This window comes from Paenibacillus xinjiangensis (assembly GCF_059686975.1).
Map to the genome: position 1 here is coordinate 115,343 of NZ_JCAALS010000014.1, position 57,671 is coordinate 173,013.

Annotated in this window: 52 protein-coding genes (2 of these 52 running past the window's edge); 41 read left to right on the top strand and 11 right to left on the bottom strand. The window is 49.6% G+C overall.

The genetic code is table 11. From position 1 onward, the window contains the following. Positions 1 to 764 carry the end of an ABC-F family ATP-binding cassette domain-containing protein gene (locus AC6ESP_RS15550; protein WP_497097635.1) on the top strand. Its footprint begins 1,195 nt before the window's first position, so only the last 764 of its 1,959 coding nucleotides appear in the window; its start codon lies off the left edge, out of view; it ends in the stop codon at positions 762 to 764. Between the two features lie 27 nt (positions 765 to 791). After that, positions 792 to 1,421 carry a fumarylacetoacetate hydrolase family protein gene (locus tag AC6ESP_RS15555; protein ID WP_497097636.1) on the top strand — a complete coding sequence of 210 codons (630 nt, stop codon included), beginning with the start codon at positions 792 to 794 and terminating at the stop codon, positions 1,419 to 1,421. 93 nt (positions 1,422 to 1,514) lie between these two features. Here the strand turns inward: AC6ESP_RS15555 and AC6ESP_RS15560 are convergent, their stop codons facing one another. The 3 genes from AC6ESP_RS15560 to AC6ESP_RS15570 all read right to left on the bottom strand — a co-directional run bounded on the left by AC6ESP_RS15560 (position 1,515) and on the right by AC6ESP_RS15570 (position 5,234). After that, complete coding sequence (locus AC6ESP_RS15560) at positions 1,515 to 1,949, bottom strand: Dps family protein (protein ID WP_497097637.1); 435 nt, start codon at positions 1,947 to 1,949, stop codon at positions 1,515 to 1,517. 259 nt (positions 1,950 to 2,208) lie between these two features. After that, a complete protein-coding gene (locus AC6ESP_RS15565; protein ID WP_497097638.1) occupies positions 2,209 to 4,197 on the bottom strand; it encodes a glycoside hydrolase family 15 protein in 1,989 nt (662 codons plus the stop codon). A gap of 5 nt (positions 4,198 to 4,202) precedes the next feature. Further along, complete coding sequence (locus tag AC6ESP_RS15570) at positions 4,203 to 5,234, bottom strand: LacI family DNA-binding transcriptional regulator (RefSeq protein WP_497097639.1); 1,032 nt, start codon at positions 5,232 to 5,234, stop codon at positions 4,203 to 4,205. A 443-nt stretch (positions 5,235 to 5,677) separates the two neighbouring features. On the opposite strand from AC6ESP_RS15570, the gene AC6ESP_RS15575 reads away from it, so the two are divergent. From AC6ESP_RS15575 to AC6ESP_RS15590, 4 genes are all read left to right on the top strand, one after another. Beyond that, entirely contained in the window at positions 5,678 to 6,970 is a 1,293-nt protein-coding gene (locus AC6ESP_RS15575; RefSeq protein WP_497097640.1) for a sugar ABC transporter substrate-binding protein, read from the top strand. 84 nt (positions 6,971 to 7,054) lie between these two features. Continuing rightward, entirely contained in the window at positions 7,055 to 8,368 is a 1,314-nt protein-coding gene (locus AC6ESP_RS15580; RefSeq protein ID WP_497097641.1) for a carbohydrate ABC transporter permease, read from the top strand. After that, positions 8,365 to 9,201, top strand: coding sequence for a sugar ABC transporter permease (locus AC6ESP_RS15585; protein ID WP_497097642.1), 837 nt, complete (start codon positions 8,365 to 8,367; stop codon positions 9,199 to 9,201). Before AC6ESP_RS15580 ends, AC6ESP_RS15585 begins: the two co-directional genes overlap by 4 nt. 4 nt (positions 9,202 to 9,205) lie before the next feature. Then, positions 9,206 to 10,885 (top strand): alpha-amylase family glycosyl hydrolase, encoded by a 1,680-nt coding sequence (locus AC6ESP_RS15590; RefSeq protein ID WP_497097643.1) that lies wholly within the window; start codon positions 9,206 to 9,208, stop codon positions 10,883 to 10,885. 181 nt (positions 10,886 to 11,066) lie between these two features. Here the strand turns inward: AC6ESP_RS15590 and trxB are convergent, their stop codons facing one another. Then, positions 11,067 to 12,008: a thioredoxin-disulfide reductase gene (gene trxB, locus AC6ESP_RS15595; RefSeq protein WP_497097644.1), complete on the bottom strand. Its 942-nt coding sequence runs from the start codon at positions 12,006 to 12,008 to the stop codon at positions 11,067 to 11,069. 148 nt (positions 12,009 to 12,156) lie between these two features. Between trxB and AC6ESP_RS15600 the strand changes: the two genes are divergently transcribed. The 9 genes from AC6ESP_RS15600 to AC6ESP_RS15640 all read left to right on the top strand — a co-directional run bounded on the left by AC6ESP_RS15600 (position 12,157) and on the right by AC6ESP_RS15640 (position 21,900). After that, positions 12,157 to 12,831: a response regulator transcription factor gene (locus AC6ESP_RS15600; protein ID WP_497097645.1), complete on the top strand. Its 675-nt coding sequence runs from the start codon at positions 12,157 to 12,159 to the stop codon at positions 12,829 to 12,831. Beyond that, entirely contained in the window at positions 12,828 to 14,225 is a 1,398-nt protein-coding gene (locus AC6ESP_RS15605) for a sensor histidine kinase (protein WP_497097646.1), read from the top strand. The genes AC6ESP_RS15600 and AC6ESP_RS15605 overlap by 4 nt, the downstream gene beginning before the upstream one ends. A gap of 141 nt (positions 14,226 to 14,366) precedes the next feature. Next, positions 14,367 to 15,248 (top strand): UTP--glucose-1-phosphate uridylyltransferase GalU, encoded by an 882-nt coding sequence (gene galU, locus AC6ESP_RS15610; protein WP_497097647.1) that lies wholly within the window; start codon positions 14,367 to 14,369, stop codon positions 15,246 to 15,248. Positions 15,249 to 15,337: 89 nt separating this feature from the next. Then, positions 15,338 to 15,751: a BlaI/MecI/CopY family transcriptional regulator gene (locus tag AC6ESP_RS15615; protein WP_497097648.1), complete on the top strand. Its 414-nt coding sequence runs from the start codon at positions 15,338 to 15,340 to the stop codon at positions 15,749 to 15,751. A 2-nt stretch (positions 15,752 to 15,753) separates the two neighbouring features. Continuing rightward, positions 15,754 to 16,617, top strand: a complete 864-nt coding sequence (locus AC6ESP_RS15620; protein WP_497097649.1) for a M56 family metallopeptidase — start codon at positions 15,754 to 15,756, stop codon at positions 16,615 to 16,617. A gap of 56 nt (positions 16,618 to 16,673) precedes the next feature. Continuing rightward, the gene (locus AC6ESP_RS15625) at positions 16,674 to 17,366 is read left to right on the top strand and encodes a YceI family protein (RefSeq protein WP_497097650.1); all 693 of its coding nucleotides are present in this window, start codon (positions 16,674 to 16,676) and stop codon (positions 17,364 to 17,366) included. Positions 17,367 to 17,638: 272 nt separating this feature from the next. Then, a complete protein-coding gene (locus AC6ESP_RS15630; protein ID WP_497097651.1) occupies positions 17,639 to 19,309 on the top strand; it encodes a ribulokinase in 1,671 nt (556 codons plus the stop codon). Between the two features lie 176 nt (positions 19,310 to 19,485). Next, on the top strand, positions 19,486 to 20,742 hold the full coding sequence (locus tag AC6ESP_RS15635; RefSeq protein ID WP_497097652.1) for an FxLYD domain-containing protein: 1,257 nt from the start codon (positions 19,486 to 19,488) through the stop codon (positions 20,740 to 20,742). Between the two features lie 12 nt (positions 20,743 to 20,754). Beyond that, a complete protein-coding gene (locus tag AC6ESP_RS15640) occupies positions 20,755 to 21,900 on the top strand; it encodes a S1C family serine protease (RefSeq protein WP_497097653.1) in 1,146 nt (381 codons plus the stop codon). Between the two features lie 70 nt (positions 21,901 to 21,970). Here AC6ESP_RS15640 and AC6ESP_RS15645 read toward each other — a convergent pair whose 3' ends face one another. The 3 genes from AC6ESP_RS15645 to AC6ESP_RS15655 form a co-directional block, all read right to left on the bottom strand. Next, positions 21,971 to 22,330, bottom strand: coding sequence for a hypothetical protein (locus tag AC6ESP_RS15645; protein ID WP_497097654.1), 360 nt, complete (start codon positions 22,328 to 22,330; stop codon positions 21,971 to 21,973). 197 nt (positions 22,331 to 22,527) lie between these two features. Continuing rightward, positions 22,528 to 23,418, bottom strand: a complete 891-nt coding sequence (locus AC6ESP_RS15650) for a hypothetical protein (protein ID WP_497097655.1) — start codon at positions 23,416 to 23,418, stop codon at positions 22,528 to 22,530. A gap of 163 nt (positions 23,419 to 23,581) precedes the next feature. Beyond that, positions 23,582 to 24,196, bottom strand: coding sequence for a superoxide dismutase (locus AC6ESP_RS15655; protein WP_497097656.1), 615 nt, complete (start codon positions 24,194 to 24,196; stop codon positions 23,582 to 23,584). A 354-nt stretch (positions 24,197 to 24,550) separates the two neighbouring features. Here AC6ESP_RS15655 and AC6ESP_RS15660 point away from each other — a divergent pair, with 354 nt between their 5' ends. The 7 genes from AC6ESP_RS15660 to folE all read left to right on the top strand — a co-directional run bounded on the left by AC6ESP_RS15660 (position 24,551) and on the right by folE (position 28,873). After that, positions 24,551 to 24,973 (top strand): GNAT family N-acetyltransferase, encoded by a 423-nt coding sequence (locus tag AC6ESP_RS15660; RefSeq protein ID WP_497097657.1) that lies wholly within the window; start codon positions 24,551 to 24,553, stop codon positions 24,971 to 24,973. A 153-nt stretch (positions 24,974 to 25,126) separates the two neighbouring features. Continuing rightward, positions 25,127 to 25,684, top strand: coding sequence for a DUF402 domain-containing protein (locus AC6ESP_RS15665; RefSeq protein ID WP_497097658.1), 558 nt, complete (start codon positions 25,127 to 25,129; stop codon positions 25,682 to 25,684). Further along, positions 25,620 to 26,276, top strand: a complete 657-nt coding sequence (gene lepB / locus AC6ESP_RS15670; protein ID WP_497097659.1) for a signal peptidase I — start codon at positions 25,620 to 25,622, stop codon at positions 26,274 to 26,276. The genes AC6ESP_RS15665 and lepB overlap by 65 nt, the downstream gene beginning before the upstream one ends. 19 nt (positions 26,277 to 26,295) lie before the next feature. Then, entirely contained in the window at positions 26,296 to 26,730 is a 435-nt protein-coding gene (gene rnhA / locus AC6ESP_RS15675; RefSeq protein ID WP_497097660.1) for a ribonuclease HI, read from the top strand. 7 nt (positions 26,731 to 26,737) lie between these two features. Then, positions 26,738 to 27,904 carry a tRNA epoxyqueuosine(34) reductase QueG gene (gene queG, locus AC6ESP_RS15680; protein WP_497097661.1) on the top strand — a complete coding sequence of 389 codons (1,167 nt, stop codon included), beginning with the start codon at positions 26,738 to 26,740 and terminating at the stop codon, positions 27,902 to 27,904. A gap of 121 nt (positions 27,905 to 28,025) precedes the next feature. Then, positions 28,026 to 28,238 (top strand): YneF family protein, encoded by a 213-nt coding sequence (locus AC6ESP_RS15685; RefSeq protein WP_497097690.1) that lies wholly within the window; start codon positions 28,026 to 28,028, stop codon positions 28,236 to 28,238. A 41-nt stretch (positions 28,239 to 28,279) separates the two neighbouring features. Continuing rightward, the gene (folE, locus tag AC6ESP_RS15690; RefSeq protein ID WP_497097662.1) at positions 28,280 to 28,873 is read left to right on the top strand and encodes a GTP cyclohydrolase I FolE; all 594 of its coding nucleotides are present in this window, start codon (positions 28,280 to 28,282) and stop codon (positions 28,871 to 28,873) included. A gap of 98 nt (positions 28,874 to 28,971) precedes the next feature. On the opposite strand, the gene AC6ESP_RS15695 is transcribed toward folE, so the two are convergent. Further along, positions 28,972 to 30,039, bottom strand: a complete 1,068-nt coding sequence (locus tag AC6ESP_RS15695; RefSeq protein ID WP_497097663.1) for an alpha/beta hydrolase — start codon at positions 30,037 to 30,039, stop codon at positions 28,972 to 28,974. A gap of 225 nt (positions 30,040 to 30,264) precedes the next feature. On the opposite strand from AC6ESP_RS15695, the gene AC6ESP_RS15700 reads away from it, so the two are divergent. Continuing rightward, positions 30,265 to 31,008, top strand: coding sequence for an IclR family transcriptional regulator (locus AC6ESP_RS15700; RefSeq protein ID WP_497097664.1), 744 nt, complete (start codon positions 30,265 to 30,267; stop codon positions 31,006 to 31,008). A 96-nt stretch (positions 31,009 to 31,104) separates the two neighbouring features. Here the strand turns inward: AC6ESP_RS15700 and acnA are convergent, their stop codons facing one another. After that, entirely contained in the window at positions 31,105 to 33,822 is a 2,718-nt protein-coding gene (gene acnA, locus AC6ESP_RS15705) for an aconitate hydratase AcnA (protein ID WP_497097665.1), read from the bottom strand. A 136-nt stretch (positions 33,823 to 33,958) separates the two neighbouring features. Here acnA and AC6ESP_RS15710 point away from each other — a divergent pair, with 136 nt between their 5' ends. The 6 genes from AC6ESP_RS15710 (at position 33,959) to AC6ESP_RS15735 (ending at position 39,627) form a co-directional block, all read left to right on the top strand. Beyond that, on the top strand, positions 33,959 to 35,200 hold the full coding sequence (locus tag AC6ESP_RS15710; RefSeq protein ID WP_497097666.1) for an amidase domain-containing protein: 1,242 nt from the start codon (positions 33,959 to 33,961) through the stop codon (positions 35,198 to 35,200). Positions 35,201 to 35,226: 26 nt separating this feature from the next. Further along, positions 35,227 to 36,348: a D-alanine--D-alanine ligase gene (locus tag AC6ESP_RS15715; RefSeq protein WP_497097667.1), complete on the top strand. Its 1,122-nt coding sequence runs from the start codon at positions 35,227 to 35,229 to the stop codon at positions 36,346 to 36,348. A gap of 45 nt (positions 36,349 to 36,393) precedes the next feature. Continuing rightward, on the top strand, positions 36,394 to 36,711 hold the full coding sequence (locus tag AC6ESP_RS15720) for a hypothetical protein (protein WP_497097668.1): 318 nt from the start codon (positions 36,394 to 36,396) through the stop codon (positions 36,709 to 36,711). Between the two features lie 3 nt (positions 36,712 to 36,714). Further along, positions 36,715 to 37,725, top strand: a complete 1,011-nt coding sequence (uvsE, locus tag AC6ESP_RS15725) for a UV DNA damage repair endonuclease UvsE (RefSeq protein WP_497097669.1) — start codon at positions 36,715 to 36,717, stop codon at positions 37,723 to 37,725. Between the two features lie 111 nt (positions 37,726 to 37,836). After that, complete coding sequence (locus tag AC6ESP_RS15730; RefSeq protein WP_497097670.1) at positions 37,837 to 38,661, top strand: sulfite exporter TauE/SafE family protein; 825 nt, start codon at positions 37,837 to 37,839, stop codon at positions 38,659 to 38,661. Positions 38,662 to 38,772: 111 nt separating this feature from the next. Then, positions 38,773 to 39,627: an inositol monophosphatase family protein gene (locus AC6ESP_RS15735; RefSeq protein WP_497097671.1), complete on the top strand. Its 855-nt coding sequence runs from the start codon at positions 38,773 to 38,775 to the stop codon at positions 39,625 to 39,627. Positions 39,628 to 39,757: 130 nt separating this feature from the next. Here AC6ESP_RS15735 and AC6ESP_RS15740 read toward each other — a convergent pair whose 3' ends face one another. After that, a complete protein-coding gene (locus AC6ESP_RS15740; RefSeq protein ID WP_497097672.1) occupies positions 39,758 to 41,074 on the bottom strand; it encodes a glutamate-1-semialdehyde 2,1-aminomutase in 1,317 nt (438 codons plus the stop codon). A 147-nt stretch (positions 41,075 to 41,221) separates the two neighbouring features. Beyond that, on the bottom strand, positions 41,222 to 42,265 hold the full coding sequence (locus AC6ESP_RS15745; RefSeq protein ID WP_497097673.1) for an LCP family protein: 1,044 nt from the start codon (positions 42,263 to 42,265) through the stop codon (positions 41,222 to 41,224). Between the two features lie 229 nt (positions 42,266 to 42,494). On the opposite strand from AC6ESP_RS15745, the gene AC6ESP_RS15750 reads away from it, so the two are divergent. The 12 genes from AC6ESP_RS15750 to AC6ESP_RS15805 form a co-directional block, all read left to right on the top strand. After that, a complete protein-coding gene (locus tag AC6ESP_RS15750) occupies positions 42,495 to 43,592 on the top strand; it encodes an ABC transporter ATP-binding protein (protein WP_497097674.1) in 1,098 nt (365 codons plus the stop codon). Then, a complete protein-coding gene (locus tag AC6ESP_RS15755; RefSeq protein ID WP_497097675.1) occupies positions 43,589 to 44,383 on the top strand; it encodes an ABC transporter permease in 795 nt (264 codons plus the stop codon). The genes AC6ESP_RS15750 and AC6ESP_RS15755 overlap by 4 nt, the downstream gene beginning before the upstream one ends. Before the next feature lie 4 nt (positions 44,384 to 44,387). After that, positions 44,388 to 45,179 carry an ABC transporter permease gene (locus tag AC6ESP_RS15760; RefSeq protein ID WP_497097676.1) on the top strand — a complete coding sequence of 264 codons (792 nt, stop codon included), beginning with the start codon at positions 44,388 to 44,390 and terminating at the stop codon, positions 45,177 to 45,179. A gap of 40 nt (positions 45,180 to 45,219) precedes the next feature. Continuing rightward, positions 45,220 to 45,690 (top strand): thioredoxin-dependent thiol peroxidase, encoded by a 471-nt coding sequence (gene bcp, locus AC6ESP_RS15765; RefSeq protein WP_497097677.1) that lies wholly within the window; start codon positions 45,220 to 45,222, stop codon positions 45,688 to 45,690. Between the two features lie 155 nt (positions 45,691 to 45,845). After that, on the top strand, positions 45,846 to 47,297 hold the full coding sequence (locus AC6ESP_RS15770; RefSeq protein WP_497097678.1) for a serine hydrolase domain-containing protein: 1,452 nt from the start codon (positions 45,846 to 45,848) through the stop codon (positions 47,295 to 47,297). Positions 47,298 to 47,426: 129 nt separating this feature from the next. After that, complete coding sequence (locus AC6ESP_RS15775; protein WP_497097679.1) at positions 47,427 to 48,815, top strand: polysaccharide deacetylase family protein; 1,389 nt, start codon at positions 47,427 to 47,429, stop codon at positions 48,813 to 48,815. Between the two features lie 133 nt (positions 48,816 to 48,948). Beyond that, positions 48,949 to 49,980 (top strand): AAA family ATPase, encoded by a 1,032-nt coding sequence (locus tag AC6ESP_RS15780; RefSeq protein ID WP_497097680.1) that lies wholly within the window; start codon positions 48,949 to 48,951, stop codon positions 49,978 to 49,980. Between the two features lie 2 nt (positions 49,981 to 49,982). Further along, on the top strand, positions 49,983 to 51,497 hold the full coding sequence (locus AC6ESP_RS15785; protein ID WP_497097681.1) for a DUF58 domain-containing protein: 1,515 nt from the start codon (positions 49,983 to 49,985) through the stop codon (positions 51,495 to 51,497). Next, entirely contained in the window at positions 51,490 to 54,000 is a 2,511-nt protein-coding gene (locus tag AC6ESP_RS15790) for a transglutaminase TgpA family protein (protein WP_497097682.1), read from the top strand. The genes AC6ESP_RS15785 and AC6ESP_RS15790 overlap by 8 nt, the downstream gene beginning before the upstream one ends. 270 nt (positions 54,001 to 54,270) lie before the next feature. Continuing rightward, positions 54,271 to 55,809, top strand: a complete 1,539-nt coding sequence (gene guaA, locus AC6ESP_RS15795) for a glutamine-hydrolyzing GMP synthase (protein WP_497097683.1) — start codon at positions 54,271 to 54,273, stop codon at positions 55,807 to 55,809. Positions 55,810 to 56,489: 680 nt separating this feature from the next. Next, complete coding sequence (locus AC6ESP_RS15800) at positions 56,490 to 57,494, top strand: hypothetical protein (protein ID WP_497097684.1); 1,005 nt, start codon at positions 56,490 to 56,492, stop codon at positions 57,492 to 57,494. A 66-nt stretch (positions 57,495 to 57,560) separates the two neighbouring features. Beyond that, positions 57,561 to 57,671: the beginning of a hypothetical protein gene (locus tag AC6ESP_RS15805; protein WP_497097685.1), read on the top strand. Its footprint extends 318 nt past the window's final position; the window shows 111 of its 429 coding nt (coding positions 1–111); its start codon is at positions 57,561 to 57,563; its stop codon lies beyond the right edge, outside the window.

Consider the following 57,671-nt stretch of genomic DNA (forward strand, 5'->3'; position numbering starts at 1 on the left):
TTATTGAATATATACGAGAAGGCGCAGAGCAAGTTCGGACGGCTGATGGTACGACGATATCAGCGGGACAAATGCTGGAGAGATTTCTTTTTCCGCCAGCGATGCAGTGGGCTCTGATTGGTAAGCTGTCAGGTGGCGAGAAGCGTCGCCTGCAGTTGCTGAGAGTATTGATGAATGCGCCTAACGTACTGCTGCTCGATGAGCCGACGAATGATCTGGATATTGCGACACTTACCGTTCTAGAGGATTATCTGGATGACTTCCCTGGCGTTGTATTCGTCGTATCCCATGATCGCTATTTCCTAGATCGCACAGTGGACAAAATGCTGGCCTTCGAAGGTGATGGCGTTATTACACAGCATACGGGCAATTATACGGAGTATCAGGAGTATGCAGCGAAATTCGGAACAGCAGCTGGTGAAGGGACTGCGGGATCTGGGGCGGGTGCGAAAACAGCGGCTAAGCAGACGGCTTCTGTGCCGACAGAAGCAGCACCAGTACCGAAGCCGTCTGGCGAGAAGGCGCTTCGTATGTCCTACAAGGACCAGAAGGATTATGAGCAGATTGATGACTGGATTGCGCAAGCAGAGGAGCAATTAACGGCTATTGCTAAGCGTATGGAGGAGTCGGGCAGCGACTCTGTTCTTCTCCAGCAACTAGCCGAAGAACAGCAGCAGCTGGAGGCTAAGCTGGATCAGCTCATGGAGCGATGGACGGAGCTGAATGAGCTGGCAGAGCAGATTGCAGCTCAGAAGAAAAACTAACGTTCAACTTGAGAGGGGCAGCAGATTATGGCTAATGAAATTCGTAATATTTATTGTGTCGGACGGAATTATCGTCTGCATGCACTAGAGCTGGGCAATGAAGTGCCACAATCGCCACTCGTATTCACGAAGCCCTCTCATGCTGTAGTGCCCATGAATGGCAACGTGGTTGAGCTCCCGGGAAATAAAGGCGAGGTTCACTTTGAGCTGGAGCTGGTATTGCGCGTAGGACGTGAGCTTAAGCCAGGCATGAAGCCGGATGATTGTATTGATGCGCTAGCGCTTGGGCTGGATCTAACTCTTCGGGATGTGCAGAGCAAGCTGAAGGCTAAGGGCCAGCCATGGCTGGAAGCCAAAGGCTTCAAAGGCTCAGCGCCTCTTAGCGAGTGGATGCCGTATCCAGGTGAGGAAGGGCTTAAGGAGCATGAATTCGCCTTGCTGCGTAATGGAGTTCAAGCGCAAATAGGCCATTCAAGCGACATGCTGTTCCATATTTCTGAGCTTATCGAGCACATCCATACTGGATACGGCCTAGGCCCTGGAGATCTGATCTATACCGGCACACCAGTAGGAGTAGCAGCTCTTCAGGATGGAGATCTGCTTGAGGGCTTCTGGCGCAATGAGAAGGTTGCGAGCTGTACGATCAAGTTAGTCTGATCTAATCGAAAAAGAGACTGTCCGCAAAGCCTTGGTTTAGGCTTCACAGGCAGTCTCTTCTTTTTTTATAAGCGGCTATCGCTGCTCCAATAGTTAGGCGTTGAATGCGGTAAGCATCCAGACATGCTTCTCAAGGGTGGTATGAATAGCGAGCAGCATGTCTGCAGTCGTCTCATCACCTTCGGACTCGGCAATTTCCATACCCTCTTTAAGCTCCCCAATAATTGTGGTGAAGTCTTTGATTAGTGCGTCGACCATTTCGGATGCCGATTCTTTCCCTTTGGCTTCCTTAATACTAGCCGTTTCTAGATGCTCAGCCATCGTTGCTAGAGGTTTGCCTTTGAGTGCGAGCAGGCGTTCTGCGAGCTCATCTACGTTCAAGGTAGCCTCTTCGTATAATTCCTGGAATTTAACATGCAAGGTGAAAAATTGCGGGCCTTTTACATACCAGTGGTAGTTGTGAAGCTTCGTATACAATACGTTCCAGTTAGCAATCTGTTTGTTTAATACCTCGTTAGTTTTACTCATAATTCCTCATCCTTTCATGTATCACTAGTGTGTGCGCAGCTCAGGGATAGCATACAGCTATTCGACAACTCTTGATTTAATTATAATAATTACTTATTTATAATTATTACAAACTAAGTGAGGATTGTCAAGCCAATTATAGCTCTTATCTCATGCGGGCACTTCAGCTTATTGAAGCTGGTTAGTAATGCTTCTGTTAATAAATAAACGCCCGAGACGGTTTTGAAACCATCTCGGGCGTTTATAGGTTGGTTTTCTTTTATTGCGTAATCGCTTCGTCTGCTACGACAGCAGCCGCAGCTTCTGCCTCTGCTAGCATGAAGATAGCTAATACGAACATTGCGTGAGACCAAGTCAGAGGAACGACCCAAGCGGTCTCTCCAGTGACTTTATCCACTTGCTCAGGCAGGAGTCCGGTTTCCGTACGATGCTGGACAGCCCAATCTATAAGCTGTCTAGCTTCATCTAACTTGCCAGTCTCAATACGATAATGAGCAAGCCACAGCGTTGTTAGGATCCAAGGATTCCCACCAATATAATGATCATCCTCATAACGTTTGATTCCGCCAATACCAGGAACGGTAAGAAGCTGCTCAATCGTGTCAGCTGTTCGTGTCATATACTCATGATCAGGAGAGACAGCTCCGAACGGTACAGCAATACCAAGCAAGCTGATATCTACAATTGGGTCATGACGAAGCTTATATTTCTCATAGTCCTTGGCGAATGGAACGACAGAGCCCTCTTGCCCTGAGGCAGTGGATTGCTCATACCTGTGTTTATCGACGCTTATATCCAGGCCGCGATAGAAGCTTCCACGCTCTTCATTCCAATGCTCTGAAGTAATCTTCTCCGCAATGCGCTGTGCTGCAGCTGACCATTGCTCAGCAAGATCGTCGCGAGCAGCAAGCTTCGCGAATGAAGCAGCTGCTGTTAATCCGCCGTATACAGCTGCCGATGAATACGTATGGGAAGCTTCACGCTCTTCCCATAAATCGATGCTTGGCTTAGGCAGGCCTGATTCTGGGTCGAGATAGGAGACAAGGAATGCTGCACCGCGCTCGACTGCTGGCCATACTCGATCAGCGAAGGCCTGATCCTGCATCTCGGAATAATGTTCCCACATTCCCCACAAGATAGAGGAGCCTTCATCGATTTGAAGTCCCCATGACGGAGCAAGGCTGCCATCATGGTAATGACGCTGCTGCCATGAGCCGTCAGGTGCTTGAGCTGATAATGTCCAATCATAGAAGCGATCGGATAAAGAGCTTAGGCCTGCTTTGTCCAGTGCAGTCGTAATGAAAGCTGCGTCCCGGCCCCAACAGAAGGAATAGCCGCCACAGCGGATGAATTCTTCATCGAACTCAGGAGCTGCGATGATACTGCCAGTCTGCTCGTCAGCCATAAGCTTGAACATGAGAAGGGAACGATCATACAATTCAGCGATATCTTCACGATCGCTTGGGCAAGGTGCAGCTTCCTGCAAATAATGGTGCCAGTAAGCAGCGGTTAGCTCCTGCCATTCTAAGCTAGGCTTGCTCTTGGCAAGGCGAAGCTCATTCAAGCAGCTGGTTTCATCCTCACCAGCCGTAATATAGACAGGGATAGAAGCCTGCTCTCCCGGTGCAAGGCCTTCGATACGCCATACGAGTGCCCCATCGGGCTGCATATCAATGACATTGCCGCTAAGCGTGGTTTGTTGTGCAGCATCCCAAGCGTTGCCGGCTTGGAATTTAGTGCATACGTTTGCGCTTGATAACGCAAAGAAAGTACGGTTCCGGAAGTGTACCAAGGCATCGTCAGCGATGTTGAATGTCGTTGTATTGTACAGACGGTTCTCACTGATCTGGAATGACGAATGCATGACGAACTCGAATGAGAGGGAGCTGTCACTTACGTTCGTGAACGTGTAGTCCCTTACAATAATCGATTGTCCAGGTATGGCATAGTGGTAGCTATCCACGCGAAGCGGCTGGTCGGCCGCTTCTGCTTGGATGCGCAGGATGTTGGTTTTGGATACATAATCAGCTTGGTGCTGCCAACCCTCTTCTTCACTATCGAACCAGGTTGTGTTCTTAGACTGCTCGGCATTATCGATACGAATTCCAGTGCGGATCGAATCAACATGTTGAGGGAAGTCAATATTGGGCCACCATAAACGATACATTCTTCCATTGCGGCCTAATGAGGCTAGAAATTTGGAATTACCAATAATGGCATCCACTAGAAAAGGTTTTTTATTATTCATAATGGTCAGCTCCTTTTGGATGCAAGATGGATTGATGATTCACGAACGATAAGACGGTGGGGAATAATGATGTTGGATTGATGAACAGGCTCATCACGGATTTGTTGCACTAACATTTGAGACGCTGTGTATCCAAGCTGGTAAGTCCCGATATCAACAGAGCTGATTGGTGGCGTTGCAAGCTCAGATAAGGCAATATTATTGAAGCTTACGAGTGAGATATCCTCCGGCACCGTGTAACCAATCTCTGTTAGTCCACGAAGGACGCCGAATGCGGTGACGTCATCAATGACGACCAAGCCAGTAGGGCGCTCAGGCAGTCCCATAATCATAGACATCGCTCTGAAGCCGCTCTGCTGCAGGAACTCTCCATCAACAACCCACTCCTGACGGAAGGGAAGTCCAGCTTCAATAAGTGCCTGCTGATAGCCTTTCATCCGATCATGAGAGACGGTCAAGTTCTGAGGTCCACTTACAAATCCAATCCTCGTATGACCCTGCATAATCAAATGCTGAGCAGCGTCATAGGCTGCTTGAACATTATTGTTGTTGACGGTAAGGATGTTGGAATGATGCTCATCTGTCCGTCCAATAAGAACGCTCGGGAAGTTCTGTGCATTGAGATAACTAATTAGAGGATCATTGACGCGAGAAGAGAGGAGGATGACTCCGTCAACTCTTCTACCGAATACAAGTCTGCCAATTGTCTCCGTTTCATTATGATCATCTGTAGCAGCAGTTAGCAGCATGTCGTAGCCTGCACGGGTGGAATGTGTGAGTATTCCTCTAAGAAGCTCTCCAAAAAAGAAATCCTGGAAGAGCTCTTCAGCAGGACGCGGCAGCATGATCGCAAGGGTCTGGGTCGTTTTGGAGACAAGACTCTTCGCCATTGCGTTAGGATGGTAGCCCATATCCTCCATGATCTGCTTGACCTTGGCTGATGTTTCTTTGCTTATTCTGGGATGCTTGGAAACGACCCTTGAAACAGTCGAAGGGGAAACCCCTGCAGCCTTAGCGATATCTTTTATGGTTACCATTATATATTAGTCCCCCATTACAAATGCAATCGTTTGTACACTGTTGAGTTAATGTTAATGCAACCGCTCTCTAAAGTAAATATATATATTGTGAAATCGCTTTACAAATGTTCAAAAACTGAGTAAAACGGAGTTATTGTTAGATATCCATAGATAAGTACTAGAATGTAGTTGAATTTGAGCTGTGCAAACGTTTTTACAAACGAATATCCATGTTGTATGATGAATCCATGAATAGAACGCTTTCATCACTCCACTCTTGTTAAGTAAGCGAATACAAGCGATTGTAGCACGCTTACGGATATCTATTTCGGTTACTTGTACAAACGTTTGCATCATTTCGATTGTTGAAAGAAGCCGCGATAGAATGGAACACAAGGGTAAGCGTGTTATTCCATGGTTAAGTTAAGAAACGAACACATTATGAAGGGGGATCTTTTAGCATGAAAAAATGGGTTGGTCTTATGCTCGTAAGTACGATGGTTATACTGGCAGCTTGTGGTGGTAATAGTGGCAACACACCGAACAACAATGCAACGAATGCTCCGGAACCGACAGAAACGGCGAATAATAATGCAGCCGGAGATGATGAATTGAAGCCTGAAGAAGGCGCAACGCTCGTTATTTGGGAAGGTAAAGCACAGCGTACTTTTGTTGAAGCGGTTGCAGCAGAGTTTACTGCTAAATATGGCGTTCCTGTCAAAATCGAAGAAGTAGAAAATCCGGATCAAGTTACGAAGCTGACAACGGATGGCCCAGCTGGTCTCGGTGCAGACGTTGTATCATTCCCTCATGACCAAATTGGACGCGCTGCTTCCGCTGGTCTAGTGCTTCCGAATGATGTGTTCGAAGGTGAAACCTCGAGCGAGAACGAAGCTAACGCAGTTAGCGCTGTAACGTTCGAAGAGATTCTTTATGGCTATCCGTTCGCCGTTGAAACTTACGCTCTTCTGTACAACAAAGCATTGGTACCTACAGCTCCAAAAACATTCGATGAAGTTATCGAGTTCAGCAAAACTTTCAATGATACTAAAAACAACAAATACACAATTATGTGGGAACTTCAACAGTTCTACTATAACTACGCATTCCTAGCGGCAGGCGGCGGTTATATGTTCGGTGAGAACAATACGAACAAAGAAGATATCGGCTTGAACAATGATGGAGCAGTAGAAGGCGGTAAATTCCTGGCTTCCTTGAAAGAAACACTGCTTCCGCTCAACACTGCTGATATTACATTCGATATCAAAAAAGGCTTGTTCCTTGAAGGTAAACTTGCAATGGACATTAACGGTCCTTGGGCTCTTGCAGATTACAAAGCAGCAGGCATTGATCTTGGTGTAGCTCCACTTCCTACTATTTTGGGTAATGCAACACCTTCATTCTCTGGTGTTAAAGCATACTTCGTTAACTCATTCTCGAAATACCCGAACGCTTCCAAGCTGTTCGCACGCTTCTTGTCTACTAAAGAATCACAATTGAAAAACTTCGAAATGAACGGAACAATTCCGGCTAATATTGAAGCGGTAGCTGATCCGAAGATTCAAAATGACGAAATTACAAAAGCATTCTACGAGCAGTTCTCGAGCTCAACACCTATGCCTGCGATCCCTGAAATGGGTGCTGTATGGAATCCAATCACAGCAGGTATCGCTGATATCTGGGACGGTGGCAAGGATGTAAAAGAAGCACTTGATAATTCGGTACAACAAATTAAAGAGGGTATCGCAAATTAATAAGTTATGCTGATCGGTTCACCCGCCGGATCAATTCCGGCGGGTGCTTAATCATTACAAGTTGTGGGAGGGAGCCGGATAGAGATGAAGCAGCATCGCATGACCGCACTCATTTTATCAATACTGGTGCAAGGCTTGGGGCAATTATACAACCGGCAGTGGATTAAAGGAATTATATTAATTGTATTGCAGGCAGTGGGACTCACGTATGTTCTTCCGAGGCTTGGAGAGGCCTTCTGGGGATTGGCTACATTAGGAGAGAAAACACAGAAATTCGTTAAAGTTGGAAAGTCTACTCAGTTGCAGCCGGGAGATCATTCGATCTTTCTTATGCTCGGTGGACTAATTACATTATTTATTTGCTTCGTTCTAATTGTGCTTTATATTGTGAATTTGAATGACGCTTATCGCAATGGTAAATTGCGTGATGAAGGTAAGAATATTCGTAACTTCAAAAGTTCCTATGAAAACATTACTACCAATTACTTTCCTCATATGATGCTTGCGCTACCAGCGCTCGGCGTACTGTTCTTCACGATTATGCCGATTGTATTCACGATTATGTTGGCGTTCACTAACTACTCTGCGCCTGATCATATACCGCCTGCCAAATTAGTTGACTGGGTAGGGTTCAAGACCTTTACAGATTTGGTTAGCCTGAAATCATGGAGCCATACGTTTGTTGGCGTACTTACATGGACCATTATTTGGGCAGTATTAGCAACAGCAACTACGTACCTTGGTGGTATTCTCGTTGCACTGCTTATTGAGCAAAAAGGAATTAGACTCAAAAAATTATGGCGTACGATCTACATTATCCCTTACGCTATTCCACAGCTAATTTCACTACTTGTTATGAAGAACTTGTTCAACGGACAGTTCGGTCCTGTCAACCAATACTTGAAGTATTTTGGACTTGGCGGCTTGCCTTGGCTATCCGATCCGTTCTGGGCGAAGGTAACGGTAATTGTCGTTAATATGTGGATAGGTATTCCTATAAGCATGGTACTGATTCTGGGGATATTGACTTCCATTCCAAAAGATTTGTATGAAGCAGCAGATGTAGACGGTGCGACGACGCTACAGAAATTCCGTATCATTACAATGCCGTTCATCCTATTCTCTACTGCGCCAATTCTCATTATGCAATTTGCTGGTAACATCAATAACTTTAATGTTATCTTCCTGCTAACAGGTGGTGCTCCGGCAAAAGGGGATTACCAATTTGCAGGTGCGACCGATTTGCTCATCACGTGGCTCTATAAGTTGACTCTGGATAATAACAAATACAATGTAGCATCTGCTCTTGGTATTATTATCTTCATACTCGTAGCTACGTTCTCGATCTGGAACTTCAGACGTTCGAAATCGTTCAAAGAGGAGGATATGATCCAATGAGAAAACGCAATAATGTATTATGGTTGTCACTCAGTTATATCCTGCTTATTTTTATCGCGATTATTGCCATTTACCCGGCTCTATGGGTTGTGCTGTCGTCTTTCCGACCTGGCGGCTCGCTGTATAGTGATAGCTTATGGCCGTCAGAGTTTACATTCATTCACTACAAAGAGCTATTCACAAGCAAAGCTTATCTGTATGGGACTTGGTACTTGAATACACTCAAAATTGCCATATTTACGATGATTCTATCAACGATTCTGATGACACTCAGTATGTACGCCTTGTCACGGTTCCGCTTCAAAGGACGTAAAAGCGTATTGACGGTTATGCTGGTACTAGGGATGTTCCCGAGCTTTATGAGCTTGATCGCTATTTATATCATTCTTCTTCAACTGAACTTGCTTGATACGCATACGGCGCTTATTCTCGTATATTCAGCGGGAGCAGCACTGGGCGGGTTCATTGTCAAAGGATTCTTCGATACGATTCCGCGCAGCTTGGATGAGGCCGCTCGAATCGATGGTGCAAGCCATTTGCAGGTATTCATCAAAATCATGCTGCCACTATCGAAGCCTATGCTTACTTATGTAGCATTGACTTCGTTCACGGGCGTATGGGGAGACTTTATCTTCGCAAGACTCGTTCTGCGTACGAAAGAAAACTGGACGCTCGCTGTAGGGATGTGGGATATGGTTAACTCCTTGCAGAACAGTAACTTTACGATGTTTGCTGCGGGCTCCGTACTAATTGCAGTTCCGATTACCATTTTGTTCATCTTCCTACAGCGCTTCCTTGTTCAAGGATTAACTTCCGGCGCTTCGAAAGGATAAGGATATGTCTGCTCGTAACCTGAATAAGCGGGGCCGAATCAGATTACTTGCTTGCGGATTCCTGCTCCTCGTTCTAGCCTTAACAGCAGCTTGCAGCAATGCGACGAATAATAACGGTAATAATGATGCAGGGGAAGCAAGTGCTTCCCCTGTTGCTACGAGTGAAGGTGTGAAGCCTGCAGCAGCCACATTCGAAGTGGATGAGCAGCCAGGCACGGTCTATTATGAAGTATTCGTCCGTTCCTTCTATGATACGAATGGTGATGGTATCGGCGATTTGAATGGAGTAACAGCGAAGCTGGATTATCTGAAGGAGCTTGGTGTCGGCGGTATTTGGATGATGCCGATTAATGCGTCACCGAGCTATCATGGCTATGATGTAACGGATTATTATGCGGTTAATCCGGAGTATGGCACGCTAGAGGATCTGAAGAGGCTGCTTGAGGAAGCGCATAAGCGCGACATCAAGGTGATCATGGATCTGGTTGTTAACCATTCAAGTAAAGAGCATCCATGGTTTAAGGAAGCGCTAGCTGACCCTTCGAGTCCATATCGCAGCTGGTACCAATTCGCAGGTGCAGATGATAAGGTAGCTAAGGATGGGGCAATGAGCTCTAATCCATGGCATAAGTCTGGTGATACGCAGTACTTGGGCATATTCTGGGAAGGCATGCCAGACCTGAACTTCGATGAGCCAGCGGTACGCGCAGAGATGATTAAGATTGGTCAGTACTGGCTGGAGCAAGGACTCGATGGCTTCCGTCTAGATGCTGCTAAGCATATTTATGGGGATTTCACTTCAACCGTTAATACGGACGAGGTAAAGGCCGCGAATCAGAAGTGGTGGCAGGAATTCCGCAGCGGCTTGATGGAGCAGAAGCCGGATGTATTCCTGATTGGTGAAGTGTGGGATTCCCTAGCTGTTATTGCTCCTTATTTCGATAAGGCTCTGGATTCGGCCTTTCACTTCGATCTAGCTGGTAAGCTGCTTGGGGCTGCCAGCTCTGAGCGTGACCCGGATATCGCCTTTACGCTAAAGCGGGCATATGGCCTATATAGTGAAACCTCCGGTGGAACGTTCACGGATGCTCCATTTCTAAGCAATCATGATCAGAACAGGGTTATGACAGCGGTGAACGGGAATGTAGACCATGCGAAGATGGCGGCTTCCTTGCTGCTGACGCTGCCAGGCAACCCATTCCTCTACTATGGCGAAGAGCTGGGTATGAAAGGGGCTAAGCCGGATGAGTATATCCGTGAGCCTATGCCATGGTATGCGGCGGCTTCTGGGGGAGAAGGACAGACCGCTTGGGCAGTGTCCAAGTATAATACGGACCCGGCTGCTGTTTCCGTTGAGGTACAGCAGAAGGATGAACAATCCTTGCTGGCGCATTATAAGCAGCTGCTGCAATGGCGCAAGGAAGAGCCAGCGCTGCGTGATGGCACGATTGATGAATATGAGCTGGCAGACGCCCCGTCTGCGGTTAGTGCTTTCGTGCGGGTAACGAAGACAGAACGGGTGCTCGTCGTTCATAATTTATCAGGTGAAGCACAATCGGTGACGCTGCAAGCCGTTGAGCCTTATGGTACATTCAGCAGCATCAGCCATTCCAGTAAAGAAGGTGCAGTGCTGGATACCGGCAAGCTGACGCTGCTGCCGTACAGTACCGTTATTGTGAAGTAAGATGCACGTTATTGTTCTAATCAGAAAGGCTGTTTCACTCGTAGGCAACTACGTGATGAAACAGCCTTTCTTGCGTTGATAGGCCTTACAGCGAGAAGAAGGCACAACCTACACTTTCCAGTGGGTCGTACCTTCTTCTGATCGAGCAACGGGTTGTTCACCTGTCTATTAGAATTGCATCTTAAGCATGAACGCTCTCATGTGCTTGTGCTTCAAGGAAACGTTCGCAGTCGAGCGCTGCCATACATCCACTGCCTGCAGCTGTAATAGCTTGGCGGTACTGGCGATCCTGAACGTCGCCGCAAGCGAACACGCCAGGAATATTCGTCTCAGAGGTACCAGGCTTCACGACAATGTAGCCTTGATCATCCGTCGTAACTTGGCCATTCAAGAAGGCCGTATTAGGCGTATGACCGATCGTGATGAAGACACCGTCTGTCTCCACAAGCTCTTCCTCGCCGGTCGCATTGTTGCGAACCTTCAGTCCTTGCAAGCCTTGCTCGCCTGCTACAACCTCAAGCGGTGTGCGATTCAGGTTCCAGCTGATTTTTTCATTCGCACGGGCACGATCCTGCATGATTTTGGATGCGCGAAGCTCATCACGACGGTTAACGACTGTGACTTCGGAAGCGAAGCGAGTTAAGAACACAGCCTCCTCCATAGCGGAATCGCCGCCGCCGACGATTGCGATTTTTTTGCCACGGAAGAAGAATCCGTCACAAGTTGCGCAAGTGCTGACGCCGCGGCCGATGTTGTCCTGCTCACCTGGAATGCCAAGATACTTGGCTGAAGCTCCTGTTGAGATGATAACACTCTCAGCCTGAAGCTCACCGATACCTTCTACATCAAGTGTGTAAGGGCGTTTGCTGAAATCTACGCTTTTGACAGAGCCGGTACGGAACTGAGCACCGAAATTCTGAGCTTGCTTACGCATATTGGACATCAGCTCGCTGCCTAGAATACCTTCAGGGAAACCAGGGAAGTTCTCGATCTCTGTCGTTGTTGTCAGTTGACCGCCTGGCTGCCAGCCTTCAATAACAAGAGGTTCCATATTAGCACGCGCCAGATAGATCGCTGCTGTTAATCCGGCAGGGCCGGTGCCTATAATAATTGTTTTATACATAATCGTTCCTCCATTTCATACGGTACGAGAAATTGAATTGTTCACAATTTAAAATTATTACAATGTGGAGAGAAAGTCAACTAAGTTCATCTTAAATTCATCTAGTTGTATTATTGTATAGGGAGTTATACATAGGGGGTTATTCTATATGCCTAAAATATTAGTAGTGGATGATGATCCGAATATACGCGAGCTGGTAAGTCTGTTTCTCCGCAGGGAAAGCTTCGAGGTGATGGAGGCGAAGGATGGGGAGGATGCGCTCGCCCAATTGGAGACAGTAAGGCCAGACCTGGCCGTTATTGATATCATGATGCCTCGGATGGACGGATGGACGCTGTGTGCTGCGCTGCGGGAATCCTTCGATATGCCGCTCTTGCTGCTGACGGCCAAGGGGGAGACGGCACATAAAGTGAAAGGCTTCGAGCTTGGTGCGGATGATTATGTGGTGAAGCCATTTGACCCGCCTGAGCTGATTGTAAGAATCAAGGCACTTCTGAAAAGATACCGGATCGCCTCTTCACAGAAGGTGGATTTCGGCAGGATTTCTATGAATCGCAGCGACTATCGCGTGATGGCGGACGGAGGAGACATGATGCTGCCGCCTAAGGAATTCGAGCTGCTGTTCAAGCTGGCAAGCTATCCGGGCAAAACCTTTTCCAGAGAAAGTCTGATAGAGCAGTTGTGGGGAATGGATTACGAGGGCGATGAACGAACCGTTGATGTTCATATCAAAAGACTGCGTGAACGGTTCCCTGAGGAGCAGTTCGGCTTCCGGATCGTCACGGTTCGAGGACTTGGCTATCGGTTGGAGGAACGGACATGATTCGCAGTCTATATGTACGCATTACCCTTACCTTTCTCATCATCGTTATTATTAGTATGGGGATTTCGTATATGATGGCTGACCAGCTGTTTCGCAGAGATATGCGAGGGCAGTTCGGGATGGAAACCAGGAATACGATAACTAGAATTGAGCAGCTCTATAATGTGTCTACACCGCGGTCCCTTCCTGCTTTTCTACAAGGGGTATCCGAATTTCAGGGGTTAACGATTGTAGCGGTGAACGGGAACAATCAGGCTATAGCGATAGGTGCGACGAGCCAGCTTATTATGGATCAGCTGTCAATGGATACGCTGCAGCTTGTTTTTAATGGGTACACACAAACCATTCGAATAGAGGATGAGAATATAGAGCAGTCCGTGGAGAGAATTGCCTTCGGACAATTGGTCAGGTTCGGCAATATGAACTGGGCTGTATTCGCCATTCCTGATCGTGTGCCACAAATTCGCAGCTTCCAGAGAAATACATATACGATTCTAATTACTCTGCTCGTTGTTGGCAGTATTCTCATTCTCATTGCCGCCCGGTATTTAGTGAAGCCGCTCAAGCTGATGACAGCTGCGACAACACGTATCGCTAAGGGTGATTTCACCGTTGCGCTCAAGGTGAAGCGGAAGGATGAGATGGGTGATCTGGCGAACAGCATCAATCAGATGTCACACAGCTTATCCAAAATCGAGCTGATGCGTCAGGACTTCGTATCTAACGTCTCTCATGAAATTCAATCGCCGTTGACCTCGATTGGCGGCTTCGCTGAAGCGCTTCGCAGCGAGGAGATGAGTGTGATGGATCGCAATCGCTATGTAGGCATTATTAAGCAGGAGAGTGACCGACTATCCCGGCTGAGTGAAAACTTATTAAAGCTGGCGTCGCTTGATTCTGATCATCATCCTTTTGTAACCTCGACATACCGGCTTGACCGCCAGCTGCGCGATAGCGTTCTGTTCTGTGAGCCGCACTGGCTGGCTAAGCGGTTGACGGTCGAGCTGTTAATGGAAGAGACAGTCATTACGGCGGATGAGGATCAGCTAAGTCAGGTATGGATTAATCTACTGACGAACAGTATGAAATTCACGCCAGAGGAAGGGAAGATATCGTTTCATCTGACGGAGCAGGATGGCTATGCGGTTATACGAATTGCTGATACCGGGATCGGCATTCCTCCGGAGGAGAGGGAGCGCGTATTCGAGCGGTTCTACAAGGCTGATGTGTCGCGTGATCGTACGCAAGGCGGGAGCGGCCTAGGGCTATCCATAGTGAAAAAAATAATCGATATTCACCAAGGCTCCATCGAGATCGAGGAGACCGGTGAATATACACAGGGTGCTGTATTCATCGTTCGGCTGCCGCTCCATAACAAGCAATCAGATGAATGAATGACGAATAACCGCTGTGAATAGGGGATGGGGGCTGTGATGCTCCTTCAGCAGCTGGTTATCGCCTAGATATAATTCTTCATTAGAGTTATGATGAAGCGATAGTAGTATTAATTATAAAGCTGGGGAGTGACACGGAAGATGAAACAGCAGGTAAGGAAAGCGATTATACCGGCGGGAGGACTTGGCACAAGGTTTCTGCCAGCCACGAAGGCGCAGCCGAAGGAAATGCTGCCCATCATTGATAAACCGGCCATTCAATATATAGTAGAAGAAGCTGTGCAGTCCGGCATTGATAGTATCGTTATTGTTAGCGGACGTCACAAGCGTGCAATTGAGGACCATTTTGACAAATCGGTGGAGCTTGAGGCAGAGCTGGAGGAGCGCGGCAATGAGCAGATGCTGGCGATCGTCCAAGAAATATCCCAATTAGCGGATATCTATTATGTGCGTCAGAAGGAGCCGCTCGGGCTTGGACACGCCGTATTATGCGGTAGAAGATTCATTGGCGATGAGCCGTTCGCTGTTCTGCTTGGCGATGATATATTGAAGTCCGAGCCGCCATGCCTGCAGCAGATGATACATACCTATGATCGTACACAATCTTCTGTAGTAGCAGTAACGGAAGTGCCTTGGGACCAGACGCATAAATACGGGATTGTAGATTTCGAGCCGGGCAATATGGATGGAAGGGTGCGGGAGCTGATTGAGAAGCCGCTGCCTGGGCAGGCTCCATCGAATTGGGCTGTAGTTGGGCGCTATGTACTGGAGCCTGCCATATTCGATCTTCTAGAGCGTGCAGAGCCGGGCAAGGCGGGTGAGATCCAGCTAACAGACAGCCTTCAGCGACTGAACCGCATTTCACCTCTCACGGCCCATCGCTGTACTGGGAAGAGACATGATGTGGGTGATAAGCTTGGCTTCGTACAGGCGACGATCGATTTCGCACTCGAGCGGGAAGACTTATCAGCCGACGTATTGAAGTACCTGTTGGAAAGATTGCCAACATTGGGTAAATCTTAATAGACTATTTATTTAATTTTAAGGTTCATTTCAGATTGAGGCATTATTATTAGCACTACAGTAAGTAGTGGTGTACAAGGAATGAGAAGATGAAGCTGACAAATAAAAGTCATCTCAGAGGCTTGGATCGCTTTTTCGGACCGCTCGAAGCAAAGATTATGACGATATTGTGGTCGCAGCCTGATCTGTTCATCAAGGACATTCAGACGATTCTCGAGCAGCGGGATAAGCCGATTAACTTCAACACGGTCATGACCGTCATGAACAGGCTTGTAGACAAAGGCGTTCTGAGGAAGACGGCAGCGGGTAGAGCTTCCAGATACACCCCTGTTCAGTCTAAGGAAGAGTTCCTGGAAGGCCAATCCAAGGAGCTCTCTCAGGAGCTGCTGCAGGACTTCGGTCCGCTCGTCGTCAGCCACATGTTCGATGCGATGGAAGAGGTAGATCCGAAGCTTCTGGAGCAGCTGGAACAAAAAATCAAATCTCTTAAAAAAGGAAAGTAGCGATGTGGAATCGTCGTTCGACAATGGTGTTCTATGGATGTCTGTTGATATCCGCCTTTATGCTGATTGAAATGGTCGCCTATACCACCCATTTCTTATTCGGGTGGCAGCAGGCAACCTATAACATGTTCGAGCTATGTCAAAGCTGGCTTAAGAGAAATGGACTGTATATTGCCGGCCATTTGATGAATGGGGTAGTAATCCTTACCTTTACTCATCTGCTATGGCTGGTCGCTAAGCAGCTCATAGGTGTGCATGCAGCTGTAAATAAGCTGAGGAAGCTTGAAGATCATCGACTGTCTTTGTCGATGTACGCAGATTATGGCAGCACTGCCGCATCGATCATGATTGTCTCAATGCAGGAGCCGCTTGCGATTACGATCGGCTTCTGGAAGCCTAGAATTGTACTGTCGACAGGCCTGCTGAAGCTCCTCGATGAACAAGAGCTGGAGGCTGTTATGCAGCATGAACGATTCCATCAGATTAACCGTGATCCACTGAGAATGATGTTATTGTATGTGTGCGCATCTGTATTCTGGTACATTCCGATACTGAGACGCGGGCTAGAGCAGTACAGGCTTAGCCGGGAGGTTCTAGCAGATCAATATGCATTAAATAGATTGGAATCGCCGTTAGGACTAGGGAGCGCACTGCTGAAGCTCATTAAGAGGAAGCATCATTCTTATGGACAGTACTCCTTCGTCTATGCATCCTTCGCCGAGCATTCCATTAATTACAGAATTGAGAAAATCGTTAATCCAGGTGCGGCAGTGCCCGCATGGCGCCTATCATGGCCAGATATGCTCATGTCCACTGCAGCATTCGGGATCATTTCTACCCTGTTCGCAGCACGTATAATGCTGTGAACTTTTTTTAAACAGAAACACTACTCTATGTAGTGTAAATTTGGAGGAGATTAATGATGAAGAGAAAAAATGCCCTTATTACTGCTGGAGTTGCTGTTGCCTTGCTAGTTGGAGGAGGCGGCTATGCCGCTTATGATTATTTTGCAGGCAATCATGTTGAAGTGAAGGATGTTATTGCCGAGGCTTCCTCAGAGAATGCTGGTGCTGTAGTTGACATGGATGAGGTTAACGGACAATGGAGTATTGATCCAACGTCCGAGGTGTACTTCTCGGTTACAACGTCCAAGGAAACCGTCAATTTCGCAATCAGTCAAGTAGCTGGAAGCTGGACAATCGATACGTCGGATATCAGCAACACGAAGGGGGAAGGTGCGGTTAATCTAGACCTGCTGGATTCCGGAAATGGTCAACGCGATGGTCATATTAAAGGGGCTGACTATCTGGACGTGGAGGGAACTCCTGAGGCTACATTCACAGCAGACAGCTTCAAAGACCTTCCGACGGAGTGGACAGAGGGACAGACTTTCCCGCTCAGCATGTCGGGGACACTTACGATCAAAGGCATATCCAAAGACGTAACCTTCAATGGTGAGGCTGTTTACAGCGGAGGCGTCATCAATATGGAGAGCAGCACAATCGTTACATTCGAGGATTTCGGCATGAAGAACCCGCATACGGTTGTACTCGATACTGAGAATAATGTCGTTGTACAGCTGAGGCTTACGTTGAACTCAGAGCAGCAAGCTTAAGCACGGATTATGTAGAAGAGGCGGAGTAACAAGAGATGATCTTGTTGCTCCGCCTCTTAGTTGTATAGCTTTAATGATGCTTGTGGACGGGTTACAGTCTTATATGTACGTACAAATTAACAATATGGTATAATAAAAGTCGTACAATTAAACCGATTAAGGTGTTCCCCCTGCATATATGCGTTGCTTGATCGTCATTATTTGCGCAAGCATGGTACAAATGCCTCTAGCGGCTAGAAGTAACAGTCCAGCAAAACTATTGGAGGTATCCGATGAGTAAAAAATACGCAATTGGTGTCGACTATGGAACGCAGTCTGGACGCGCAGTGCTCGTAGATCTGTCTAATGGAGCTGAGATTGCTGAGCATGTGACGCCATATCGTCACCATGTCATTGATGAGCAGCTGCCCGTATCCGGCATCAAGCTGGAGCATGATTGGGCGCTGCAGCATCCAGCTGACTATATTGAGGTATTGGAAAGCTCCGTGCCTGCGGTTATGAAGGAATCCGGAATTGCAGCTGCTGATGTGATTGGTCTTGGCATCGACTTCACTGCCTGCACCATGCTTCCGATTGATGCGAGCGGCAATCCACTCTGCCTGCAGGATGATTATAAGGAAAATCCGCATAGCTGGGTGAAGCTGTGGAAGCATCATGCCGCGCAGGATGAGGCTAACCTCATTAATGAGCTTGCAGCCCAGCGAGGAGAGAGCTTCCTTTCACGCTACGGCGGTAAAATTTCTTCTGAATGGATGCTTGCGAAGGTATGGCAGATCCTGAACGAGGCACCAGAAATATATGATGCCGCTGACAAATTCGTTGAGGCAACGGATTGGGTTGTTGGTCAGATGACTGGCAGCATCGTGCGCAATAGCTGTACGACTGGCTATAAGTCGATCTGGCATAAGCAAGAAGGCTACCCAAGCAGTGACTTCTTCAAAGCGCTTGATCCGCGTCTTGAGAACTTGGCGGAGACGAAGCTTCGCGGTGAAGTATTGCCGCTTGGCACGAAAGCTGGCGGGCTGACGGAAGAGATGGCTTCGCGTATGGGACTTGCTGCGGGAACGGCAATTGCGGTTGGCAACGTAGATGCGCACGCCGCTGTTCCAGGCGCAGGTGTAGTAACGCCAGGCAAGCTGGTTATGGCGATGGGAACCTCGGTCTGCCATATGCTGCTTGGTACGGAGGAGAAGGAAGTAGAAGGGATGTGCGGTGTCGTAGAGGACGGTATCATTCCAGGGTGTTATGGCTATGAAGCAGGTCAGTCAGCGGTAGGTGATATTTTCGAATGGTATGTTGAAGAGGCTGTTCCTGCTTATGTTACTCAAGAAGCTGCACAGGCTGATGAGAGCATACATGTGTATCTGGAGCGCAAAGCTTCAGAGCTTGCCGTTGGGGAGTCGGGGCTAGTCGCTCTGGATTGGTGGAACGGCAACCGTTCCGTACTCGTGGACACGGATCTGTCAGGTACGATTGTCGGCCTAACCCTTCTGACGAAGCCATGGGAAATTTACCGCTCGCTGCTGGAAGCGACGGCATTCGGCACACGCAAAATTGTTGAAGCGTTCCACAGCAGCGGTGTAGGAGTCAATGAGCTGTACGCTTGCGGCGGATTGCCGCAGAAGAACCGTCTGCTTATGCAAATCTATGCAGATGTAATGAATCGCGAGATCAAAATTGCGGATTCCAAGCAGACTCCTGCTCTAGGAGCTGCAATGTTCGGCGCAGTCGCTGCAGGAGCGGCTCAAGGCGGCTACGATAATATTGTAGACGCAGCACAGCAAATGGCACGTGTCCGTGAAGAGACGTTCAAGCCGATTCCAGCTAACGTCGCTGTCTATGATAAGCTGTATGCGGAGTACAATCTGCTGCATGAGTATTTCGGCCGCGGGGCTAACGATGTCATGAAGCGCTTGAAGGAAATAAAGGAAGCAGCGAATTAATGCGTTCTTATTGCATTAGTATTGTAGGTAATGCGAGTGTGCAATGGCTTTTGTGGCACGGCTCTATTTGAGGCTGCGCCATCTTTTTTTTATTCCCATCATTTAAAAATGGAGATCATTTACTTTTTCATATAGAATAGAAGAAAGTGTGTAGACAGATATGATTGCGGTGGGGGATGAATGAAGTGTATTGCCATCATTGCGGAAGAGAGCATGCAGCTGATGCCGTGTATTGCAGCCAGTGCGGCAAGCTGCTCGATTCTCTTGTGACGACAGCAGAAGAACAGGACAACAAGCAGCTAACACCCCTTGGTGAATGGGAAATGGGATCATCAGAAGTGAGTGCCAGCCTGGAGCTGGAGCCTAATCGGGCAGTAGTATTCAGAGGTCGGTCTATGGTGACCGGATTGATTCCTATATTTATATTCGTGGTGACGGCTGCGGCCGTATTTTCCTTTTACTGGTATGAGTCCAGACTGAATGATCAGGTGCTCGGATGGCAAGAGCAGGCGAAGCAGGAAGCGCTTGAAGGGAACTATGCGGGGGCGCTGGACCGGTTACATAAGGGAGTGGAGGCAAGACCGAATTACGAATCGCTCCAAGCAGACCTTGCCATTGTTGAGGAAGCCGCTGCCTTCCAGCAGTCAATCGATACAATTGACGAGAAGCTTAAGCAGGATAGTGTAGTGGATGCGAAGCCGCAACTCGAGCAGTTGATGACCAAGCTGCGAGGCCGCGAGGAGCAGGTGTTCGCTGTAGTACGAGAGCAGGCTGCGGATTTGACCGTTCGGATGACGGTTATTCAGGTTGAAGAGGAGCTCGCAGGTCTTCAGACAGTCGATGAGCTTGTCGTGAAGCTGAATCAGGTCAAAGGCTTGAGTGGTGAGGATGCTCTTGCGTTGAAGCAGCAGATTGAAGCGAAGATTGCGGAGATCAGTTCCAACGAAGCGGAGGCTCTCTTGAAGAAGAAGAATTTCACCGATGCGTTAGCCATTATTCAAAAAGGAATGACCTATGTACCCGATGATATGAAGCTTGTTAAGCTATACGACAAAGTGCAGAACGATAAGAAGAGCTTCGAGCAGGCTGAGCAGCAGCGGATAGAGAATGCGATGCAGAAGGCTGCCGAAGAGGAATTGATTAACCAGACAGCAGCTGTAGAAGTGCTGAAGACGGATACGGAACTGGATATATTCGGTGATTTTCACATTGAGGGCAAGCTGAAAAATGCGGCTACACGGCCTATTTATTCGGTTTCAATTGAATATACCGTTCGTGATTCAGAAGGAAATGTAATTGAATCCGGAACTGCTGAGGCGACCCCTTCTTATGTTGAGCCTGGGGAAACCTTCAGCTTTACCGCGGTTGTGCATCATGTAGAAGATGAAAAAGCGACTGTTGTTATTGATCACGCAACATGGTATTTGGACTAGGAGACGATTGAGATGAGAAAAGGAACGTGGGTGAGCCTCATCACGTCTGTTATTGTCTTATGCGGAGGGGTTGGAGCAGCCATTGCGATCCGTTCGGAAATTCCGAAGCAGCTGACGGGCGCACCTCTGCTGGCGGATGTGGGGAAGAGTGAGAGTGGTGTAGCGAAATCATTAAAGGATATCATATATGAGACTCAGAAGCTGGTCGTGATGATTGAGACAGACGACGGCAAGCAGGGCTCAGGATTTCTGTATAACAATCAAGGAGATCTGATTACGAATGCGCATGTCGTATCAGGCGTCCAGTGGGTTAAGATCAAGACAGCAGATGCGAGAGAGTTAGAAGGCGAAGTAATTGGCATAAGCACGGAGACGGATGTAGCTGTCGTGCGGGTAGCCGATCTAGCTGGTATTGAGCCTCTCCAGATGATTCGAGACGATAAAGCGGATGTCGGCGATGATGTGCTGGCGGTGGGCAGTCCTCTAGGGTTTCAGAATACAGTAACGACGGGCATTATTAGTGGTCTAGGACGAAGCTTCGAGATCGAGCCTTACCAGTATACAGATTTGTATCAAATCTCTGCAGCGATTGCTCCAGGCAATAGCGGGGGGCCGCTTGTCAGCAAAGAAACAGGCGAGGTGCTCGGCATCAATTCAGCAGGCATCGAAGAAGGCTCAATCGGCTTCAGTATTCCGATCGTTAATGTTCTGTCGTTAGTTGAGGAATGGTCCGCCAGTCCCATGTCGACGCTCCCGCAGCTCCAATATTCCGATGACGATGGCATCGTTCAACAGGATGCTTCAATTACGGAGTATGCGGACTACATGGTCACGCATTTCTACGACAGCTTGAATAACGCGGATTATGTGTATGCCTATTCCCTTCTCGGAGGCAATTGGAAGCTGGGCACAAGCTATGAGGAATTCCGCGAAGGCTATATGGGCACCCGAAATGTGGTTATTGACGATAGACATGTGACATCAAGCGGTGAAGATGAGGCGACAGTGACGGCGATTATATCCGTGGATGAGCGTGTCGAAGGCGAATATAAATTAAGCAAATATCAAGTAACGTATTTAGTGGGCTATGAGAATGACCAATTGAAGCTGATTAGCGGCAAAGGCAAAGCGATTCTTCAGGACAAGGACAAAAAATAAGGCTAAGAGCCGATTTCTGACTTCCGATTAGGAGGCTAGAATCGGCTCTTCTTGTTGAGCGGGCGAAGGGTCATCGCTTGTACCCCGGATAATTGTAGTCGGTATTTTTCAACTCATTGATAATGTTCATCGAGCTGATATGATTCTTCGTCTCGTCTGTGCCGATGCGGTATACGATGCGATAGAGCTCCAGAAGATCCTGATTGAACTTATCGGTTGCTGGATCGTGATCGGCAGATTTGTAGGGTATAGGGGCTTTGAAGGCGGTAAAAGCATCATCCGATTGCAGTCGCTCAAGCGCGATTCTGAGCTCCTCCATCTCTTCCTCTGTAGCGTGTACTTGCAGCTGTTCAGAACGGGAGGGCTCTGTATCAACGGATTTGCCAGATACAGATATGTAGTAGGTTCTTTTGCCCAAAGCATGATTCATGATTGTTCTCTCCTTTTGTAATTAGGTTCTATTAATGAGTACCCACGAAGCTTCGTTAGTGAAACGAGACAAGTGGCTAAAGATCCCAACGGGTGAGACTGAAGAATGTCATCAGAAAATAAAAATCGAGGCTGCCTTGTAAGGAATCAAGGGCAGCCTCGTCGTGCATTGCTCTATCGGGGGTAGAGCGAACAAGCTTAATACGAAGGAGGGAAATCTGATATTTCCTCGATGGCCTCGTCATCTTGACGGCCTGAGAATTGGAGCTCAAGAGAAACCCTATCATTGCGCTGAATAGGGAAGTTCAGCAGTATTGATGGAATAATACGACCGTTCAGCCTTAGAACATAGGTGATAGGTCCGCCGATTGGAATACCGCTGACCGAGGCAATCTGGCCATTCGGGTTGAACCGGACAACGCCTGTCTGAGCTAGAGCAAGGTAAATAGTCAGCCCTAGACGGAATCGAACGTTGTAGGCTCGTGTAACGTTAGGGAAGAACCGGCCGCCATTAATAATGACAGTTACAGTAGAAGGGATGCCTGGCGGGAATGGAACAGGTATTGGGAATGGGAATGGGAAAGGAAACGGGAACGGTCCTGGTCCAGGAGGGAACGGTCCTGGTCCAGGAGGGAACGGCCCTGGTCCAGGAGGGAACGGCCCTGGTCCAGGAGGGAACGGCCCTGGTCCAGGAGGGAACGGTCCTGGTCCTGGAGGGAACGGCCCTGGTCCAGGAGGGAACGGCCCTGGTCCAGGAGGGAACGGCCCTGGTCCAGGAGGGAACGGCCCTGGTCCAGGAGGGAACGGCCCTGGTCCAGGAGGGAACGGTCCTGGTCCGGGAGGGAACGGCCCTGGTCCAGGAGGGAACGGCTCTGGTCCGGGAGGGAACGGCCCTGGTCCAGGAGGGAACGGTCCTGGTCCAGGAGGGAATGGCCCTGGTCCAGGAGGGAACGGCCCTGGTCCGGGTCCCGGTCCAGGACCAGGGCCTGGGCCAAATCCACCGGGCATCAGCATACGAGGTCCACCGCAGCCACAGTTATGTGCAGTAGTAGTGCCTTGCCCTTCAATATACATATAAGTACGACTCATACACTAGTCAGACTCCTTCACGCTTATAATTAGGCATTTATCCTAATCCATCTTATGCGGCAGATGCCTATCCTTGTGTCTGAGTTATCTCATTCTATGCAAAAAGGCAGCCCTTCAGGTCACTAGAACCTTGAAGGGCTGCCTCTATCCACGCGAAGCTGTATTATTTCACTGCAGCTTCGTAACGTTTGCCAACTTCAGACCAGTTCACAACGTTCCAGAACGCTGCGATGTAGTCAGGGCGTTTGTTTTGGTAGTTCAGGTAGTATGCATGCTCCCATACATCCAGACCAAGTAAAGGTGTTTCGCCTTCGAAGATCGGGCTGTCTTGGTTAGGCAAGCTTGATACTTTCAATTTGCCGTCTTTAACAGACAGCCAAGCCCAGCCGCTGCCGAAGCGAGTTGCTGCTGCTTTTGCGAAATCAGCTTTGAATGTATCGAAGCCGCCAAGCTCGCTCTCGATTGCTGCTGCAAGTGCACCAGTTGGAGCTCCGCCAGCGTTAGGTCCGATTGTTTCCCAGAACAAGGAGTGGTTAGCATGTCCACCGCCGTTGTTGCGAACAGCCGTACGGATCGCTTCAGGAACGATTGCCAGGTTGTTAGCAAGAAGCTCTTCGAGCGACTTGTCTTGCAATTCAGGAGCAGACTCCAGAGCAGCATTCAGGTTCGTTACATATGCATTGTGGTGACGGTCATGGTGTATTTCCATTGTCAATGCGTCGATATGTGGTACCAGTGCGTCGTTAGCATAAGGCAAAGCAGGTAATTGATGAGCCATAGTAAACATCCTCCTAAGAATAAAATATGTAAGTCTCTTTATTCATTATCCATTATCCGATCAAATAAATCAACATTGATGTTTCAAAAGTCGATTTGTCCTCGGTAATGCTGCCAATCATTAGAATAACACGCATATAGCGTAAATATGCAAAATCGGGAGCATACGAAACAAAATGAACGTAAATAGGTTAAAAGTACCTGTAAGCGCTTAAAATAAAGCGTTTTCAGAGGAATATCGCTATTTTCTTTAAATTTTTTAAGTTTTTTTAAAGATTTAAGCAGGAATTCAAGAAAAAGTGTCGTATTTTATAACCTTGCAGCACTATGACAAGGTATAGAAGGTGTATATTCAATGAACGTTCGTTCCTTCCAGTTGTCTGATTACAGACCACTAACGGCACTTCTAGAAGATGTACTTACCGAGGATTGTTACGAGCAAACGATGGAAGCTTTTGCACGTCAATTGTCATGGGACAGTGACTTGGTTCTAGTTGCTGTCGAACAGTCGGAAATTGTAGGTATGATCATCGGTACAATCGATAATAACAAAGGTTATTATTATCGCATTGCCGTTCAACCTGACCATCAACGGAAAGGAATCGGCAAAGCGCTTATTCAATCTTTGCGTCAGCGCTTCGAGCAGCGTAATGTTACGAAGATACTAATTACCGCTGACGAATATAATGAACCGGTTCTTCCGCTGTATGAAGCTATGGGTTATGCCTCTAACGACTTTTTCCGATCGTTTCAAAAATTAAGTATTATAGCAGGCTAGAGCGGCATTGCCGCTTGATAGCCGTGTGTGCAGGGCATATCTGCACCGCCATTGCTTTTGGCGGTGAGATATGCTTTTCTATTTAGAAGGGTAATATAATATAAGAGAAGCGTATAGCTTGCTCTTGCTATAGAGGATTAAGGAGAACACAGCATGGACATGTATCGGCATTGTGTGATCAAAAGCTTCAAGCATGACGGACATCTTCATCGTACATGGCTGCGCAACTGGCTAGTTCCGGAGGAACGTCTAGCACCTCAGCATAGAGGGGAAGCTATGATTGTACTGATTAATCGCCAGACGCCGATTCAGGAATCCGATGGCAAGCTGTGGATCAGCCGCGTGCCTGCGGTTTCTTTTTTCATACCGGGTGAATGGTATAATATCGTCGCTTTATTAGAAGAAGGCGGAATCCGCTATTATTGCAATATTGCATCACCCCCTTATCAGCAAGGGGACGTGCTTACGTATATGGATTATGATCTGGACGTCATTCGGACGAGAGAAGGTATCCGGCATATTGTGGATCAGGATGAATACGACATGCATAAGCTTCTCTTTCATTATCCGGCAGTGGTAGAGGAGAAGGTACAGGCAGGGCTTACGGCATTGCTGAAGCGGATGGATCATAACGAGGCGCCTTTTGATGATCAAGCTGTCAGAGCTTATTACGAGGAATGGCTCCGAGAGCATAGGGAAAGCGAGGCGTAACCTAGTGAGCATATCACCTACGGAGAATACAGAACAAGGATCCGAGCCAGTTACTCCGCGGAAGCATGGCTGGGTTAAGGAAGCTCTCGATTGGATGAAGACGATAGCGGTATCTTTCTCAATCGTTATGGTGCTTCATTTGTTCGTTTTTAACCTATCGACGGTAGAAGGTCATTCGATGGAGCCGACGCTGCGCGAGAAGGAATGGCTATTCGTGAATAAGCTGGTGTACAAAATGCATAACCCGAGAGTAGGGGATGTCGTTATTTTGCAGGACCCCACCTCGCATGGAGAAGAGAAAGAGCTTCTAGTGAAGAGAGTGGTTGGCGTCCCTGGGGACAAGATCGAGATTTATAACAAAGAGCTGTACCGTAACGGAGTCAAGGTCGAGGAGACTTATATTGACAGTGTTATTGAAGATTTGGATTTCATGCCGATTATGGTAGAGGAAGATTCCTATTTCGTTATGGGGGACAATCGCCATGCTCGTGCAAGCAAGGATAGTCGTATGTTCGGTACGGTGTCAGATTCTTTGATACAGGGCAGAGCTGACTTCATCGTGTGGCCGTACGAACAGATCACATCGTTATAGCTATAGGGGATGTTAGTCAATGAAAGAGGTAACCATTTATACAGACGGCGCGTGCTCCGGGAATCCAGGGCCAGGCGGATGGGGAGCTGTCTTGTTCTATGGCGCACACCGCAAGGAAATCTCAGGTGCTGAGAAGCACTCGACGAATAATCGAATGGAGATACAGGCGGTTATTGAAGCGTTGAAGCTGCTCAAGGAGCCTTGTCAGGCAAGGGTATACAGCGATTCGGCTTATGTGGTTAATTGTTTTTCGAAGGGCTGGATTCATGGCTGGCTGCGCAACGGCTGGAAGAACAGTAAGAAGGAGCCGGTTGAAAATCAGGATCTATGGCAGAACCTGTGGGGGCTGATGAAGCTGCACACCGTGGAATATATCAAGGTTAAAGGTCACAGCGACAACGAGTGGAACAATCGTTGTGATGAGCTGGCGCGTGAAGCGATAAAACGATTGTAAGGAGAAGATGGCAATGACAGGCGATGACTGCTGGGTGATGTTGAAACAGGAAATGCAAGCTGCAGCGGCAAGCCTTGGCATTGACAAAATAGGCGTAGCCTCTGCTGATCCATTCACAGCACTGAAGCAGACGCTGCTCCGGCATCGCGAGCTTGGCAGGGAGTCAGGCTTCGAGGAGGCTGATCTGGACAAACGGACGAATCCTGCCCTGCTGTTCGACAACCCTCAGTCTATTATTGCCATCGCAATCGCTTATCCCTCCAAGATGAGTAACCCGCCGAAGTCAGAGCCCGGCGCTAGACGCGGCATCATGTCGCGCTCGGCTTGGGGAGAGGATTACCATAAGGTATTGCGGGACAGGCTTGGCAGGCTGGAAGCTTGGCTGCGAGAGCGAGTGCCGGATATTCGTGTAGAGAGCATGGTAGATACGGGAGCGCTCGTCGATCGGGCTGTAGCCGAGAGAGCTGGAATTGGTTGGAGCGCCAAGAACTGTGCGATTCTGACGGAGGATCTGGGTTCATGGGTTTATCTCGGAGAGATGATTACGAATATCCCGCTGCCGCCAGACCAGCCTGTAACAGAGGGCTGCGGGACATGCACCAAATGCATTGATGCCTGTCCAACCGACGCTCTCGTTGGTCCCGGGCAGCTGGATTCCAAGAAATGCATATCCTTCATTACACAGACGAAGGGCTTCGTACCCGAGCCTTATATGCGCAAAATCGGCAACCGCTTATACGGCTGTGATACTTGCCAGACGGTATGTCCGGTTAATCGTGGGAAGAATTGGACGCATCAGCCGGAGCTTCAGCCTGATTATGAGCTGGTGAAGCCACTGCTCGTGCCGCTTCTAACGATCGGCAATAAGGAGTTCAAGGATCGTTATGCGAGCAGTTCATCCGCATGGCGTGGGAAGAAGCCGATTCAGCGCAATGCGGTTATTGCGCTTGGCAACTTCAAAGAGGTGAGTGCAGTGCCTGATCTAATCGGCGTATTGAAGCAGGACACACGTCCGGTTATGCGCGGAACGGCAGCTTGGGCACTCAGTCGAATTGGCGGCATTGAGGCGACAGCAGCTGTGCAGGAGGCCCTTCCACTCGAAAGTGATGAAGAGGCCAAAAGCTATATGGAGCGTGCGCTCGCGGTGCTGGAAGGCAGAGAGGATTTGGCCTGAGATTTACTTCTGTGGAGTGTTTGCGAACACCCGCTTTACATGCTATTATTGGTCAATGTATAGCATGAAATAGTATGGACAGCAGAGATAGGAAAGGGTCAGGTGAATATTGTTTATGGCATTGGATATTATTATCCCGATAATAACATTAATCGTTGGGGCGGTTGGCGGATTTTTTGTCGGCGTCTTCTACTTGCGCAAACAGCTTGAGAAGATGCAGAATGATCCGGAGATGATCCAGAAGATGGCCAAGCAGATGGGCTATAATTTGAATAAACAGCAAATGACGCGTGCGCAGAACATGATGAAGAACCAGAAGATGCCGCGCAAATAAAGACGACAATTCGTCGAGGGTGCCGGAGAGGATGATTCGAAGTGGCGGGGAAAAAAGACTACGTCAATTCGGCGGTATCTCGCAATCGGGAGCAGATAGAGTTTCATGTCAAAGAGATTTTGAAGCTGGTTGGCGAGGACGTTGAAAGGGAAGGCTTGCTGGAGACGCCAGCTCGCGTGACCCGTATGTATGAAGAAATATTTGCAGGCTATGAAGTATCGCCCGAGGAAGTGCTTGGGGTAACCTTCGATGAGCAGCATGAAGAGCTGGTCATTGTGAAGGATATCGTGTATTACAGCCAATGCGAGCATCATATGGCGCCTTTTTTTGGAAAAGCCCATATCGGATACATTCCTAGTGGCAAAATCGCCGGTTTAAGCAAGCTGGCTCGGCTAGTCGATGCGATTACGCGGAGACTGCAAGTACAAGAACGAATCACGACGCAAATCGCGGATATTATCGATAAAGAGCTTCAGCCTCATGGCGTAATGGTAGTCGTTGAGGGAGAGCATCTGTGCATGTGCTCTCGCGGGGTTAAGAAAACGGGCAGCAACACGGTTACTTCAGCCGTACGCGGCGAATTCCGTACAAGCTCCGCATTGCGCTCGGAGTTCCTAGCTCTTCTTAAGCAATAGATGTAGAATGAACAAAACCACTGCAAGAACAGATCATTAGGATCTGTATTGCAGTGGTTTTTTTTGAGCCAATAAAGGGAATGTTCTACTATAGCAGGCTATGCGGCATCGCTATCATACTGTTGATCTACTTGAGATAAGAACAGTGCAGCGCGTTGAATATATTCATTAGGAGAAGCCCGGAACAGCATCTCATGCTGTCCTTGTGGAACGATCCAGGAGCGCGACAGTGGATTGGTCTGTCCAGCGGCAATCGATTCGGCTACTCCATAAGGAGCCTTCACATCTTCTGTACCATGAATAATATAGAGCGGTATCTCATAATTGTTGGTCAAGATTTGGTCGAATGGAATATCAGAGATTTTGGAACCAGACCATAGAGGCAGCATCGTCTCGATCAGCGTCATGGAAGGGAATCTCGGCAGATCAACAACCTGGGTAACATTGTTATACAAAGTGTCTGCATCTGTAACAAATAAACTATCGAGAATCATAGCATCAATATCATCGGTCTGCAGAGCGGATTGCAATGCAGTTCCTGCACCCATGGAGAAGCCCCATACGATTATTTCCTCTGCTCCCCGTGATTTGGCGTACTCAACAGCTGCGAGCAGCTGTTGGGATTCCTCCAAGCCTCCTGTAGCAGGAGCCTTATAGGCAGAAGAAGCGTAACCATAGTCAAAAAGAACCACATTATAATGAAGGCCATTAAGCAGCTTCGTTAAATCATACATAGGGACCCACGTTTCCTCACGGTTAGCACCGTACCCATGGCTGAACACAATTGTACGGGTAGAGGAATCTACCGAAGAATCATCGGCTGCAGCTGGAACATACCAGCCGTCAACGGTGGTACGGCCACTCATGCTTGGGATAACAATATCCTCATAATCTAAGCCTACTGCGGCTTTGGGGTTGGATATTAGAGGTGCAACATACGGATAGGTAAGCATCCAGGCTACGTAGCCATGAAACACAACGGCAGCAATCAAGATCATGGCAGTCAAGGAGGCAATCAGCGCAACGAACAGATGCTTGTTGCGGCGAGTCTTCGTCTGCGGGCGGAGCTTGTGTAGCCCCAGTCCACCGTCTAATGAAGGAAAGGGTTGTGCAGATTGGGGAAATCCGCCTTCAAGCGGCATAGGAGTCATTATTGTCGTACTCATCGTGGTAGCCTCCCTCCATGGTTTGAACGAGATTAATCTAGTGCTTTTATCGTATGTCTCAAGTATAGGCCTGTCAATTGATGTCGACATAATGTTAAGCTCTTGTAATGCGGCTGTAATGAAGTAACTTTTCTTTACGATTAAGGCTCTTGTGAGGTATACTGAATGATAATCAGTTTCATTGTACGGAACAGAGTTTTGGGAAAGATGAGGAGGTTGCGCTGAATGGAAGAAGGGAAATCAACGGTTCGCGCAGTGGAACGTGCGCTTGATATATTGCTTTGTTTTACATCCGGAACAGATCTTGCTATGACCGAAATAGCGGAGAGGACGGGTCTGCATAAAAGCACGGTTCATCGCATGCTTGCCACTCTTGAGGACCGTGGCTTCATTGAGCGTGATCAGGGAACAGACCGTTATCATCTGGGGATGCGAGTATGGGAGCTGTCTGCGCATTTGTCTAGAACAGATGACCAAGCCGTCATCTGGCAGCCGGAGATGGAGAGGCTTCGTGATCTTCTGGGCGAGACGGTAAGCATCTATGTGCGAGATGGGTTCGAACGGATTCGTATTCAGGCCGTACAGAGCAATCAGCCCGTTCGACGGGTGGCTCCGGTTGGAGTAAGACTGCCTCTATACGCGGGAGCTTCGAGTAAAGTGCTTATTGCGTATGCTGGACGCCAAGTGCAAGAAGAAATATTCGGTGATCCATCATGGCTGTTCGTAGTTGATCTGGACCAATATAAGCAGCAGCTGGACGAGGTTGTGCAATTAGGCTATGCAACTAGCTTCGAGGAGCGTGAGCCGGGGGCGGCAGCACTATCAGCGCCAATCTTCAACCGAGAGGGCAAGCTCGCAGCGGCATTATCTGTATCAGGTCCTGCAAGCCGGCTAACGATGGACATTATGCGGGAGTATTCGCCGGTACTCATCCAATCTGCCAAGCGAATGGGAACGATGAGTAAGTAGCTCGTGTTCAACAGTTCAACAGCATATATACGCTATACGAAAAATCCCCCTAATGGATCGAGGAGACTCCGTTAGGGGGATTTTTCGTATTGTCATTTAATTACTATTCATCATGGACCGCAATACGGTCTGGAGTATTCCTCCGTTACGATAATAATCGACATCAACAAGAGAGTCGAGCCGCACGATCACTTTGAATTCGAATTGGCTGCCATCCTCACGTACAGCGTTAACAGTAACCAGCTGACCAGGGCGGATGTCGCTCGACAAGCCAGTAATATCGAAGGTTTCACGCCCTGTAATGCCGAGAGTCTTCCAGCTCTGGCCCTCTTGGAATTGCAGCGGCAGCACCCCCATGCCAACTAGGTTAGAACGATGGATACGCTCGAAGCTCTCGGTAATGACCGCTTTGACCCCGAGCAGATAGGTGCCTTTGGCCGCCCAGTCACGAGAGCTCCCGGTGCCGTATTCCTTGCCGGCGATGACGACCAGATTCTTGCCAGCTGCCTGATATTTCATAGAGGCGTCATAGATGGACATGACCTCATCTGTCGGCAGATAAGTGGTGACACCGCCTTCGGTTCCGGGGGCAACCTGATTGCGGATTCGGATATTGGCGAAGGTACCCCGCATCATGACCTCATGGTTGCCGCGGCGTGAGCCATAGGAGTTGAAGTCCTCTCTGGGCACGCCATGCTTAATCAAATATTCACCGCCTGGGCTATCGGGCTTAATATTGCCCGCTGGTGAGATGTGGTCGGTCGTGACGGAATCGCCCAGCAGCGCAAGAACGCTGGCAGAAGGAATATCTGCAATGTCGGTGAGCGCGGTATCAATATGCTCGAAGAAGGGCGGATTCTGAATATAGGTCGAATCTGCATCCCATTCATAGCTCTCGCCTTCGGGTACGGAGATCGCATTCCAGCGTTCATTTTGTGTGAATACATGCTCATATTTATCCCGGAACATCTGTGGATGAAGCGCAAGCTCAGTTGCTTCTTGAATCTCTTGCGCAGTCGGCCAGATATCCCTTAAGTAGACGGGCTGCTTCTCTTGGTCATAGCCAATCGGATCATTCACCAGATCAATGTCTACCGTTCCGGCAATCGCATAGGCGACTACAAGAGGCGGAGATGCAAGATAATTCGTTTTGACCAGCGCATGGACACGTCCCTCGAAGTTGCGGTTACCAGATAGCACAGCCGCCACGGTCATATCATTATTCAGTACCGCTTCAGTTACTTCTGGGGGCAAGGGTCCGGAATTGCCAATGCACGTGGCACAGCCATACCCGGCAAGGTAGAAGCCTAGCTGCTCCAGAGGCTTCATTAGGCCTGCTTTGGCCAAATAATCAGTCACGACGAGAGAGCCCGGGGTTAGAGAGGTCTTCACATAGGCGGGTCTGGTTAATCCGCGCAGTACAGCTTTCTTCGCAACAATGCCAGCGCCGAGCATAACACTGGGGTTAGAGGTGTTCGTGCAGCTCGTAATGGCGGCGATGACGACAGCTCCGGTCGTCAGCCTGCTCTCTTCACCGTTGGTATGTGTGATTGCAACCGACTGCTCGATCTGCTCTTCCGTCAGTCCATAGCCGCCTTTCTCGATAGGCGTCCTGATAATGCTGTTGAAAGATTCTTTCATAGCGGTCAGCTCTACGCGATCCTGAGGACGCTTCGGTCCAGCGAGCGATGGAACAATCAACGATAAGTCCAGCTCTATGGAATCTGTAAAGCTAGGGCTAGGCGTATCGTCCGTTCGGAACATACCTTGAGCTTTGTAATAAGCTTCGACAAGCTCGATCTGCTCCTCTGAGCGGCCGGTTGAGCGCAGGAAGCGAAGCGCCTCCTCATCGACGGGGAAGAAGCCGATCGTTGCGCCATATTCCGGTGCCATATTGGCGACCGTTGCGCGGTCCGGCAAGCTGATGTTCGAGAGGCCAGGGCCATAAAATTCAACGAATTTGCCGACGACCCCTTTTTTACGCAAAATTTGTGTTACCGTCAGAGCCAAGTCTGTTGCAGTAGCCCCTTCTGGCAGGCTCCCGGTAAGCTTGAAGCCAATCACCTCAGGGGTAACGAAATAGAGCGGCTGTCCGAGCATGCCGGCCTCCGCCTCAATGCCTCCGACGCCCCAGCCGACAATACCAAGGCCATTAATCATCGTGGTATGGGAATCGGTGCCTACTAGGGAGTCTGGATAGACGATCGTCTCTCCATCGACAGCTTTGGTCGCGGCAACGGAAGCCAAATACTCCAGATTAACCTGATGGACGATACCTGTGCCCGGAGGCACCGCGCGGAAGTTATTGAATGCAGTCTGTGCCCAGCGCAGGAAGCGATACCGTTCTTCATTGCGCTTGAATTCAATCTTCGTGTTATATTCGAGTGCCTCGTCGTTACCGAACGCGTCCACCATAACGGAATGGTCGATGACTAGATCGACTGGGACGAGCGGGTTGATCTGCTTCGGGTCGCCGCCAGCGCGCTTGACTGTATCGCGCATGGCCGCGAGATCGACAACGACAGGAACACCGGTGAAATCCTGCAGTACAATTCGCGCGGGAATGAACGGGATTTCTTTGTCCTCCCGCACAGCGGACCAGTTCGCAAGCTGCCGCACATGATCAGCGGTAATAGCATGCCCGTCGAATTGGCGCACGGCAGCCTCCAGTAGCACTTTAATCGAGAAGGGAAGGCTGGCAATATGCCCGAGTCCCTGCTCCTCCAGCGTGGAGAGCTGGTAATAGACATACGATTGGCCGCCTGCGCTTAGAGCAGCACGAGCCTTATAAGGATCTGATTGTTGAGTGGGCATGATCTGTAATTCCTCCTATGGTGATCGCAAGCTTTCCGATTGTATAACAGTGCCCAAGCCTGTGGCTGAATATTACATGAAATGATTCGACCACTCATATAATGAACCAGCTAATACAGGATCGGGAGGGGTAGCTATGTCTTCTAGAACGGTCAAACAAGGGAAGGGAAGCCGGCCTGGCAAGCGAGCGCGCGAGCCATTGACGAACCATTCAGCTCCGTCTAAGCCTGCAGCCAAAGAAGTGACGTTATCGGTATATAGCGAGCGCCGAGTGTCAACCGAGCAGCCGCACTCCAAGCTGACCTCTTTGCTTCGCTCCTCCGATTATGTGAAACCAAGATCAGATAAGCCAGAGGGATGGAAATCTTCCATTCATCAATACGTAAGTCTATACAATCAGGCTGAGACTGAGCAGCATGCAGCTGCAATAAATAGCTTTGTGACGGACAAAGATCACTGCTACCGTCTCGGATGCCGTCTGGAGAGGCTTCGTCAGCGAGATCTGCTGCGTGGTGTTCTGCCCTCACGCGGGGAGACGAAGGCAGAGCTCGTACGAGTGAACGAGTCCAATGCCGAGGTGTCGGTATTGATCAAGCTTCATATTAAAAGACAGATGGATCAGGCTGGGCTTCACTACATCGAAGAGAGAGCAGAATATGAGCGGCTTTGGCTTGGGCAATCCTCTGGCTTCTGGCAAATTGTCCGAATCGAGCCGGTCATTGCGGAACGAAGGCCACGCTACGGGTTATCTGAGTACTCGGGTGAAGCAGAGGAAGAGCAAGAGGCCCGCCAGTGGGATAGTACGCCTATTCGCTCCATGCCTTACTTAAATTATGACCTATTCCCGCAATTCAAACACCGGATGGCAGCTATTCCTTACAGGAGAGAGTTGGCAGCTGCTTATGCGGATCTCTATTGGAATCAGCCGAACCCCGCTTATGAAGAATTCGAGGTAAATTGCACGAACTACATCTCCCAGGCGCTCTTTGCAGGCAATGCTCCGATGAACTATACTGGTAAAAGAGGATCGGGCTGGTGGTACAAGGGCCGTAACAAAGGCAGCGAATGGTGGAGCTACAGCTGGGCTGTCTCTAATGCGCTGACGAATTATTTATCAGGACACCGGAGCAGTGGTCTTCGTGCGACTGTCTTGGAGTCGGCTGAGGAGCTGCAGCTCGGTGATGTGATTACGTATGATTGGAACGGTGACAATCGATTTCAGCATAGCACGATCGTAACGGCATTCGATGCCGCGGGGATGCCTCTCGTCAATGCGAATACGGTGCCTAGCAGACACCGCTACTGGGATTATAGGGATTCCTATGCTTGGACGGAACAGACCAGGTATCGTTTTTTTCATATTGAGGACTTCTTATAAATTCATCATGACTTGGGGGATAAGCGATGGGGACGAAACTGCATGTAGGGCTTATATATGGCGGCAAATCGGGAGAGCATGATGTATCCCTTCAGACTGCCTTTGCGGTAGCGGGAGAATTCGATTACAGTAAGTATGAAATTACGCCCTTCTATATAACGAAGCTTGGTGAGTGGAGACTTGGCGATAAGCTTGCGAGCAAGCCGCTCAGTGTGGATGAGCTTCGTATTCCAGCAGCAGATGGTTCAGATCAAGGAGCAGCGGTATTCCCGCTTGCCCCGCTATTCGAGCGCCTGAATCCGGGAAGCGCTGGTGATGGCCGCCAGCCGCTTGATGTCGTATTCCCACTGCTGCACGGTACTTTCGGAGAGGATGGCACCATTCAAGGCTTGTTCGAGATCGCGAATATTCCTTATGTGGGGGCTGGAGTACTCGCTTCGGCTGTTGGCATGGACAAGATTATGATGAAAAAAGTGTTCGCACAGGAAGGCCTGCCGCAATGTGTCTTCCGCTATTTCAATCGTAAGCAGTGGGAGAAGGATGCCTCCTTCTTCATTATGGAATGCGAGGTCTCGCTCGGGTATCCTTGCTTCATTAAACCAGCAAATCTGGGATCAAGCGTAGGCATTTCCAAGGCGAAGAACCGGGAAGAGCTTATAGCTGCTGTAGACTATGCTTTTCGCTATGACCGTAAGGTTATTGTGGAGGAGTTCGTCGATGCAAGAGAGATCGAGGTCAGCGTCCTAGGCAACGATGAGCCTAAGGCATCTGTTCCAGGTGAAATCGCACCGTCCAATGAGTTCTACGACTACAAGGCCAAATATGTGGATGGGAAGTCCACTATGCAGATTCCAGCCAATCTGCCAGGCACATTGGCTGAGATGGTAAGGGAAATGGCTGTAAGAGCCTTCATGTCTATCGATGGCTCGGGGCTGTCGCGAGTCGATTTCTTCCTTCGCAAATCAGACAATCAGTTATTCATTAATGAGGTTAACACTTTACCTGGCTTCACGCCATTCAGCATGTATCCCCTCATGTGGAAGGAAACAGGACTTCCATATCGGGAGCTGCTCGACAAGCTGATTGAGCTGGCGCTCAAACGATATGCTGACAAGCAGAGCATTGATTATGGGGGCAGCGGCATTTGAGGATAGCTGGCTGTAACTCTAGTCTAGGAGAGGAGGTATACATCGATGGGTTTTGCAACCGAATTTAATTCTGTATGTAAATTCAAGTCTGAGCAGGAGCTCTATGAATTGTTGGAATACGGCCGGGGTAAAATGGTGAAGAGCGGATTTCGCGTCTTCCCAACCGGTCAAAAGGTAATTGCCTATACACCTAACAATCAGGCAATTGCGATCGTGCGAATTCTCGCTTCTATTGCTGAAATTAATTTTCAAGGCGAAGAAGTAACAGAAGTGGAGATGGAGCTTGTGAGAAAATTAACAGATGAAGAAGCGAAGGTACAGACAGCTCTTGCTGATGAAATGTTCTTCGGGGAGCGTGCTTAGAAGATGCTGGTCCGGTTCGGCTTCGTAGCCATGAGCTTGCTTCTAGAGAACGCCTCGCCGTCCCGGACGATGACCTTCGCGAATTTCTCCAAGCTGCTGGACCGCGAGGCAGCCATACGGAAGCTGGAGCGTATCGCAGAGGAGAATCTTCATAGTACCTTGCGTATTATGAAGCATGCCGTCGCGCATGATATTAAGCTGTATCGTCTCTCATCGAAGCTGATTCCATTAGCTACACATGCGAATTTGGCAGAGTGGGACCCGTATCCTGCGTTAGCCTCATCCTTCAGGAGCTTGGGTGAATATGTGCAAAAAACAGGAATCCGTGTGTCGTTCCATCCGGATCACTTCTGCGTGTTCAGTACCCCTCGTCCTGAGGTGCTGGAGAGCTCGAAACGGGATCTGGATTACCACATTGACATGCTTGAAGCGATGGGTTTGCCTGAGACCGTGAAATGCAATATACATATCGGAGGCGCATATGGCGATAAGATAACCTCCGCCGAGCGCTTTATTACACAGTTCGGAGGGCTGTCCTCTCGTTACAAGCACCGCATCACGCTGGAGAATGATGATAAAACCTTCACTGCCCGCGAGACGCTTGACGTCGCAGAAGCAGTAGGCGTGCCTATGGTGCTGGATATTCACCATCATGCGGTCAATGATGGCGGTGACACATCCATGGACGAGCTGTGCGGCGGTCTATGGCCGCGTATTCTACGTACATGGACTACAGAAGAACAGCGCCTAGGCGTCGAGCTTCCGCCCAAGATTCATGCGTCCAGCCCTAAGAGTGAAGCTGACCCTAGAGGCCACGCTGATTATGTTGAAGCGGCGACGCTTGTCCACTTCCTGAAGCGGATTGCACAGACGACCCCTCGCATTGACTGTATGCTTGAAGCAAAGAGCAAGGATGCTGCACTGCTTAAGCTGATGGAGGACTTGAAGGTGCTGGAAGCAGCAGGGAAAGGCGTAAGAGTTATCGATGAGGGCAGCGTGGAGATCATTCCATAGAGCAACACCGTCAAGGGCTGACCTTGGCGGTGTTGCTCTATGGGAGCACAGCCGTGCTCAGCAGCCAGACAGATTCATAACATAAGAAACAGAAATGGAGTGCAGCTAACGATGGTGTTGGAGTGGATACTTCTTGTCCTGCTCGGTATGATTGCTTCGATATTCGGAAGTATCGTTGGCCTAGGGGGCGGCATTATTATCGTTCCTATGCTTATGCTGCTGGGGCCTCAGCTTACAGGAGGGGTCATCGACCATGCCACTGCAGTAGGAACCTCTTTAACCATGCTAATTGTGACGGCTCTTGCATCCACGATGAGCTATGCTAAAAAAGGGATTGTTGATTTCAAGAGCGCGTGGCTGTTCTTCATCACCAGCGGGCCAGCAGCCCTAATCGGCTCCGCCTTGACTGGGAAGTTTCAGGGAGGGGCATTCTCCTTGTCCTTCGGTATTTTTATGCTGCTGATGGCTGCCTTATTAATCGCTCGTGATTATATGAAACCGATTACGAGGGAATGGCCGATTAAGCGCTCTATAACAGATGCCTCTGGGCAAACGCATACCTACGGATATGCAATGGTGCCGGCGCTTGCCATTGGGTTCGGAGTAGGCCTAATATCCGGATTGTTCGGCATCGGAGGAGGCTCTCTGTTCGTGCCGCTGATGGTGCTGCTATTCCGTTTCCCTCCCCATACGGCAACAGCAACGTCTATGTTCGTGATATTCCTGTCTTCTATACTGGGAAGCGGGATGCACGCATTCTTGGGTGAGACGAATTTCTGGCTTGTGCTCGCACTTGTGCCAGGGGCATGGGTTGGCGGGAAGCTTGGAGCTAGAATTGCGAGTAGAATGAGCGGCAAAGGACTAATGTGGCTGCTCCGCATTACACTACTGGTGCTGGCCTGCCAGCTAATCATTCAAGGCATCACAGAGTTGTAATCGAACGCAAGATATGCGAAACTTACAGCTTATGTTAACGTATACTAATCAATCATATTTTATTTAACGCCTTACTATTACATTATAACAAAGAGAGTAGAGTGATGGACCGTGAGTAATCAGCAGAACGATTCCGTCGTAGGCGGTAAGAGCTTTACAGCCGTTGCGATAAACTGCGCGGCCAAAGCCGGAGAATGGATCAAGACCAAGCTCGGGAATTATGAGCAGCTTGATCTGAAATATTCATCTCATGATCTAGTAACTGAAGTCGACAAAGGATCAGAGATACTAATTAAACGATTGCTCCAGACCCATTTCCCCGATCATTCCTTCTTAGGTGAAGAAGGGGTTGAGCCGGGGCCGGAAGCATCGGCGCGTGCCCTTGCTGAGATGCGTGAAGAGGAATATTTGTGGATCGTTGATCCGATTGACGGTACGACGAATTTCGTCCACGGGTTCCCTTTCTTCGTTGTTTCGATTGCGCTGGCTTATCGAGGTGAGGTTATTGTAGGTGTTGTCTATGATCCGATGAAGGATGAGCTGTTCCTTGCTGAGAAAGGGAAGGGCGCTTATGTGCATGGCAAGCGAATGGGGGTATCTGGTGAGGATACGCTGGCAGCCAGTCTGATTGCAACCGGGTTCCCAGCCGATCATCATTATGCGCTGCCGCTCAATATGAAGGGGCTGCAGGCAGTTGCGCCGCAGGTACGCAACATTCGCTCAAGCGGCTCAGCAGCGCTGCATCTGGCTTATGTGGCAGCAGGCAGGCTTACAGGCTTCTGGGAAATTGGACTTAGCAGCTGGGATCTGGCGGCAGGTGTACTGCTTGTTCAAGAGTCAGGCGGTACGGTTACCGATACGCTAGGCAATCCATATGATCTAGGCGTACGCCATGTCGTGGCATCTAATGGAAAGATTCATGAGTCGCTTATTGAAGCGCTTACAGCAGCTGACGCTGTGAAATAGCTGAACTGAATGCAGTAAACAGGGCTGTTCCTGAGGTTATGTATAACCTCTTGGGACAGCCCTGTTTGCTATTGTAAGGGCAGGATCAGAGAGAGCGTAACACCTCTGATCCTGCCCTTATATGGATGGCCTACAGCTTAAGCTTAGAGAAGGCTGTCTCCGCTGCAGCTATTGTGGCTTGAACATCAGCCTCTGTATGCGCGGTTGTCAGGAACCACGCCTCGTATTTGGAAGGAGCGAGGCAGACGCCCTGCTCCAGCATGAGCTTGAAGAATCGACCGAACAGCTCGCCGTCCGTATCCTGTGCCTGATCGTAGTTCGTGATCGGGTGATCGCAGAAATGAGCGGAGAAGGCGCCGCGGATACGGTTGATGGTCAGTGCAATGCCGTGGCGGTCAGCTGCTGCCTGAATACCGTCGGCCAGCACAGCTGCCAAAGCATCCATACGGTCGTAGACGCCTGGTGCTTGCAGAACCTCCAGACAGGCGATACCCGCTGAGATCGAAGCAGGGTTGCCTGCCATCGTTCCTGCTTGATAAGTAGGACCGAGAGGAGCTACCTGCTCCATGATCTGCTTGCGGCCGCCATAAGCACCAATAGGCAAGCCTCCGCCGATGACTTTGCCAAGGGCGGTCAGATCAGGTTCAATTGCTGAATGATCCGGGAACGCTGAGAAGGTCTGGGCTGAACCGTAATGGAAGCGGAAGGCGGTAATCACTTCATCATAAATAACGAGTGCGCCTGCAGCGCGGGTTAATTCGCATAACCCTTCAAGGAAGCCCGGCTCTGGCATAACCATGCCGAAGTTGCCGACAATAGGCTCAACCATGACAGCTGCTGTCTCATGCCCCCAGCGCTCCAAGGCAGCCTTAAGCGCTTCAAGGTCATTGAATGGCACCGTAATGATCTCATGTGCGATACTGGTCGGAATACCAGCGCTGTCGGGTATGCCAAGCGTGGAGGGTCCTGAGCCTGCAGCTACAAGGACAAGATCGGAATGGCCATGGTAGCAGCCAGCGAACTTGATGATTTTGCTTCGTTTCGTGAAGGCACGAGCGACGCGAATGGTCGTCATTACCGCTTCTGTGCCTGAATTGACGAAGCGAACTTTGTCCATGGAGGGAATGGCCTCCTTCAGCATGCGAGCCAGCTGGATCTCGAGCTCTGTCGGCGTTCCGTACAGCGTACCGTTCTGTACAGCGCGTATGATTGCTTCCGTCACATGGGGGTGAGCATGTCCTGTAATGATAGGGCCGTAAGCGGCGAGATAATCGATGTAGCGGTTATCATCCACATCATAGAAATAAGCGCCTTCTGCGCGTTTCATGAAGACGGGCGCGCCTCCTCCGACAGCCTTGAATGAACGGGAGGGACTGTTAACGCCCCCAACAATATGCTCCAGCGCTTGTTCATAGAGCTCTTCTGAGCGTGTACGATTAATAGACATGTGTATTCCTCCTAAACGTATTCTGAATTCATGGGATGAGCGATAGGAATGGCATAACTTGTGAACGAGCTGTATGGTTTGGCAGGCGAGCGCCAAAGCGGCTTCATTCCGCGAAGGGAATGAAGCCGCTGACGTCTAGCTCATTTATTATTCTACAGCGCTGTTAGAGTTAGTAGAGGTGCTGCCTTCTGCATCAGGAGAAGTGGAAGGCTCAGGAATGGTATCATCACTAGCCAGGAATTCCTGAACGAATTCGAGCAGTGCATCCTGATCTCTGACAGCCAGAACAGAAGCACCGCCAACATTCTCATCCGCGATCATATCCATTGGCGGAACCTGCTGCGTTCCTGCTACGTGGCTCTCAACACCAAGCTGGCCGAGCTTGAGCATGTCGCTGACGGTCAGATTCATCTCGATATAAGGCGAGACGCTTTCGAGTATATCTTTCATTTTCACAATATTCCATGTAGACTGTAGTTCTTTGGCAACCGCCATCAGGAAGTTGCGCTGACGCTCGGTTCTTGTGAAGTCGCTCATTGCGTCATGACGGAAGCGCACATATTGCAGTGCCTTGTCTCCGTCAAGCAGCTGGTAGCCCTGCTTCAAGTCGATATCATACAGGTTGCCGTCTGCATTGTCTGTATAGTGCATGTCCTTCTCAACATCGAAGTAAATGCCGCCGATCGTATCAATGAGGGATTTGAATCCTTCGAAGTCGGTATACACATAATATTGAATGTCTAATCCGAGAAGATCGCCAACGGTATTCATAGCTAGCGATGGTCCGCCTAACGTAATAGCTGTGTTGATTCTGCCTCGTCCGTGGCCTTCGATATCTACATAAGTGTCACGAAGGACGGAGAACAAATGAGCCTTCTTCGTCACAGGATCGAATGAAGCGACTAACAAAGAGTCTGAACGCGGTACTTGATTCTTCTCTAGTCCACGAGCATCTCCGCCAAGCAATAGAATGTTTACTCGCTCTGTACCTTCCCATTTCGGAACTTCAACAGTCTGTTCATCGAACTGTCCGAACCGGGAATCTTCACCAGGCTTGCTGAAGTTGTCCAGCGCCTTATATACACCGACTCCCCAATATGCCGCTGCGGCAATTCCAATACCGAGCAGCACGAGGAAGCTGATGAGTACCCATTTCCATGGTTTCTTTTTTTGTTTCGGCTGTTTGCGCATTTTGATAAAAGTGCTCCTTTCAGCTACTACACCCTATATGATGGTTTTCCCTTGGCAAGCGGTTTTAACCGTGCCGTTTACGCACAACAATAACTATTGTAATATTACATATCATAAAATTATAAAGCGGAACATCATCTGGAAGCAAGTTTTATCGCATTAGCTGTAAAAATCTCACAATTTCCCGGGAAATGTCGACCGTCCGAACGGAGAGGGGTTAATCAAGTTTATGTTAGCTATTGAAGTAAAGGAGCTGCGCAAGCAGTTCAGAGTACAGAAAAACCGAGAAGGCTTATCTGGCGCGCTAAAGGATTTGTTCAAAAGGGAATATACGGAAGTAAGAGCAGTGAAGGATATCTCATTCCAAATTCCACAAGGGGAAATCTGCGGCTATATCGGTGAGAATGGTGCAGGCAAATCGACTACGATCAAGATGCTTACAGGCATCCTAGTGCCGACTTCGGGTTATTTGAAGGTGAATGGCTATATTCCGTATAAAGATCGCGAGAAATTCGTCGGCAACATCGGTGTCGTATTCGGCCAGCGCTCGCAGCTCTGGTGGGATATTGGTGTCATTGAATCGTTCCAGCTGCTGCGCAAAGTCTACAAGGTATCGGAGCAGGACTTCCGCAAGCGTCTTAACAATCTAGTAGAACGACTCGACCTCGGTGATCTCCTTAATCGCCCTGTACGTAAGCTGAGTCTAGGTCAGCGCATGCGCTGTGAATTAGTAGCATCGCTGCTGCACAATCCGGCCATTCTGTTTCTGGACGAGCCGACGATCGGACTGGATATCGTGGTGAAGACGGAGATCCGTGAATTCCTGAAGGAATTGAATAAAGAAGAGGGAACGACAATTCTGCTGACCACCCATGATCTGCAGGACATTGAAGCGCTCTGCTCCCGCGTTATTATGCTTGATGACGGACGGATTATCTATGACGGGGGACTAGAGGATCTGAAGAATCGCTGGAGCAAGGGACGCGAGGTGCATTTTGAATTCAGCAAGCATACGCCGATTGCCAAGCTGCAGTATTTGACCGATGGTCTGGGTGTCACTTGGAAGCCAGACAGCGATCTAAGCGCAACGATGTGGCTGCCTCATTCTATCAACGTATCGGATGCGCTGGGCCTTGTTGTGAGCGGTACGGAGATTCGCGATATCAAAATATCCGAGACGAACACGGATGAAATCGTTCGCGAAATATACAGATCGGGCTCTGCGACAGCGAATGCGGCAGCAACACTTGGCTCAGAGCCAGACAAGGAAGCAGGAGCTGAAGCGGAGAGCACGGCCAAAGAGCTTGAGGAGAAATCCGTACGATGATGAGCGCTTATATTGATTTTATTCGCATTCGTTTTCTAACGATGCTCGCTTACCGCGTTAATTACTATAGCGGCATCATTATTTATGCCATTAATATCGGAGCCTATTATTATCTCTGGAAAGCCATATATGGCTCGCAAGAGACACTGCAGGGCTTCACTCTCGCCCAAATGACGACGTATGTAGCGGTGTCGTGGATGGCGCGGGCTTTTTACTTCAATAACCTGGATCGTGAGATCGCTAATGACATTAGAGATGGCAGCATTGCGATGCAGCTGATTCGGCCGTATTCGTATCTGCTCGTGAAGATGATGCAGGGCTTCGGGGAAGGCTTGTTCCGCATGCTGCTATTCATGGTGCCGGGGATGGTTATTGTATGCCTCATCTTCCCAGTGACGCTGCCTACAGACCCAGCCACTTGGGGCATATATCTGGTCATGCTGCTCTTCAGCTTCCTTATTAATTCACAGATCAACATTCTGACGGGCCTATTCGCGTTCTTCGTGGAAAATAATGAGGGCATGATGCGGATGAAACGGGTAGTCGTCGATCTGTTCTCCGGTGTGCTCATCCCTGTCGCGTTCTTCCCTGGGTGGCTGGAGGCTACGATGCAGTGGCTGCCTTTTCAAGCGATTACGTATTTGCCGAGCGCTGTATTCACGGGACGCACGCCGCTGAATGAAGCGTTCGGGCTGATGGGACTGCAAGTGCTGTGGTTCGTGCTGCTGCTCGTCCCAATCTGGTTCACATGGCGGGCTGCGCGCAAGCGTCTGTTCGTGCAAGGAGGTTAAGGCTATGAACTATGCCATCTTATTCTGGGAATACATCAAAAATTATGCAAAGACACGCTTAACCTACCGTGCGGATTTCTGGATCGAGGTATTATCCGATATGATGTTCCAGGGGATGAACCTGATCTTCATCCTCGTCGTCTTCCAGCATACACCGACTCTTGGCGGCTGGTCGGAGGCTGAGGTGGTGTTCGTCTACGGCTTCTTCATGATTCCGTACGGCATATTCAGCACATTCTTCAACGTGTGGAATTTCAGTGAGCGTTATATTGTCAAAGGGGAAATGGACCGTATACTGACGCGCCCTGCCCATAATTTATTCCAGGTGCTGCTTGAGAACGTTGATCCGCCGTCTCTGTTCGGCTCTGTCATCGGCGCTGTGATCATGGCTCTATGCTGGGGCGATCTGGGCCTCGCATTCCATTGGTATGATCCGCTGCTGCTTATCCTATTCGTTCTTGGAGCGGTATTCGTCTATGCAGGCATCTACACGGCGCTATCAGCTATATCGTTCTACTCGGACGCTCCGACAGGCATCGTACCACTTATGTACAATATTCAGAACTACGGCCGATATCCCGTGAACATCTACAATAAAGTCATCCGGTTCATGCTGACCTGGCTGCTGCCGTTCGCCTTCGTAGGCGTCATTCCGGCTTCTTACTTCCTCGAAGAGAAGGCTGACGACTTGTCCAAGCTGGCGCTGCTGACACCTGTTGTAGGGGCGGTCTTCTTCCTCTTAGGACTGCTGCTGTGGAACAATGGCGTGAAGCGTTATCGAGGGGCAGGCTCGTAAGGACGAGACTTTATGGAGAGACAAGGAAGGAGATTGACAGATGACATCGATTGAATTAGGACAGCAAGCGCCAGACTTTACGCTAGAGGCATCGAATGGTGAGCAAGTGAGCCTTAGTGATTTCCGCGGCAAGAAGGTCGTTATTTATTTCTACCCGAAGGACAGCACTCCGGCATGTACGGAGCAAGCTTGCAGCTTCCGTGACGCTTATCCCGCGATGATGGATCGCAATACAGTTGTGCTGGGCATTAGCCCGGATGAGATGAAGGCCCACCATAGATTCATTAGCAAGCAGGAGCTGCCTTTCTTGCTGCTGTCGGATACCGACCATGCCGTCAGCGAGCTGTTCGGCGTGTGGCAGCTTAAGAAGCTGTATGGCAAAGAATACATGGGGATCGTACGCTCGACCTTCCTCATTGATGAATCCGGTAAGCTTGTGCGCGAATGGCGCAAGATAAGGGTGAAAGGGCATGTGGAGCAGGTGCTGGCAGCTGTACAGGAGCTTGCTTAGCCCTACATCGCATATAGAAAGGAAGGCTGTTCTCGGTCATGGATCGGGTGGACAGCCTTCTTTTTTTGTGGAAGAGTGCAACTGCCTTCGCGGTTTGACCGTCTAATAAACGATCCTTTACAATTAAAGGAAAGGCGAGGAGGAGGTACGGGGCAATGGGGAAATTGACGTTAAGAAATGAAAGGCACAGCGGCTTGTTCAGCCGGCTTGCCCTAACATGGCTTGCGGTTATGATAGCGGTCACTGCCGTATACGGCTCAAGCGCGGTATCCGCTGCAGCTCAGAGCAGCAGTACGGGAGCGACGATTGTTAAGGTGGACGGCGAGCAGGTTAAGAGCTGGAGCAGAGAGCCTTTTATCGAGAAAGGGACGACGTTCGTACCGCTTCGTGAGGCAGGCAATGCTCTGGGAGGAGCGGTTAGCTGGAATCAACAGAGTCAGACCGCAACTATTCGATTGAATGACGACATCATTACCCACCATGCGGGCACGGCAACGATGTTAATCAACGGACTTATTCTTGATATGCCTGCCGCATCCCAGACGGTGAAAGGCTCATTAATGATTCCGCTGCGTTCAATGGCCGTATCACTCAGAGCCTCGATAGCGGTTGCTCGCATATCTGGTATTACGAACATCGACATAGTTACTGACCAAGCTACATATGTGTCCAAAGCACTGACGAGCGTTGATGAATATTTGCTCAGTCAAGCTTATTCCGGTATCGCGCTTGTTGCGAAGGATGGTATGGTCGAGCTGCGCAAAGGCTATGGCCTATCTAGCGGCGGCAAGCTTACTGTACCTGAGGATAAGAGCAGAATCGCTTCCGTTACGAAGACATTCACAGCTGCAGCTATCATGAAGCTGGTAGAGCAGGGGAAAGCGAAGCTGGATGATCCTATATCTGCTTATGTATCGGGCATCCCGCGGGGAGAGGACATAACGCTGCATTTGCTGCTGTCTCACACGTCGGGACTTCCTTCTGAGTTCACTAGAAGAGATGGCTTGACGCTTGAGCAGACCATTGCGGAGATTCGGACGAAGAAGCTGGATTTTGAACCAGGAACGGCTTACAAATATAGCAATAACGGCTATGTGCTGCTGGCCTATGTTATCGGGAAGCTGTCGGGGATGAGCTATGGCGACTATATCCAGAAGACGATATTCGATCCCGCTGGCATGATCAATTCCGGGACAGCTACAACGGCTACGCCTACGATTCAAGGCTATTTGCCCAAAAACGGACAATGGGTTGAAGCGCCTTATTACGCCTCACAGTCGGGTACAGGCACGCTCTATTCCACCGTTGATGATCTATTGAAATGGGATCGCCTGCTCGTATCCGGCGAGCTGCTGAAGGATGCTGCGCTTGAGAAGATGTACCAGTCATATTCAGACAGAAATTATGGCTACGGGTGGATGGTGAAGCAATCCGCTGAAGGAAAGACCGTCTTCCATAACGGAAGCGGCAGCGGCTACTCGTCGGGCATTTCCCGTAATCTGGGCAATGGCATTGTCGTTATTCTGTTAAGCAATCATGCGGGGATCGATTCCATTGCTATGCTGAATAAGATGCAATCGCTTGCCGCAGAGGCTCTGAAGGAATAGAGGATAGGCTATAAATAGATTGTAGAAAAGACTCTCGCGCTTGCGGGAGTCTTTTTTGTCATTTGCTAGATTGACGGCTCATATAATCTACTAGAACGAATTCGAAGGTAGAGAAGGGTGGAAGTGTCGATGCGGCTAATGATGCAGACGGCGTTATGTGCATGCTTGTTATGGGTAGGTACGGTTGCAATAGGAGGGCTTACCGTCTATAAGGGAGAGTCGGGGCTTGAACAGGATAATCTGTTCGCCTTACAGACCGTACAAGCTGAGCAAGGAGAGCCAGACATGAAGGATATCGCGGAGGAATCTTCTTTTTATCAAGCACAGCCTTTGCTGGCGGAGCCAGTCTCCTATACAGCGAATCAAGATATAAGCAGTGAATCGCAAGCGGAGAAGAAGGGCAGCAAGGATGCAGGTACTTCTGCTGCAGCTGCTGATAGGGAGAGTAAGGAAGGTAAGGCTGGACAAGCAGAGGGGCCAGTTGTTTATCTGACCTTCGATGATGGGCCAAGTGTACATACGAAGGAAGTGCTCGCTATTCTGAAAGAAGCCGACGCAGCAGGAACGTTCTTCGTCTTGGGAGAGCATGTGGAGCAGCATCCTGCTATTGCGAGGCAGATTGTTGAAGAAGGACATGCACTCGGCAATCATACTTACAATCATGTGTACGCAGAGCTCTACGGCAGCTTCGGGGAGTTCGCGAAGCAAATTATCGAGACGGATGAAGCCATCTATAAGGCGACGGGGATAAGGACGAATCTCGTTCGCGCGCCAGGAGGCACCTATAGCAATTTTGATCAGGGCTACTTCGATGCGCTCGCAGCGGCAGGATATATTGTGCATGACTGGAATGTGGATAGCGGAGATTCGAAGCGCAGGAACGTGCCGGCTTCTGAGATTGTATCGACAGTTAAGAGCTCCAAGCTGGCTGATAAGGTTGTCGTATTGATGCATGACAGCGGCGGACACGCGGAGACGGTCAAAGCCCTGCCAGCTATTATTTCCTATTATAAGAGCAAAGGATATTCTTTTGAGGCGCTGACCGATGAGGTAGAGCCGATTTATTTTCAGACGGCGAAGAAGCTGAAATGGGATAGGGCGAAGGTGACGGGAAGCGAGAAAGAGATGATTACGCATTATACACAGCAGCGAGGACAGGGTGAGCCCGCGATCGTGAAGCAGAAGCTGAAGCAGACAGACCTGATTGTCCACATCGGGGAGAGTAAGCTGGTGTTCACCTCAGAGGAATATAGTGTTCAGAACGGTGTTGCTTCTGTGTCATTGCGCAAGCTGACTGAGGGAATCGGCGGGCATGTCGACTTCGATAGCAAGAGCGGAGTCGTTGAGGCGGATGTAGACGGCAATAAGCTGTTCTGGAGGTCTGGTGAAGCGGGTAATAGCGGGGCGGGAACGCCTAGTCAGGTCATGGTGTCGATCCGCCAGACGCTTACGCAATTCGGGATGAGAATAACGGATCATGTGATGACAGCCAGCCAGCGCGAGATATGGGTTAATTAAGTAGAGGCTGAGAGGGAAATAGATACAGCAAGAGCGCGGGGATATTGGATTCTAGCAGGTCTAAAGAGAGGAGAAGCTGGCGACACTGGAAGATAGAGAGGTTTATCTTATTTTCCAGGAGGATGATGTCGCGATGATTGTGCCTAAGTTCGCAGAAACGGCTAAGCAGGAAGCGCGGAGCTGGCCTGAACAGCCACAGGTGCTGCTGCACCGTCTTATTCATAGAGTAGAGAGTGTATTGCTAGGCAAGAGAGAAGCGGTTATGCAGACGATGACGGCGCTGTTGGCAGGCGGACATGTGCTGCTGGAGGATGTTCCGGGCGTTGGCAAAACAATGCTGGCCCATGCATGCGCACGCGCGATAGGCGGTGAGTTCAAGCGCATCCAGTTCACCTCGGATATGCTGCCAGCTGATGTGGTTGGCGGTGCCGTATGGGATAGCCGGAGCGGAGAGCTTGTGTATCGGCCGGGACCGATCATGGCGAATATCGTGCTTGCAGATGAAATTAATCGGACATCTCCGAGAACGCAATCAGCGCTGCTGGAGGCGATGGAGGAACGGCGGATTAGCATAGAAGGCGAGACGAGGAAGCTGCCGGAGCCGTTCATGCTTATCGCGACGCAGAATCCGCTGGGGTGCGAGGGGACTCACACGCTGCCAGAGGCTCAGCTCGATCGGTTCATGATGCGAATCTCGATCGGATATCCTGGCCAGCAGGATGAGATTCGGATGCTGGAGCAGTATGCTTCTGGACAACGGATGGAGCCGCAGCAGCTTCGCCCCGTTATGATGGCAGAGGAATGGATCGCTATGCAGCGGGAAGCGGTGCAGGCACATGTTCATCCGGGGCTACTTGAATTTATCGTGAAGATAGCGGATGCGTCGCGCCGCTCGCCTGACCTTGCGCTGGGACTCAGCCCGCGTGCAGGCAGGGACTGGCTGCGTGCAGCACAGGCATGGGCCTATATCGAAGGAAGACGCTATGTGCTGCCGGATGATCTGCTTGCGACAGCCGTTCCCGTACTGGCTCATCGATTGAGCGTCTATTCGGGTATGTCCACAGCGGGGGACAAGGATGCAGCCGAGCTGCTCATGCGGATCGTTAGAGCAACACCGCTGCCAGCTTCAGTCGCTTCGAGCTCCTCAGCCGGGAGGCTCAGATGAGAGTGGAGCGGAGAAAGACAAGGCAAGAACGGACTGGTAGCAGCCCTAGACAGGATGGGACAGGGTCTAGTACAGACATATCGGCGAGTGGGGCTTCCGCCGCTGAGAAGGTGCCGTTCGGAGAGAAAGGGACGACAGGGCGGCCGGGAGGGACAGCAGAACGACCTGTTGTGTACCGTACAAGATGGGGAGCATGGGTGCTATTAGTCCTCGGCTGGTCTGCCAGTGCGGCAGCGGTTATCGTTCGTGATGGAGCAGTGGAAGCATTCTTATTAGCGGTGTTCAGCCTCGTTATCGCCTTATCCATTATTGCACCATTATTGTCTGTCAGAGGACTCGCCGCTAGTCGAATAATCGGAGTGAAGAGAGTGAAGGACGGAGGGCATGCCTCTGTTCAGATTACGATTACAAGGCGGCTTCCTATTCCATTCGTATGGCTAGCCATTCAAGATGAAATGGCGAATGAGAGTAAGGCAATGGGGGCTAAGGTGGAGTACCGTTTCGTAGCTGCGCCTTTGTTCCGCAGAGCCTTCGTATTGGACTACATGGTTCTGAGCGTCAGGCGAGGTGTATATCACTTCGGTGAAGTGACGGTGACCGTTGGTGATTGGCTCGGTCTAACAGCAATTAAGACCAAGCTTGCCTGCTCAGGCGAGCTGCTGGCATTGCCCGGTCTGCCAGGATTGTCTGGCTCGAGCAATGAGCCTAAGCTGGAGGGAGACCTCGTTAAGAACGGAGAAGCAGATGGACAAGAAGAGCAGCGCTCAAGCGATATAGGAGAAGTCAGCTTGAGCAGAATGGAAGAGCTGCTGCGTCAGCCAGGGCTAGGTGCGGATAGCCGGCCTTACCGCGAAGGGGATTCACCAAGGCATGTCAATTGGCGTGCAGCTGCGAAGGGCCGTGGCCTGCATACGAAGCAGCATATGCTGGAGCAGCCTGCTGAGCAGGTGCTAGTGATGGATACAGCATCCGCCGCCTATGAAGGGGATGAGCGTCTATTCGATGCTTGTGCCGGCTGGGCGGCGCAAGCTATTGAATGGGCCGCAGCAGCTGGGGGGGCGGTGCGTCTGTTGGCCGAGTCCGGGGAAGGCGATTCCGAGGGTGAGGGAAGGCAGCAGCCGGCACAAGCGAAGGCAGCTGCGAAGCTGAAGGCTGCAAAGACCAGACAAAGCTCATTGCTGCTGACCGAGCGACTGGCGCGGCTGTGTCTAGGCAGCGGTATGTCGGTAGAGCGGATACGGCAGGAGCTTGGGAGACTGAAGTCAGGCGGAACGCTGCATTGCTTCTCTGCAGACTGGCGTCAGGGGAAGGGCTGGAGAGAGCTCGCTGCTTATGCGGCTGAGCAGGGCTGCCGCATGGAGCTGTATATCATAACGAAGCAATCGGTGCTGTCATTCGCGATGCGAGAGCAGCAGAGATGGCTGGAGAGCAGCGGCATCCATGTGACTTGGCTTGCTTTTCCCGAGCAGATGAATCAGCTGCCGCGCACAGTAGGAGGAGGCGAATCCTATGCTTAATCCGAATAGCTCGGGTCGATCTAATGGAGAGGAGCCAACGATTGGCTACCGGCTGTTGACGAGTGTGCTGCTCTTCGGACTGCTGATGGAATGGCTGCTGCCTTGGATGAATAACGGAGAATGGGGAGCGTTCTATCAGCTGGGCCCATTGCTCGCTGTCATGGGCTGTACGCTTGCACTGGGATTGTTCCAGCCGAAATGGTATGTCTCCCTGCTGATTAACGGCTTCCTCTGCCTGTTGTGTCTAATGTGGCTGTACAAGAGCGCAGATGTAAGTGCACTGCAATGGTGGCTGCAATTGCCGGAGATGCTCTGGCGGGATGTGTATTCCCTGTTCTCTACTGGACTATGGACCATGTCGGGCGAGCTACGGACACTGATGCTGTTCGCGGGCTTCGCGATGCTGGCTCCTGCCCTTCAGGCACTAATCTGGATGAGGCAGCTGGGGTTAGGACTAGCGGCGATCACCTCCGTTTATTTGCTCCTGCTCCACACCTGGCTTGGCATGGATATACGGGATGGGCTGATGCGGATCACTGCGGAGGGGCTGCTGCTTGGAGCTATCGTTACGATTGCCCGCGTACAGCGCATTCATGGCGGAGGCAGCGAGTTTGGCAAGGCTTTTGACCCGAAATGGCTGGCCTCCTCTTTATTTGCTGTTCTGCTGTTCATCATGGCGGGACTATTCATAGCGGATGGCAAGCCTGCCTACTCGGAGCCGGCCGGGTGGACGGCATCGCTGTCAGAGCGATTGGAGAATTCAGTGCTGTCGCTCAATCGAACGGGAGGCACAATGGCTCAGGGACCTATTAATAGTTCGATGGCTTCAACGGGCTATGGCTTCGACGACAGTGAGCTGGGAGCAGCACTCACTCAGGACGATACGCTTGTGTTCACAGGTCTGTCGCCCGTCCGGACCTACTGGCGCGGCGAGTCGAAGAATGTATATGATGGCCGCGGCTGGAGCTCGGACTGGAACAGCAAAACGCTGCATCCGGTTGATGTCGAGGACAAAGAGGCTGCGCTGGCAGACAAGGATGAAGCCGAATCCGTTAATCATCCGAGCATCGTGCAGACGGTGCTCGTGACCAAGCCTGAATCCGGGCTCCCTCTGTTCACAGCGGGATCATCCGGGCATGTGCTCAATCTGGTAGCCTCGGACCCTCGCCGCAAGCTGAATACGTATGTTCGCAACGATTCGGATGGAGCCTTGTATGCGGCAAGTGAAACAGCCAAGATCGAACGCTATACGGTGGAGAGTACGCTTCCGTTAACAGATGAGGCTGCCCTTAGAAGGATAGGCGTGTATTCATTCGGCGCAGCGGCTGCTGCTGAGGAAGCGGGAGGCACCTTGCAGGATGACGATATGTCGGTCTATCTGCAGCTTCCTGACGCGCTTCCCGCACGCGTAACGGCTCTAGCGGCTGAGGTTGCAGGAGGAGGCGTGACGAATCGCTATGATCAGGTAAAAGCAGTGGAGAGTTATTTGAGGTCGAGCTATACCTACTCGATAGAGGGAAGTAAGGTTCCGCCGAAGGACGCAGATTTCGTCGACTATTTCTTATTCGAGCAGGGGAAGGGCTATTGTGTGCATTTCTCGTCCGCCATGGTCGTCATGCTGAGAACGCAAGGTATTCCGGCGCGATGGGTAAAGGGCTTCGCTCCAGGCGAGCTAGCCAGTTCAGACATAGGCTCGCTTACAGCGGCACAGGCGGATGCAGGACTAGCCGCTTATGAGGTGCGTGCGAAGAATGCCCATGCATGGGTAGAGGTGTACTTCCCAGGCGCAGGCTGGGTTCCGTTCGATCCGACGCCGGGCTATGAAGGCGTAGCGGCTGGAGCCGCAGCAGCGGCAGCGGCTCTGGAGGAGACAGGCGGCGGCTATGCCGGCACGCCTGAGGAGCTTGCATCGGAAGGCAGAGCCACCGATGTGGCAGCTTATGCGAAGTCGCTGCTGGCGTCAGCAGCACGCGGAGCGGATGCTCTTGCGCAGGCGGCGCAAGAGGCAGTCAAGGGCGCAGCGGCGGCTTCGCCAGCCGCGCTGGCTGCCGCAGGCGCGGCTGTGCTCGCGCTCGCGGGCATTGCCGTTGCAGCCGCGCGCTATAAGCGGCTGCGGCTCGCGCTTGCGCTGCGCCGCTATGGCGCGGCTTACGCAGCGCTGGACGCGAGCGCCGCGAGCAGCTCCGCGCGCTTGCGCAGAGGCGCAGGCGCCCGCAGCAGCGCGGGCGGGCGCGGCTTCGCCCATGCACAGTTCGCTGCCGTATCGGCTGCGCTGTGGCAGCTGCTCGCCGCGCGCATAATTGCGCGGCCGCCGCATCAGACGGGGCGTGAATACGCCGCCGCCGTCGCTGGCTCATTGCCGCCGGCCCGTGCTGAGGCGCTGCGGCGGTTCATTGACTGGGACGATGCTGCTCGCTTCGGGCAGCAGGAGCAGTGGCAGGCGCCGCAGCCAGGTGAGCTGGCAGCAGCTGTCCAATCCTTAAGCGGCAAGCTCGGACGTTAGGAATTCGATTCCTAACGTCCTCTTTTTTTATAGCCACATTTGTATAAAAAAGCGAATATTAGCATAAAGCTACTTTGTTGAAGAAACTTCCAAAAAAGCAGTAAATTCGAGTGCGGAATCTCTATATAGCCTGTCGAATATTCAGAATATTCCTAATAAAGCAGTGAAATAAGGCGTATAGGTGAAAAAAAGAACATCATTCGCCTCTTGCCTTGACTCGTTCAAAGCGCCTTATATATAATTACTACATTAATTGAGGGAGGCTCGGTAATGAACAAGCCAAATGAAATGATCGTGGTCCTTGATTTCGGAGGACAGTACAACCAGCTGATCGCACGCCGCATTCGTGATTTGGGCGTATACAGCGAATTGCTGCCATTCAACACGTCGGTAGAACGGATCCGTGAATTACAGCCGAAAGGCATTATTTTCTCGGGAGGACCGGCAAGCGTATATGAAGAAAATTCTCCACTAGTAGATCCTGCTATTTATGATATCGGTGTACCGATATTCGGTATTTGCTACGGCATGCAGCTGATGTCACATCAACTCAATGGTAAGGTTGAACGTGCAGGCAAGCGCGAGTACGGCAAAGCAGAGGTTGACTTTACGGCTAACAGCCATCTGACGCAAGGGCTAGATCAGCGCCAAACCGTATGGATGAGCCATGGAGACCATGTGACGGAGCTTCCTGCAGGCTTCCAAGTGGATGCTAGCACAGATCATGCGCCTATCGCGGCTATGAGCCATCCAGAGCTCAAGTTCTTCGCTGTACAATTCCACCCAGAGGTTCGTCACTCTGTTCAAGGTAACGAGATGATCCGCAACTTCTTGTACAATATTTGTGATTGTGATGGCAACTGGTCAATGGAAACCTTCATTGAGGATGCTATTCGTGACATTCGTACACAAGTTGGCGATAAAAAAGTGCTATGCGCACTGTCCGGTGGCGTAGATTCCTCCGTTGTAGCTATGCTGATTCACAAAGCGATTGGCGATCAGCTGACTTGTATGTTCATCGACCACGGTCTTCTCCGCAAAGGTGAGGCTGAGGGCGTAATGGAAACCTTCGTCGGCAAATTCGATATGAAGGTCGTTAAGATTGATGCGCGTGAGCGCTTCATGAGCAAGCTTGCAGGTGTTGATGATCCCGAGCAAAAACGTAAAATCATCGGCAACGAGTTCATCTACGTATTCCAAGAAGAGTCCGAGAAGTTCGATGACTTCGAATTCCTGGCTCAAGGTACGCTGTACACGGATATCGTAGAGAGCGGCACAGCTACAGCACAGACGATCAAATCCCATCACAACGTAGGCGGCTTGCCAGAGGACATCAAGTTCAAGCTTGTTGAACCGCTCAAAGCTCTGTTCAAGGATGAGGTTCGTAAAGTCGGCGAAGAGTGCGGACTGCCAGAAGAAATCGTATGGCGTCAGCCATTCCCAGGTCCAGGTCTTGCGATCCGTGTGCTTGGCGAAGTAACAGAGGACAAGCTTACAATCGTACGTGAATCCGATGCGATTCTTCGTGATGAGATTATCAAAGCCGGACTTGATCGTGAGATTTGGCAGTACTTCACAGCTCTTCCGAACATGAAGAGCGTTGGCGTTATGGGGGACGCTCGTACGTATTCCTACACAGTAGGTATTCGTGCAGTTACTTCCATCGACGGCATGACAGCGGACTGGGCTCGCATCCCTTGGGATGTTCTTGAGAAAATCTCCGTTCGTATCGTCAATGAGGTTGACAACGTTAACCGTATCGTGTACGACGTAACGTCCAAGCCACCGGCAACTATCGAGTGGGAATAGGCAGTGGATTACAATGTTGATATACGCTTGAAGGGTTTCAAGCACTGAATGCATTTTAATCCAACGTACACCTGCAACAATAAAGTGCAAAAAATACTCTCTTTTATTTGTGTTGTTTAAGCAAATAGAAGGGAGTTTTTTTATAACTAAGATTAATAAACTTCTTGACGCTACCTCAGGTTAAACCAAGAAATTCTCGGAAGAGTAAAGAAGTATGTAGACCTGTACATGTTTCGACTACATAGATTGGAAAGTTTCGTTACAGTCGAGCGAAGTCTGCTCAGCAAGCTGATTTCAGTGAACGTATCAAGTTAAAGTAGAGGGAGATCAATGAGCAGATGTAAGCTTTGAGAAAGTAGTTGTGAGTAAGGCTGTAGATATTTAGATACAGAACGATAAGTCGTTCAAGGATATGGGCGGCTTTTTTATATTTTCTACTGGTGGAATATGACCTTTACTTATAGTAATCGTTGTTTAATTATCATAATAAGGAATATAGTCCTATAAAAATTCAATGCCTTAAAGTTGAAAAAAATGGTGAAAAAGATCTATTTATGAATTGGTAATATTAATATATAGTTGTAACTTGTTGGAAGTATTTTTCACAAACCGCAAGAATTGGAGGGTCTTTGTTCTACATTTTGAAAATACAAATATATGCTAAAAGGAGAGTAATTAATTTGAGAAAACGTGCTATTGCATTATTGTCGTTAACATTACTTATCAGTGGATTAGGTTCAAATGTTTCTGCACAAGAGAATGTGCCAACAAAAGCTGAAAGAGAAGCTGTTGCAGAAAAAACCCAAGCGGTGGCAGATAAAATTTATGCTGAAGAAACCAATAAGGCTAATAAAGAGTTCAATTCATCCATCGCTTTTAGATCATTAAACGATGATGTCGCTTTGGATAAATTCAGTGAAATCCAAAGAGAACACAGAGAAATTGCACAGCAAAAAATCCTGGAATATAACCTTAATAATGGATGGGAGATTGTTGAGCAAGGAGAGGAAACAACATCTACAATTTCTCCGATGTCTACAAGTTCACAACTTTCATTGACTGATACCACACTTTTATATAATTCTTCTACACAACAATATCAATACTCTGGTACTTTTGATTTCGTTGATATCACTGGCTGGGATAACCTTCCTGACATGAATGATCTTATGGCATTTCGTTCACTCAAAGAAGTTGGAATTGTAAAATCCTATGCGAAAACAACATATGTTAAGGGTGGAGTTTGTAACGTAGGTGGTACTTGGGATCTCACAAAATATCCTACTAGATATACCTCGTATGAGAGTGGATATGATAATAATGGAACTGTTAGTTCAAGTTCAAGAGTAAATAAAAGATTTGAATCATCAAATGGTGTTGTTTGGAATGTTCGTGATGACGGATCAACAACACTTGCTCCTAACGCTTGCAGAAGCACTTCTACTGTAAATGGAGTTTATAGAGATTACCAGACAGATAGCGGGATTATCACAGTATATTTCACTAAGACAGCTGGAACTACGAATAATAAAGTATTCTTTGATTTCGAACACAACTTTAAAACAGGTGAACTGCAATTCGGCGGTACTCTTGGCGGTGTTAATTTAACTGGTAGTGCTCTTACAGTAACATACGCTGAATCTAACGCGTTTTATCAACGTACAAGTACAGGTAAGACATTCTGATATGCTATAATAAGAAAGAGTTGATTCAAGACTCTTTCTTATTCTTTTAATGGAGGTAAAGAGTATATGACTAGAAATTTCTTTTTTATATTATTTGTCTCTTTTATGATATTACTTATTGGTTGTACTAAAGAAGATGTGTCAGTTAAGAATATAACTGAATTATTGAATGATCAT

Coding starts and splice junctions, on each gene's coding strand:
- AC6ESP_RS15730 (WP_497097670.1), top strand. CDS start 37,837: ATGGTGTTGGAGTGGATACTTCTTGTCCTGCTCGGTATGATTGCTTCG.
- AC6ESP_RS15750 (WP_497097674.1), top strand. CDS start 42,495: ATGTTAGCTATTGAAGTAAAGGAGCTGCGCAAGCAGTTCAGAGTACAG.
- AC6ESP_RS15560 (WP_497097637.1), bottom strand. CDS start 1,949: ATGAGTAAAACTAACGAGGTATTAAACAAACAGATTGCTAACTGGAAC.
- AC6ESP_RS15605 (WP_497097646.1), top strand. CDS start 12,828: ATGATTCGCAGTCTATATGTACGCATTACCCTTACCTTTCTCATCATC.
- lepB (WP_497097659.1), top strand. CDS start 25,620: ATGATCAAGCTGTCAGAGCTTATTACGAGGAATGGCTCCGAGAGCATA.
- AC6ESP_RS15645 (WP_497097654.1), bottom strand. CDS start 22,330: ATGAATCATGCTTTGGGCAAAAGAACCTACTACATATCTGTATCTGGC.
- guaA (WP_497097683.1), top strand. CDS start 54,271: ATGAACAAGCCAAATGAAATGATCGTGGTCCTTGATTTCGGAGGACAG.
- AC6ESP_RS15665 (WP_497097658.1), top strand. CDS start 25,127: ATGGACATGTATCGGCATTGTGTGATCAAAAGCTTCAAGCATGACGGA.
- AC6ESP_RS15630 (WP_497097651.1), top strand. CDS start 17,639: ATGAGTAAAAAATACGCAATTGGTGTCGACTATGGAACGCAGTCTGGA.
- AC6ESP_RS15575 (WP_497097640.1), top strand. CDS start 5,678: ATGAAAAAATGGGTTGGTCTTATGCTCGTAAGTACGATGGTTATACTG.
- AC6ESP_RS15700 (WP_497097664.1), top strand. CDS start 30,265: ATGGAAGAAGGGAAATCAACGGTTCGCGCAGTGGAACGTGCGCTTGAT.
- AC6ESP_RS15570 (WP_497097639.1), bottom strand. CDS start 5,234: ATGGTAACCATAAAAGATATCGCTAAGGCTGCAGGGGTTTCCCCTTCG.
- AC6ESP_RS15695 (WP_497097663.1), bottom strand. CDS start 30,039: ATGAGTACGACAATAATGACTCCTATGCCGCTTGAAGGCGGATTTCCC.
- AC6ESP_RS15745 (WP_497097673.1), bottom strand. CDS start 42,265: ATGCGCAAACAGCCGAAACAAAAAAAGAAACCATGGAAATGGGTACTC.
- AC6ESP_RS15625 (WP_497097650.1), top strand. CDS start 16,674: ATGAAGAGAAAAAATGCCCTTATTACTGCTGGAGTTGCTGTTGCCTTG.
- AC6ESP_RS15760 (WP_497097676.1), top strand. CDS start 44,388: ATGAACTATGCCATCTTATTCTGGGAATACATCAAAAATTATGCAAAG.
- AC6ESP_RS15565 (WP_497097638.1), bottom strand. CDS start 4,197: ATGAATAATAAAAAACCTTTTCTAGTGGATGCCATTATTGGTAATTCC.
- AC6ESP_RS15620 (WP_497097649.1), top strand. CDS start 15,754: ATGTGGAATCGTCGTTCGACAATGGTGTTCTATGGATGTCTGTTGATA.
- AC6ESP_RS15640 (WP_497097653.1), top strand. CDS start 20,755: ATGAGAAAAGGAACGTGGGTGAGCCTCATCACGTCTGTTATTGTCTTA.
- AC6ESP_RS15600 (WP_497097645.1), top strand. CDS start 12,157: ATGCCTAAAATATTAGTAGTGGATGATGATCCGAATATACGCGAGCTG.
- rnhA (WP_497097660.1), top strand. CDS start 26,296: ATGAAAGAGGTAACCATTTATACAGACGGCGCGTGCTCCGGGAATCCA.
- AC6ESP_RS15740 (WP_497097672.1), bottom strand. CDS start 41,074: ATGTCTATTAATCGTACACGCTCAGAAGAGCTCTATGAACAAGCGCTG.
- AC6ESP_RS15790 (WP_497097682.1), top strand. CDS start 51,490: ATGCTTAATCCGAATAGCTCGGGTCGATCTAATGGAGAGGAGCCAACG.
- AC6ESP_RS15720 (WP_497097668.1), top strand. CDS start 36,394: ATGGGTTTTGCAACCGAATTTAATTCTGTATGTAAATTCAAGTCTGAG.
- acnA (WP_497097665.1), bottom strand. CDS start 33,822: ATGCCCACTCAACAATCAGATCCTTATAAGGCTCGTGCTGCTCTAAGC.
- AC6ESP_RS15660 (WP_497097657.1), top strand. CDS start 24,551: ATGAACGTTCGTTCCTTCCAGTTGTCTGATTACAGACCACTAACGGCA.
- AC6ESP_RS15780 (WP_497097680.1), top strand. CDS start 48,949: ATGATTGTGCCTAAGTTCGCAGAAACGGCTAAGCAGGAAGCGCGGAGC.
- AC6ESP_RS15635 (WP_497097652.1), top strand. CDS start 19,486: ATGAATGAAGTGTATTGCCATCATTGCGGAAGAGAGCATGCAGCTGAT.
- AC6ESP_RS15590 (WP_497097643.1), top strand. CDS start 9,206: ATGTCTGCTCGTAACCTGAATAAGCGGGGCCGAATCAGATTACTTGCT.
- AC6ESP_RS15555 (WP_497097636.1), top strand. CDS start 792: ATGGCTAATGAAATTCGTAATATTTATTGTGTCGGACGGAATTATCGT.
- AC6ESP_RS15580 (WP_497097641.1), top strand. CDS start 7,055: ATGAAGCAGCATCGCATGACCGCACTCATTTTATCAATACTGGTGCAA.
- AC6ESP_RS15650 (WP_497097655.1), bottom strand. CDS start 23,418: ATGAGTCGTACTTATATGTATATTGAAGGGCAAGGCACTACTACTGCA.
- AC6ESP_RS15775 (WP_497097679.1), top strand. CDS start 47,427: ATGCGGCTAATGATGCAGACGGCGTTATGTGCATGCTTGTTATGGGTA.
- AC6ESP_RS15715 (WP_497097667.1), top strand. CDS start 35,227: ATGGGGACGAAACTGCATGTAGGGCTTATATATGGCGGCAAATCGGGA.
- AC6ESP_RS15585 (WP_497097642.1), top strand. CDS start 8,365: ATGAGAAAACGCAATAATGTATTATGGTTGTCACTCAGTTATATCCTG.
- bcp (WP_497097677.1), top strand. CDS start 45,220: ATGACATCGATTGAATTAGGACAGCAAGCGCCAGACTTTACGCTAGAG.
- queG (WP_497097661.1), top strand. CDS start 26,738: ATGGCAATGACAGGCGATGACTGCTGGGTGATGTTGAAACAGGAAATG.
- uvsE (WP_497097669.1), top strand. CDS start 36,715: ATGCTGGTCCGGTTCGGCTTCGTAGCCATGAGCTTGCTTCTAGAGAAC.
- AC6ESP_RS15655 (WP_497097656.1), bottom strand. CDS start 24,196: ATGGCTCATCAATTACCTGCTTTGCCTTATGCTAACGACGCACTGGTA.
- galU (WP_497097647.1), top strand. CDS start 14,367: ATGAAACAGCAGGTAAGGAAAGCGATTATACCGGCGGGAGGACTTGGC.
- AC6ESP_RS15615 (WP_497097648.1), top strand. CDS start 15,338: ATGAAGCTGACAAATAAAAGTCATCTCAGAGGCTTGGATCGCTTTTTC.
- AC6ESP_RS15710 (WP_497097666.1), top strand. CDS start 33,959: ATGTCTTCTAGAACGGTCAAACAAGGGAAGGGAAGCCGGCCTGGCAAG.
- trxB (WP_497097644.1), bottom strand. CDS start 12,008: ATGTATAAAACAATTATTATAGGCACCGGCCCTGCCGGATTAACAGCA.
- AC6ESP_RS15770 (WP_497097678.1), top strand. CDS start 45,846: ATGGGGAAATTGACGTTAAGAAATGAAAGGCACAGCGGCTTGTTCAGC.
- AC6ESP_RS15755 (WP_497097675.1), top strand. CDS start 43,589: ATGATGAGCGCTTATATTGATTTTATTCGCATTCGTTTTCTAACGATG.